Consider the following 57,671-nt stretch of genomic DNA (forward strand, 5'->3'; position numbering starts at 1 on the left):
AAGAAACAAGAAAGTAAAATCAAAACGATGTTTTTTCTTCTTGTTGGACTGTGACTCGTTGTTCTGAGTGCTTGTCCGTGTCAGCGAGGGCGTATATTAAGGATCTACAGATTTAGTGCAACCTTTTTTTCACTTTATTTGAAAAAATAAATAACACATGAAAAACAACCGAGCTAATTGCTCCCTCTTCAGAGGACAACAATCTCTCAACTCATTTTAAGCTAATACTCTCTAGCCCCCAATAATAGCTACGTCATAACCACAAAAAAACCAGCATGTTTCCCACACTGGTTTTTAAGATTATAACACACTTAAGCATTACAACGGATTAACCGCCAACGTAACTTAACATAACACCAGCTGCTACAGCAGAACCAATTACACCCGCTACATTTGGCCCCATTGCATGCATCAACAAGAAATTCTGTTTATTTGTTTCCAAACCAACTTTGTTGGCAACTCGTGCCGCCATAGGGACAGCCGATACACCCGCTGCACCAATGAGAGGGTTCACCTTAACATCGGCAAAACGGTTCATCGTTTTCGCCATAATAATACCAGCAGCAGTACCAATAGAGAAAGCAACTAAACCCAAAGACAAAATACCTAATGTCTCAAAGTTCAAAAACTCTTCTGAGCTCATTTTAGAACCAACGCCTAAACCAAGGAAAATCGTCACGGTGTTAATCAAAGCATTTTGAGCCGTATCACTTAATCGATCAACAACACCACACTCTTTCATTAAGTTACCGAAACAAAACATTCCCAACAATGGCGCGGCAGACGGTAAAAACATAGCGACAAGAAGCAATACAACTAATGGGAACACAATTTTTTCAGCTTTCGACACAGACCTCAGTTGCACCATTTTAATAGAGCGCTCTTCATGAGTCGTTAACGCTCTCATGATAGGCGGCTGAATCAAAGGAACCAAAGCCATATACGAATAAGCAGCAACCGCAATCGCACCCAATAAATCAGGCGCCAATCGACTCGCCACAAAAATTGCCGTCGGGCCATCTGCACCACCAATGATACCAATTGCGGCAGCATCTGCTAAAGTAAAGTCCATGATACCAGTAGCACCAAGGAAAACGGCACCAATAACGGTAGCAAAAATCCCAAACTGAGCAGCAGCACCAAGTAACAAGGTCTTAGGATTGGCCAGCATAGGGCCAAAATCGGTCATCGCCCCTACACCCATAAAGATAAGCAAAGGGAACAAACCGGTTTCAATACCGCCATGATAAATATAATACTGAAGACCACCCGGAGAAACCAAATGACCAACAGCATCGTAGACAGGAGCGGACATAAAGCCAGCTCCCGGAATATTTACCATAATAGTACCAATACCAATAGGTAACAGTAGCAAAGGCTCAAAGCCTTTCTTTATCGCTAAATAAATAAGCACCAAACCCACAACTATCATCATGGTTTGACCAAACTCAAGTTGGTGTATACCTGTATCGTGATATAAATTTAAAAGTTTACTTTCCATCTTTCTTAAACCTTCTACAGGGTAACCAGTGATTGGCCGACTTGCACAGAATCACCTTCTTTAACATGGATAGAGCCAATGACACCAGAAGACGGAGCAGATATTTCTGTTTCCATTTTCATAGCTTCCAAAATAATGATAGTTTCGCCCTCTTCTACTTGCTGACCAGGTGACACTAGAACTTTAAAAATATTCCCAGCCAATGGTGAAGGGATGGACTCACCACTACCGCTGACCGCTGGTACAGCTACAGCAACGGGTGCAGCGGCTAAATTAGCACCACTTGCATTATGAATACTTTCAACATCACCACCATCAGTTACTTGAACAACGTAATTCTGACCAGAAACAGTGACTGTATAAACACTAGGCTCTGAAGAAGATTTAGTCGCTGGAGCCGCAGCTTCTGCCGTTGGCATAGGTTCAAATGCATCTGGGTTGTTTCTATTCTCAATAAATTTCAAGCCTATTTGAGGGAACAATGCATAAGTCAACACATCATCAATTTTAGCGTCAGCCAATACTAAACTCTTGTCTTTAGCCAGTGCTATAAGTTCAGCTTCTAACATATCCATTTCTGGTGAAAGCAAGTCTGCTGGACGACAAGTGATAGGGGACGCGCCATTCAATACTTTCGCTTGAAGCTCTGCATTATATGGCGCAGGAGCAGCACCATACTCCCCTTTTAAAATACCAGCCGTTTCTTTTGAAATTGATTTGTAACGTTCACCAGTCAGAACATTTAACACGGCTTGAGTACCCACTATCTGCGACGTTGGTGTAACCAAAGGAATCAAACCTAGATCTTCGCGTACACGAGGAATTTCTTGAAGTACGTCATCAAATTTATCAGCAGCACCTTGCTCTCTTAACTGACCTTCCATGTTTGTCAACATGCCGCCAGGAACCTGAGCAATCAAAATACGAGAGTCGGTACCACGTAAAGAGCCTTCGAATTTAGAGTACTTTTTACGTACTTCTCTAAAATAGGCAGCAATTTCTTCAAGAAGCGTCAAATCCAGAGCTGTATCACGATCGGTACCTTGTAATGCAGCAACAACCGTTTCTGTTGCCGTATGTCCGTATGTCATAGACATAGAAGAAATAGCAGTATCTACGCGATCAACACCCGCTTCAATTGCTTTCAAAATAGTCATGTCGGACAAACCTGAAGTAGCATGAGCATGCAGTTGTACTTCCAACTGTGTTTGGGCTTTAAGTAAACCAACAAGCTCAAACGCATCGTAAGGCGTTAAAATGCCAGACATGTCTTTAATTGCGATTGAGTCAGCACCCATATCTTCCAATGTTTTTGCATAATCCACCCAGTTCTGAGTAGTATGAACCACACTTTTCGTATAAGAAATTGTACCTTGAGCGTGCTTTCCCATCCCTTTAACGGATTCGATAGCAGTCTTAAGATTTCTAGGGTCATTCATCGCATCAAAAATACGAAATACATCAATGCCGTTCGTTGCTGCACGCTCTACAAACTTACTTACAACATCATCAGCATAATGGCGATAGCCCAATAGGTTTTGACCACGTAACAACATTTGCTGAGGTGTTTTTGGCATCGCTTTTTTCAATTCACGAATGCGATCCCACGGATCTTCACCAATAAAGCGAATGCACGAATCAAATGTTGCCCCACCCCAAGATTCAAGTGACCAAAAACCAACTTGATCCAGTTTTTCAGCGATAGGAAGCATGTCACCAATACGAAGACGAGTCGCAAAAAGTGATTGGTGAGCATCCCTTAAAACCACATCGGTAATGCCTAGAGGTTGCTTGTTTACAGTCATACTATCAGCCCCTGATATATTTTTATTTGGAATAAATATTAATGGTTAACGTCTATTTCTATGCTGATGAATAGCAGCAGTTATAACCGCTTTTAAATGTTCATCTTGAGCCTGTACAGCTGGCTTATCACCTGCAGGTACGTTACTCGTCTTAGCTACTGGAACAGCTTCTGGAAAATATTCGATCAGTAAGGTCGACATAAATCTTGTTGCAAAGATCAAAAGAACTAAGAATAAGAAAACAAACCCCATCCCCAAGACCAATAAACCAAAGCCATCTTGAATCAACTCATTCATTTCTACATAAGCCTCTATCTAAATATTAACTATTAGACTTGTTTGAATTCAGTGTTTGTGATCATATTCATCCAAGCACCGAGCTATCTACCACTTAATGCACACTTTTATATCACAAAGCATAACAGTTTCATATTTTTTATACATAACAGTTAGGTTTATTTTCAACTATCCCAATCTTCCAAGAAATCACAAATGCATTCACACATTAAACTTGCCGTCGCCCCCATGGAAGGCATAATGGATCACACTCTAAGACAACTTTTATCAGAAATAGGAGGCATGGATTACTTTGTTTCGGAATTTGTTCGAGTAACACAATACCCTATTCCGAGCCACACATTCCATAGACTAGTACCTGAAAACACACAAAACGCAGTTACGTCAAACCATCACCCAGTACACACACAAATACTCGGAAGCAACCCTGAATTAATGGCACTAAGCGCTTTAAATGCCGTCAATTCAGGAACAACTCATATTGACGTCAATTTCGGTTGCCCTGCCAAAAGAGTAAACGGTCATGGAGGAGGCTCTGTGCTACTACAAGACCCAACCACTTTAAACAATATAATGAACGCAATAAAAAACACCATCCCTGAAAAAATTCATATGTCAGCTAAAATTCGTCTTGGCTATGAAGATGAGTCACTATTATTTGAAAATGTTGCTGCCATCGAAGCCGCAGGCACTCAATCACTCACTATACACGGCAGAACAAAAAAAGACGGCTACAGGCCGCCAGCTCGATGGAGGAGAATCGGAGAAATAAATCAAAGAAGCACTATGGAGGTTATTGCAAATGGCGACATCATCAACACTGCATCATTACAACACTGCCTAGAAGAAACTCAGTGCCACCATTTCATGATCGGTAGAGGCGCATTAGCCAATCCATTTGTTTTTCAAGATATAAGGAACGAATTGGCGGGAGCTAAAACGCAAGATCACACTCACGAACTTGAAACACTGCTAAAACGATACATTAGCATTTTACAGGTACATTATGATGAGATAGCAACACTTGGCCGCCTAAAACAATGGTGTGGCAATTTAAAGAATCATTTCTCTTTAATTGAAAAAAATCTAAAGCCACTACGTCAAAGCCAATCGGTTAACGACTTCATCACCACACTAGAAAAAATATCAAAGTAAAAGTGCACGTTAAGGAAAGGGATTTTCTCGAATGATGCATCAGGAAGGATTCGAGCCTTCAACCGCTCGGTTCGTAGCCGAGCTATTCTATATAACCGAGCAACGGGTGCGCTCAGATTCTATATAAACTCATAATGAAAAGGGCATTAAACAGTGCAAGAAGTGTATTTGGTGCATCCGGAAGGATTCGAACCTTCGACCGCTCGGTTCGTAGCCGAGTACTCTATCCAGCTGAGCTACGGATGCGCTCAAATTTTACAATGGCATTTTAACGACGCGTTAAAATTACTTGCTTAATGGTGCATCCGGAAGGATTCGAACCTTCGACCGCTCGGTTCGTAGCCGAGTACTCTATCCAGCTGAGCTACGGATGCATTAATGGCGGAGAGTGAGGGATTCGAACCCTCGATGAGTTTCACCCCATACTCCCTTAGCAGGGGAGCGCCTTCGGCCACTCGGCCAACTCTCCAAACAAGTGCGGCGTATTATAGATGCCTCATTTGTTTTGTAAAGGCTTTTTTGAAAAAAATTAAATTTAATCTTCTTCGTGTTCACCTTGCTCTTTTTGAATGCGCAAATAAATCTCTTCACGATGTACAGAAACATCTTTTGGCGCATTAATACCAATACGTACTTGATTACCTTTTACACCCAAAACAGTAACAGACACTTCATCACCAACCATTAGGGTTTCACCAACTCGACGAGTAAGAATTAACATATATATCTCCTTAATTATCCTTTCTAACATTTATAGAAAGAGACATATCTTACAAATAAAGTAAGACATATCTTACAAGCCGAATTGTAGCTGCTGAATCAAATTTAATCCAATCTTTTTCAGCAACTTATAGCAAAACACTTAAGCTTTGCTTATACCGTGATGAGCACCTTCACTCAACTTAAAAGCGGAGTGCAATGATCTAACAGCCAACTCCATGTATTTCTCATCAATAATAACAGACACCTTAATCTCAGAAGTTGAGATTAACTGAATGTTAATTGACTCGTTCGCCAATGCTTTGAACATAGTACTTGCTACACCAGCATGAGAACGCATACCCACACCAACAATAGACACCTTAGCGATTTTAGCATCGCCAATCACATCACGAGCGCCTAAGGTGTCTTTAATCTCTTCCAATAGCTCAAGAGCCTTATTGAATTCATTGCGATGCACTGTGAATGTAAAGTCTGTCGTGCCGTCAGCAGAGACATTCTGCACAATCATATCAACTTCAATGTTGGCATCACTAACAGGCACAAGAATTCTCGATGCAATACCAGGAATATCAGGCACGCCTTTTAATGTTAATTTAGCTTCGTCACGGTTAAACGCAACGCCAGAAACAGCTGGCTGTTCCATACCTTCATTCTCCTCAGTAGTAATTAATGTACCTTCACCATCTTCAAAACTAGAAAGAACGCGCAACGGCACTTGATACTTTCCAGCAAATTCTACAGAACGAATCTGTAGGATTTTTGATCCAAGACTTGCCATCTCAAGCATTTCTTCAAACGTGATTTTTTCCAAGCGGCGGGCGCTGTCTACAACTCTTGGATCCGTTGTGTACACACCATCAACATCGGTATAAATTTGGCATTCATCCGCTTTCAGTGCTGCCGCAAGCGCAACCCCTGTCGTATCCGAGCCACCTCGACCAAGGGTTGTAATATTCCCTTGGGCATCAGCACCTTGAAAGCCAGCCACAACAACAACTCTACCTGCATCAATGTCAGCTCTCATACCTTCAGTATCAATACTTTGAATACGCGCTTTACCGAATGAACTGTCGGTTTCAATACGTACTTGTGAACCAGTATAAGAACGCGCGTCAATACCACGCTTCTTCAGAGCCATACACAGAAGAGCAATAGTGACTTGTTCTCCTGTTGATACAAGCACATCCATCTCTCTAGCGTCTGGCTCATCTTGAATCGCTTTTGCCAATGCAATTAAACGATTCGTTTCACCACTCATAGCCGAAACAGCAACAACAATTTCGTCACCATTGGCTTTATGTCTTTGCACTCGATCGGCAACAGCTTCGATTCGCTCAACAGAGCCTACCGAAGTACCACCATATTTTTGAACTAACAACGCCATAATTTTTAAACTCACTAAATGGCCAATTCAGGCACTTTTACACTCGCTCTGAAACCCAAGCCACAGCAGCATCCAATGCATCCGATAATCCATCAGGATTATTACCACCAGCTTGAGCCATATCTGGTCGACCGCCCCCACGACCATCGACAATTGGAGCAACCGTTTTAATAAGGTCACCCGCTTTCACTTTACTTGTAAGATCTTTGGTAACACCTGCGATTAGATTTACTTTGCCATCATTCACACTACCTAATAGAATAATTGCAGATTCCAACTTACTTTTTAGTTGGTCAAGCATGTCTCGTAAATCTTTTGAATCACCGACTTCTACTTGAGCAACCAACAACTTACCACCGTCAATATCAATTGCTTTAGACGCGATATCAGACCCAGCTTGCGCTGCTATTTTTGATTTCAACTGATCCACTTCTTTTTGTAATGAGCGACTCAGCTCACTAAGAGACGTAACCTTTTCCAATACATTATCCGAGTTACCTTTTACCAAAGAAGCAATATTCTGCAACGTTGACTCGGTTGAACGCACATAATCAAACGCAGCCTTGCCAGTAACTGCTTCAATTCTTCGTACACCCGCCGCTATACCACTCTCAGAAACAATTTTTAATACGCCAATATCACCTGTGCGTTTTGCATGTGTACCACCACACAGTTCTATTGAGAACTCTGGCCCCATTGTTAAAACACGCACATCGCTATCGTATTTCTCACCAAACAGAGCCATGGCCCCTTTTTCTTTTGCAGAATCAACATCCATAATGTCTGTTAATACTTCATGGTTTAAGCGAATTTGTTCATTCACCATGTCTTCCACTTGCTCAAGTTCAACCGACGTCACGCCTTCAAAATGAGAGAAGTCGAAACGTAGACGCTCTGAGTCACACAAAGACCCTTTCTGATGCACATGATCACCTACCACGCGCCGTAGTGCTTCATGCAACAAATGCGTAGCAGAATGATTCAATGCTGTTGCAGAACGCAGAGAGACATCCACAGCTGCCGTTAATGTATCCCCAACAGCAATAGAACCTTCACGCAAGACACCATGGTGTAAATGTGTTTTACCCTGCTTCGTCGTATTAGAAACATTAAAAGCACCATTACCACGCAACCAACCTTTGTCTCCTACCTGCCCGCCTGACTCACCATAAAATGGAGTCTGAGCCAAGACAATCACAGCATTTTGCCCTGCCTGCAGTTGGCCCACCTTCACCCCATCAACAATAATCGACTCAACAACACCATCATCCACTAAATTAGAGTAGCCCGTAAACTCTGTTTCAGACGCTGAAATTACACTCGACATATCCATAGTAAATTGACTCGCCGAACGCGCTCTTGTGCGTTGCGCCTCCATAGCCACTTCAAAACCAGATTCATCAATTTCTAAATCACGCTCACGTGCCACGTCGTTTGTTAAATCAGCCGGAAAACCGTATGTGTCGTACAACTTAAATACAACATCACCAGAAATAATCTTAGAATTCGCAGGCATTTCTGAAATAGCTTCATCAAGAATACGCATCCCTTGCTCTAAGGTTTTCGCAAACTGTTCCTCTTCTTTCAACAAAATAGACGATATGCGGCCATTTAATTTATTCAAAGCGGGATAGGCTTCCCCCATTTCTACACACAGCGCATCCACCAATTTATGGAAGAAGGCGCTCTTTTGACCCAATTTATGTCCATGGCGAATCGCACGACGAATAATTCGCCTTAGTACATACCCGCGCCCCTCATTTGAAGGCACGATGCCATCCACGATCATAAACGAACAAGATCGAATATGATCAGCAATCACTCGTAAAGATTGCGCCGCCAAATCTTGAGTCCCGACAACACTAGCAGCAGCCTTTATTAAGCCTTGAAAAAGATCAATTTCATAATTACTGTGAACACCTTGAAGAATGGCCGCAATACGCTCAAGACCCATTCCTGTATCGACTGAGGGTTTCGGTAGTAACGCCATATTACCGTCCGCTGAACGATTATATTGCATAAAAACCACATTCCAAATTTCGATAAAACGGTCACCGTCTTCTTCAGGCGAACCTGGAGGCCCACCCCAAATATGTGCACCATGATCATAAAATACTTCTGTACAAGGCCCACAAGGCCCTGTATCACCCATTTGCCAGAAATTATCCGAGGCATAACGAGCACCTTTATTGTCTCCGATTCGGATAATACGCTCAGCAGGGATCCCTATCTTAGTGGCCCATAAGTCATAAGCTTCATCATCTTCTTCATAAACCGTTACGAGTAGCTTGTCTTTAGGCAGCTTCAGAACATCGGTCAAAAACTCCCACGCAAAACCAATTGCTTCTTCTTTAAAATAATCCCCGAAACTGAAATTCCCAAGCATCTCAAAAAACGTATGGTGACGAGCGGTATAACCTACATTTTCTAAATCATTATGCTTACCACCGGCTCGAACGCAGCGTTGAGAGGTTGTCGCTCGCGTATAAGAACGGTGATCTTGCCCTAAGAAAACGTCTTTAAATTGCACCATACCTGCATTAGTGAAAAGCAAAGTAGGATCGTTTCCTGGAATTAAAGAACTTGAGTCAACAATTTGATGTTGTTGACCTGAAAAGTATTCTAAAAATGACTTGCGTAGCTCTGAACTCTTCATAATAAAGTAAGACTCTATGTTGTTTCTTATAGCAAAAAAGGGGATTGAGCAATTAACACTTGCGAGAAATATATCCAATGGATAAATAAAAGCCCAAAATAGTACACTCAAACATCCTATACTTTCAAAAAAAAACATCTCTTTTTTGGCTTTTTTTTCTTTTACTATAAAAAAAGCGCCTATATTTGCAATATAAGCGCTTTCTGAACAATCACAGTCCAACTAATTTAGATGTATTTTATTCTGGGCCTACCTGTCATTCGAGTCACCAGTTCATAACCAATGGTAGACGCGTGGGTTGCCACTCTTTCAACAGGTAGCTGATCACCCCATAATTGCACATTAGAACCAATTACAACATTTCTGACATTCGTTACATTTACCGTGATCATGTCCATGGATACACGCCCAGCTAAACCACACTCAATACCGTTCACAACAACAGGAGTACCATTAATCGCATTACGGGGGTAACCATCACCATACCCGACAGCGATAGTGGCTATTTTTTCTTCTTTTTGTGCCTCATAACTTTCGGAGTAGCCTACTTTCCTTCCCGGTTCGATGGTTCTCAACGAAATCACTTTCGACGCAAACGTCATCACAGGTTCTAAACCCAATTCGGTATTACGGATACCATCAAAGGGAGAGATTCCATATAACATGATACCAGGTCGAATCCATCCACCCTTAGGTATACTCCATTTCAAAATGGCAGCAGAATTGGCCACGCTTGCTTGAATGCTTCCACATCGTTCACGAACCTGATTAAAGCACGTTAATTGATTTTCTGTTGTTTCGATTGTTAAATCATCTGCACTCGAAAAGTGCGACATAAGAACAACTTCGTCAATACGTTTGGAAGATCGCAAGGTACCGACTAAGTCAGGGGCATCTTCAGGCCTCAAGCCTAATCGATGCATTCCAGTGTCAACCTTCACAAACACCTTCTCCAACGTTACTCCTGATTCTAAAAAAGACGTTGCCTGAAACTCATTTTCAATTGCCGACCAAAAACCCTGCTTCTCACACACATGCCACTCAGCAGCTTCGAACACGCCTTCCAAAAGCATAATAGGAGATTGAACACCAGACGCCCTTAATTCAATAGCCTCTTCAATAGACGCAACAGCAAAAGCATCCACCGTGTCATCTAAATATTTCGAAACAGCTACCGCACCATGCCCATAAGCATTCGCTTTCACCACCGCAAACGCTTTACTGTCGGGATGCAAGGATTTAGCCAGCAAATAATTATGCTTTATAGACGCAAGGTTAACTATTTTAATAAGTGGACGAGCCATATAAGCCTCAATGATTGAGATAAACGGTAAAGTTGATAGGCATATTTATACACTATTAATCGAAATTATGAACTGGGATTTTAACTAATATACAGTGAAATATTCTTAATTTCTTAAATTTAATAGATTATTAAACTAAACACCCTCTATCACGCTATTTGCATCCTATTAACATCGTATTTTTCCAAAAAAACACGCCTTTCTTATGTCTCAAAATGAAACTGTTTGAACGGTATAAAAATCATCAATGGGTTGAAAATACCCTTACTAAGCTTAAAGAGCTCAATTACCTTAACGATCAATACTTTGAGGAATATAGTGTCGAATCAAATCATCAAGAAGCATAGGGAACATTACAACCCAGCACGCATGCAAAATTAGTAAGACACTTAACGCTTCCTTTTCTTCTTTTGCTCTGACTAACTTTGTCTCCAACATTCCTACATACCCTTGCGATTCCACAACCATCGCTTTAAACTCACCCAACCTTTCGCTTTGCTCACTAGTATCAGCATCAGATTCAATCAGCCCCTTCATATCAGCAATAACGTTCATTGAGTTGTCACCCTCTTTTAACGCTTTGTCTTTTGCATGCAACACTTCTTCTGTCTTCAGCAAATCCACATTCAAATCATAACGCACCCTATGCAATGAATCTAATTTGCGCTCTAAATCTTTAACGGAACGACTTCTATCTGAAAAAATGTTTTCTAGCCTTACAATAAGAACATCATTACTTAATTGAATTCTCTGACTAATAAAACCCAATTTCATCTGTTTGTTTTCTTTTTGAAGGGCATGACTCGTCTTTAGCTGTTCATTTGATATTTTTTTAGATCCGATACTGTTTTAATAACCCCATAACCCATCTCAGCTAAAACATTAGGATTACTCATTGAATTGATAAAAGACTCTAAATGGGCGTTAGCTTCTATCAAGTCAGGATTATAAGTTAACCCTAGATGCAGACGGTCATAGCGCTTACGAGCAAACAGACGCAACATTAGTCGGATGTTAGACGCATGTTCGTCGCAAATTCACAATAAGTTCGATCATGAATTCAATGACGAGTTGTCACCAATACAGTTTTTAAAAACAAGACTTTACGGAGATAAATACTGCCTAGGAACTGGGAGCATAGCAACATTCTCGTAGACACGAAAATAGGAGCGGCTCACCGCTTCAGCACGATAACGGAGAAGTTATTTGCCTGTTGTGGATAGAAGCTATATATTTAGACTCACTTGTCTGCATCCCCCTAACTATTTGAAATAGAGTGATATATGTTATTGTTACATTGAAAGTATTAGGGCTCGTGGTGATATCAACAATCGGTGAAGGATTATAGCTACTAAACTATAACGTTGTAACGAAGTTAACTTTATCAGTGGTAAGTAAACCGAAAAAACCTCAACTTACCGATCACTTTTAAACAATTCAATTTAGAAAGCTAAAGTGAGTGATATGAATTTAATTAAAGAGCTAATGGATAAAATTAGAGCGTTAAATCAGCTTCAATTTTTATTTCTAGATAAAAATATGCCACTTGCAGAGTCAAATGACATTAAGACTTTTACTGCCTATCTCAACTATTGCGTAGATAAAGGCGTATCTATTGCTTTTTTAGCTGAATCATATGACTTGATCGTAAAAGACATGTTCAAAGAACAGGTTTATTTTCAAAGACATAAACGCTATCGTCACTCAAATTATAGCGACGTAGCCAACTCTGTTTATCAAAATAAAGAGTACATGACAAAATACATGTACGGATTGGCCTTGACTGCATTTTTATGGCCAAATCATAGAGCTATACATCATTTTTTCTTAAAAGAAATTGTAAAAAATCGCACTGGACAGTATCTAGAAATAGGCCCGGGGCATGGCTTGTACTTTATGCAAAGCATGATTAACGGCCGCTTTTCTAGCTATAAAGGCGTTGACATTAGCCCAACAAGTGTGGAGATGACTAAAGATATTCTTCAGAGTAAGCATTTTGGTGACTTTCAAGATTACACCATAGAGTGTTCTGACTTTTTAACAAGCTCCGTTAGTGGTAAGTATGACTTTATCGTTATGTCTGAAGTGTTAGAGCATGTTGAAAATCCTGATATTTTTCTAGAAAAAATTAAAATATTATTGAACAAAAACGGAGCGGCATTTATAACAACCTGCATCAACTCTCCAGCCATCGACCATATTTTTTTATACGATACGGTTGAGATGCTAGTTACTCAGGTTGAAAAAGCTGGCCTAAAAGTTGTAACTAAACTGATTGTGCCCTATGCCAATCTAACATTAGAAGAATCTATGAATAAGTTATTACCCGTTAATGTGGCTATGAGTTTAGAGTTGAAATGAACGATTTTGGATTGAGCTTTCATCACTTAGGCTTGGCTGTTCGTCAGAGCGAAGGAGCATTAACTTTTCTAAAAGGCCTTGGTTATACGATAAGCCCTCCTGTCTATGATCATAATCAAAAAGTTAATTTGATTATGTGTACAAGTTCATATCAACCAAATATTGAACTCATTTTTCCATCAGAAGATGCAGGACCTTTAGATAACATATTAAAATCACACGATACCTTAATTTACCATACTTGTTACGAAAGTGTTGACATAGACAATTCCATTCAAAAAATTAAAGACAACGGCCACCGCGTACTGACCGTCTCGGATAAAAAGCAAGCCCCTCTTTTTGAAGGCCGACTTGTTGCTTTTTATTTTATCAAAGGCATGGGGTTAATTGAAATTTTAGAAGGTAATAAATGACTATTCCTCATTTATCTTTTTCAGGTATGCTCAAACAGTTAGGGAAACACGAAGCAGGCCAAATGAAACCTCTTAATATTACTATTTTAAGAAATATAGTATTAGAGCCTATTGAAGTTCCAATAAAGTATTTTTCTCAAAAATCTAATTATGAAGCTCAACTAACTTTTGGTGAATTAGACAACATTTTTCAAGACAGCCTTGATGTAAAAAAAATACAAGAAAATACAGATGTTGTTTTAATTGTATCGCCCCTACATGCCTTAAGTGAAAAAATATTAAATTCTTTTAGTAGTCTCTCCCAAGAGCAGAGAGAAAAAGAACTCAATTATATAAAAGATCTAGTATTAGGTACGCTCAGAAACATAAGGCAATTAAATGTAAATTGTACGATTTTTTGGCTAAGTTTTGAGTTACCAGTAAATCCAGCGTACGGTATAAATGACCATAATATGCCTAATGGACATACTCAATTTATTAAAAAGATCAACCTCCAAATTTCTAATATAATAAGCCAATTTAATGGTTGTATTCTATTAAATAGTGATTCTTTATTGAGGCAGATAGGCGTCGAAAATTTTTATGATTGGAGATATTGGTATATAAATCGATGTCTATACAGCAAAGACACATTAATTAGTGTGGCACGGCTAATGCTGGGATATATCGACAGCCTTCAAGGAGGAACTAAAAAATGTTTAGTACTAGATTGTGATAATACACTTTGGGGAGGTGTTGTCGGTGAAGATGGATTAGCGGGAATAAAGTTATCAACTCACTATCCAGGTTCATGTTATCGAGACTTTCAAAGCGCAATAGTGGACTTGCATCATCAAGGGGTAATTATTGCTCTATGCAGTAAGAATAATGAAACTGATGTTATGGACGTATTGAGCAACCACCCCTATATGCTACTAAAAAAAGAACATATAAGCATTTACCAAATTAATTGGCATGATAAAGCATCTAATCTTACTCGCATTGCAGAACAACTCAACATTAGTGTAGATAGCCTTGTTTTTATTGACGACAGTGAATTTGAGATAGCCTTAGTTAATAAACAGTTACCACAGGTAAGAACTATTTTGCTAGATAAAAAAAAGCCAGCTGAATATAATTCAATGCTAAGGGAACTAACTTGCTTCGATAAAATATCGATAACCTCAGAAGATATTAATCGAGGGAAGCGCTATAAGGAGCAATCTGAAAGAATTAGCTACGCAAAAGAAACCAACAATATTGATGATTACCTTCGAACACTAGAGATGCATTTAAAAGTCTCTTTAGCGACTAAAAATAATATCTCCAGAGTCGCACAGCTAACCCAAAAAACAAATCAGTTTAATCTGACCACTAAACGTTATAGTGAAGATGACATAAAAACACGTATTGACTCAAATAAATATGATGTTGTCCTGCTAGAAGTATCTGATCGTTTTGGTTATATGGGAGAAGTCGGGGTTGTTATTGTTTCGTATCATGAAAATCTTGCAATTATTGATACCTTCCTACTTTCTTGTCGAATACTTGGACGCACTGTCGAAAAAGCTTTTTTAAGTAACGTGTTACAAACACTTAAACTTAAGGGAATTTTGGTTGTGAATGCCAGTTACCTTCCTACATCAAAAAATAGCCAAGTAGCCTACTTTTATAATGAACTTGGCTTTAATGTTAAATCAGAATCTAATACTGAAACCACATATGAGTTAATACTTAATTATATTTGTGAAAACAATAATGATACGTATTTTATTATTGAAAGTTTATGGCAAACTACGATTAAATAAGGTGGAATACATGGAACAAAAACTTTTAGATTTATTGAGTGATGTATTAGGTGTACCGACTGAATCACTTAATATTGAGTCATCTTCCCAAACAGTTGAAAGCTGGGATTCTTTAAAACATATGAATATCATTTTTGCCGTAGAAGACGAATTCGGAATTCTAATACCCGACGAGAAACTATCAGAAACGACGAGCGTAAAATTGCTATTAGATGTAATTCAAGAGGGTTAGTAAGTTGCCTCGTTATCACTACACAAAAAATTGTATTGTAGATTCATTACGTTCACTAGAGATTAGTAAAGGCGATGTGGTTTTTAGCCATATATCATTACTAGAGCTTGGGCTCTGTCAAAGTGATGTCGTTGACACTTTTATTAGTGCAATGAAAGAAGTAATCGGTGAGGAAGGCAGTTTCTTAACACCTTCTTATAGTTATAGTTTTTGTAATGGTAAAGATTTTGACCCTCTAACTACGAAATCTGAAGTAGGGGCTTTTAGCAATGCTTTGATATCAAGGCACAAAATGGCGAGGAGCATTGACCCTCTATTTTCTCTAGTAGGTTTCGGCCCCCATACCGCAGAGCTTTTTAAGGCGCTTCCACCGTCTAGTTTTGGTGAAGACTGTGTATATGAAAGATTGTTAAAGGCAAACGCTAAAGTTTGTAATATTGGGATATCATTTTTCTGCTTTACGCCCATTCATTACCTAGAAAGAACTTTGAATGTTCCATACCGCTTCGACAAAGTATTTTCTGGAACATGCATTTTAGAAAATGAACGTATACCCATTGAATGGGATTATTACGTTAGACATCTAAATGAGTGCTGCGTTGCTGATTGTAGCTTACTACACAACGAAAGTTTAAAAAGAGGCATCACTTCACAAGCCTCGCTTGGGCTAGGGCAAGTTTATGCAGCACCATTAGCCCAACTGTATAAACTTGCCGAGAATTTAATTAAACAAGATCAATGGTGTTTGGTTCAAGGAAATAGTGAAAGCTTTATTGCTCATAATGAAAACCCCAAAAATGGATAACGTTACTAATTTTTCGTTGTTAGCTATTTAGCTCACCATATTAATAATAAAGATTTAAAAGGAAGGATATATGCATAATTTAGGCGCAGAAATGCATCACTTATGCCGAGAGTTGTTTCCAATCTGTAGAAGCATAACAGGCAATGGTTTTCGAGAATCATTGTCTATACTGGGCAAACATCTCCCGAATTTAATGACAAAAGAAGTACCAACAGGTACTAAATGCTTTGACTGGGAAGTACCTAAAGAATGGAATATCACAGATGCTTATATTATTAACCCTAAAGGTGAAAAAATTTGTGATTTTCAGCAGTTAAACCTGCATGTTATGGGATATTCATCCCCTGTAGATCAAGTAATTTCACTTGAAGCATTACAACAACACCTTTATTCACTTCCAGAGCAGCCTGATGCGGTTCCATATATAACTTCATATTACAAGGAACGCTGGGGATTTTGCATTAGCCAAATAGAAAGAGATAAATTAGTCCCTGGAGATTATCGGGTATTTATAGACAGTGAATTGAAGAATGGCTCTCTTACTTACGGAGAATTAATCATCCCAGGGGAGTCACAGAAAGAAATTTTTATATCAAGTTACCTTTGCCATCCCTCAATGGCTAATAATGAACTTTCAGGGCCAATCGTAGCAACATTTATAGCAAAATGGTTAGCTGGATTGAAAAAAAGAAAATACACCTATCGCATCGTTATTATCCCCGAAACTATTGGCTCTATTACCTATTTGAGTCGAAACTATAAAGAAATGAAGAAAAACATCGTTGCAGGATTCAACCTTACCTGTATAGGGGATGAGAGATCTTATTCATACTTACCATCAAGGCTCGGTAACACACTGGCTGACAAGTCCGTTCTCCATGTTTTAAGTAATTTACACCCTGATTTTGTAACGCATAGCTATTTGACAAGAGGTAGCGATGAACGTCAATATTGCAGCCCAGGTATAGACCTTCCTGTTTGCTCGATAATGCGAACTAAATATGGCAGTTATCCTGAGTACCATACGTCCCTAGATGATCTAAATTTGGTTACCGAAAAAGGATTATTTGGGGGCTACGACGTGGTACAAAGAACAATAAAGTGCCTTGAACATAACGAGATCCTACGCTCGACCACCCTTTGTGAACCACAGTTAGGGAAAAGAGGATTGTACCCAACAGTTAGCACCAAAAGTAGTGGAAGTGAGGTAAGAGATATGATGAACTATTTAGCCTACACTGATGGAAAGTTAAGTAATTTAGAAATAGCAGATAAAATAAATACTCCTTTATGGGCACTTCAAGAAACTATTGATAAACTAAAAAGCGAAGGGATTCTTGAATTGAGTGAAGGATAAGAGCTATGCATTTTCACTGGCACAAACCAAAATAGTCAAGCAAAAGTAAACAATGGGATGGACTCACCCCAGATGCACTACTCTAAATAGTCGAGCCTGAATAATGGCGTTTCAAACGTAGAACGCCATGCTTTTTTCATGTTCTTTTGTAAGCGTCCAGCAAACCACACATAACAATCAAATTTCGATTCACATAGTTGATTGAATTTTATATTGAAGTATTTGGGATTGATGCTGCGCTGTTTGCAAAACTTCGTTTGAGTTAATTCAGACAGCTCGAAGTCCTCAAATAATTCAGGCCCATTGTACTTGCAATAGGTCGTCATGGCATGCTCTTTGGATAATAAGAAGCGAGAAGATTACAAATTGAAGTCAGTCATAAATAGATAGGGTTGGATGGGCGCTTACTTTAATGACAAGATATTACCCATAAAAAAGCAGGACACTGTCCTGCTTTTTTATAATACAATCAAAAAAATAGATTTTACAACTCTAAATCGTCTTTCTCATCTGCATCTTCTTTTGGAACTGGCGGAGCAAGCAAATCAGCACGTATTTTTGCTTCAATTTCTTCTGCTATCGCAGGGTTATCCGTTAAATACTGTGCAGCATTTGCCTTACCTTGACCAATTTTACTGCCACCATAAGCATACCAAGCACCCGCTTTATCAACAAACCCTTGCTTGACACCCAAATCAATAATTTCACCCATGCGGTAAATACCAGCACCATACATAATCTGAAATTCAGTCTGCTTAAAAGGTGGTGCTATTTTATTTTTGACAACTTTAACACGAGTTTCATTGCCAACCACTTCATCGCCTTGCTTAACAGAACCTATACGTCGAATGTCCAAACGCACAGAGCTGTAGAATTTTAAAGCGTTACCTCCTGTTGTTGTTTCAGGAGATCCAAACATGACACCGATTTTCATACGGATTTGGTTGATAAAGATAACCAAGCAGTTTGCATTTTTAATCGATCCAGTCAGTTTACGCATTGCCTGAGACAATAAACGCGCTTGAACACCAACAGAGGAGTCCCCCATATCACCTTCAATTTCTGATTTAGGCACTAAGGCTGCAACAGAATCAACGATGATCACATCAACGCTGTTAGAACGCACTAACATGTCAACAATTTCAAGTGCTTGCTCGCCAGTATCAGGTTGAGAAACCAATAAGTCATTGATATTCACACCCAATTTTTCAGCATAATTTGGGTCTAACGCATGCTCAGCATCAATAAATGCACAGGTTTTTCCTTGTTTTTGTGCTTCAGCAATAACACTCAGTGTTAACGTTGTTTTACCAGAAGACTCAGGGCCGTAAATTTCACAAATTCTTCCAAACGGTAGACCACCTGCACCTAAAGCAATGTCTAGACCTAAAGAACCGGTAGAAACAGTTTCAATATTAAGGCGAGCACCCTCACCCATTTTCATGATTGCGCCTTTACCGAATTGACGTTCAATTTGTGTTAACGCGGCGTCTAATGCTTTTTTCTTGTTATCTGCTGTTGATGACATAATATAGCCCTTCAAAAATCAATAAGTGTATAAGGCAAACTTTACCCTGTTTTTAGAACCAGCTCAAGAAAATACTGTATAAAAAACCAGTATTTTTATTTTAGCAATTGAAGCATTCCTTTTAAGGCTTCTTCGGTAGCTTGTTGGCGCACTGTCGATCGATCACCATCAAAATTAAAATGGGCTACAATGGCTGTGTCACCTTTTTTTTGCCACCCAATATACACTGTTCCAACTGGCTTATCGCCTGTCGCTCCGCTAGGTCCAGCGATACCACTGACGGCAATCGCAACATCGGCCCTTTGCTTTAACACGCCAGCGCACATCTCTCTCACCGTTTGAGATGAAACAGCCCCATACCGCATCAAAGTTTCAGATTTCACTCCCAAAAGCGTTTGCTTAGCCTCATTTGAATAAGTAACTAAAGCGCATTGAAACCAACTTGAACTGCCAGCCAAATCGGTACATACGGCACCGATAAGACCACCAGTACAGGATTCTGCCGTGGCTAATTGATAATTTTGTTCAATAAGTTGCTCTGCAACCTGTTTAACCAGTTTTTCTATCTCAGTCGATATAATCACAAAGAACCCTTGCTTAAAAACAATCTAAAATACCTAATCTGAGACTTTTGCACGACTACTGCGCTTGTTAAGACTTTGTTAAAAATAGACTCAAATATGCGCATTTATGACGCATACACTCCGCTTTTTCGTCTGTTTTTGCCTCGCCTTATCGTCGCTCATGACTTCGTGCAAAGGCCTCAATCTAATTGAAGGCTATCAGAAATGCTTTTATAAAAACATATGACATCAAAGAGAAAATGAATCAAGAAGAGAGATCAGCTTGCGTTGCTGATCACGGGATAAAGTTGTCCAAACCTGATGCAGTCTTACCTGTAAATCCGCATCTTGGACGGTGACATAAGGCGCCACTGTATTAGAAACTTTATTTGCAGTATTTATTTCGCACTCTAGAAAAAACCAAGAAATAGGGGTCTCTAAGCACACAGAGATAGCAAACAAATGACTCACATTAATTTTATTCATCCCTCTTTCATAACGGGACAATTGTTGCTGAGATATACCAATTTTTTCAGACAAATACGCAGCCGTTAACTGCAACTCTTTTCGTCTCAATTGAATACGCAGCCCGATGCTAACATCTATCTCTGTAACTGAAAGTTTTGACATATTCCCACTTAGATAAACCATAATTGTCATTAAGTGGAATTTTGGAGATTTTTTACTCTTGAAAGAACATCAATAAAAGAGTAAAAACTACATTAATACGATTAAAAGAGTAATTCTAGACAAGAAGTCTACATTCAAACTATAAGGACATTCATTATGCATTCTTTACCAACATCACCTTCACTTTATCATTGCATAAAACGATTCCAATGTGTTGGCCATCAAATCAATCAGTTAACCCATAACATAGAATCTTTACTTACCAATATGATGGATAAAGAAGAGTGCACACAAAAGCACTTAAGACGGCTTCCTTGGTCCTATTCAGACCGAGAAAACAGTTCCAATTGGTTTTACCAAGACACCTATTTATCATTACCTATTGTTTATCGATCACACTCAAACACCACGTTCTTTTTAAACATTCAAATCAGTCTATATGGAGTGGGCCTAAACAGTCCGTGGATTAACAACACAGACCCTTTGGTACATGTCTTTTTTAGTGATATGACTCTTTCTTGTGAAAACACATTTGATATCGCTCTCATTCATGACCCAAGAGAATCCATCACATCCATTAATCAACGCTTTTTTTACTGGAAAAAATCTCATCCCCCTTATCAGGATTGGTTTTTTAGCGTTCCACTCAATCAATTACAAAACAACAGAAGCACCCTAATAAAACTCATACAGCCTTGCTTAAAACTGCTTAAAACTCCGATCGAAAACAATCAGGTGCCATTAGTTAATCATGAAATTAATCGCTTCTTTAAATACTCTGTCATTACAAAGAGTGACACGTGAAGAACACCATTTTATCAATGTGTTTATTTGAATAAAAAGCGTCAAAGATTGTTCTATCAAGGTAAGATTTGTTACTCTTTGGCTTTGCTGTTGCTGTGATTTACTTTTCGCTCATTGATCAACAACAGCCCTCTCAATCTTGCATAAAACCATTGCTTCGGGCCGAATAATCACCGTGAAAAACAACGACTCATCTCCATCTCATACTCCTATGATGCGCCAGTATTTTGGCCTTAAATCACAACACCCAAACCAATTACTTTTCTACCGAATGGGTGATTTTTATGAAATTTTTTATGATGATGCCAAGAAAGCAGCGAGATTACTTGATATCACCTTAACAAGTAGGGGACATTCCGGCGGCAAGCCCATTCCAATGGCAGGCATTCCTTTTCATGCCGCCGAAAACTACATTGCCCGCTTAGTCAGACTGGGAGAGTCCGTCGTTGTTTGTGAACAAGTTGGCGATCCCTCAACTAGTAAGGGCCCCGTAGACAGACAAGTTGCCCGCATTGTTACACCTGGAACATTGAGTGATGAGGCTTTCCTTGAAGAAAGAAAAGAAAATCTATTACTATCATTGGCGCATCAGTCTCGCAAAGGCGTATCTATCTTTGGTTTTTCTTATTTGGATATGGCCAGTGGGCGTTTTTGTTTATTTGAAGTTGAGGGTGAAGAAGGACTCACAAGTGAATTACAACGCCTGACTCCGACTGAGATTTTGTTATCTGAAGACTTCCCATGCACCTCTCTCATTCAGCTTGAGAAAGGCATCCGTGAACTAGGCCCTTGGCACTTTGATTACGAGTCAAGCTACCGACAATTAATTCAACAGTTTAATACGAAAGATTTATCAGGCTTTGGCTGTGAAGAACTGACCGCCGCCATTGCATCCGCAGGCGCGTTATTGCAGTACGCCAAGGATACACAGCGCTCTGAACTGCCGCACATTCGCACCATTACTGTTGATCAAAGAGACAACTGCGTTCTTATTGATGGCGCCACTCGTCGTAATCTTGAAATTGATATTAATTTAACAGGAAGTACCAGTAATACACTCACTTCTGTTTTAGACCGTTGTGCCACACCTATGGGAAGCCGTTTATTAAAACGCTGGTTACATCAGCCAATCAGAGATATTGTGGAAATCAATCATCGCCAAGACGTCATTGAGCATCTAAAGACGTCTCCCTTAATGGAGACATTAAAACAAGTACTAAAGGACATAGGCGACCTTGAACGAGTGCTATCACGTATTGGCTTACGATCAGCACGACCAAGAGATCTTGTTCGCTTAGGCACCGCACTCAATGCATTACCTTCTCTGAAAAAGCATTTAAGCACATTCGAAACATCACGCCTACAAGAAATCAATGACCGCATTGAAGAACAAAATGACATGGCAGCGGAACTGGAGCTTGCCTTAGTCGATAATCCCCCAGCCGTTATTCGCGATGGTGGCATTTTTGATAAAGGTTACGATAGCGAATTAGATGAACTCATCGCCCTATCTTCGAATGCGACTGATTTTTTGGCAGAGATGGAACGAGCAGAAAAAGAGAAAACGGGCATTAACTCCCTTAAAGTAGGTTTTAATCGGGTTCACGGTTATTACATTGAAATAAGTCGATTGCATTCTGATCAAGCACCAGTGGAGTACATTCGTCGTCAAACGTTAAAAAATGCCGAACGTTTCATCACTCCTGAATTAAAAGCATTTGAAGACAAAGCTCTCAGCGCCAAATCAAAAGCACTCGCCAGAGAAAAACAACTCTATGAAACCTTGCTTGATTCACTAAATACTTTGCTGAAATCATTGCAATCTACCAGCCAAGCGCTTGCTGAACTGGATGTATTAAGTAATCTTGCAGAACGGGCTGATAGGTTAAACTACTCACGCCCCACTTTAAACAATGGGAATATCATCGATATTAAAAAGGGTCGACACCCTGTTGTTGAGTCCGTTATAACAGACCCATTCATTCCCAATGATTTGCATATGAACCCATCCCGCTCTCTTCTGATGATTACAGGCCCTAACATGGGCGGTAAATCCACCTACATGAGACAAGTCGCATTAATCACTTTATTGGCTCACACGGGGTCATTTGTCCCCGCAGATTCCGCTACTCTAACATTGGTTGATCGCATTTTTACTAGAATGGGATCTTCTGATGATCTTGCAGGTGGTCGCTCTACTTTTATGGTGGAAATGACCGAAACGGCCAATATTCTCAACAACGCCAGCGGTCAAAGCTTGGTATTAATGGATGAAGTCGGCAGAGGAACCAGCACATTTGATGGCCTCTCATTGGCATGGTCCTCTGTGGATTATTTAGCGAAGCACATTCGTTGCTATGTGTTATTTGCGACCCACTACTTTGAATTAACACAACTGGCGGATGAATTAAGTAATGCTACCAACGTCCACCTAACGGCAACAGAACATGAAGACTCCATTGTGTTTATGCATCAAGTCCATGAAGGCCCAGCAAGCCAGAGTTATGGCCTACAAGTGGCTCAATTAGCCGGTGTGCCGAAAAAAGTCATTCAAGAAGCGCATTTAAAGCTGTCCGAGCTGGAGCAACACAGTCATCTCGCTCAGGAGTCCTTAACCAATGTGTCTATTCAGCCGTCTATGCAATCTAATGTTCAACCGCAACAAAAAGAGAGTCAGGGCCAATTACAAGAGCCTTTTCAATCCGACATGTTTAATCATAGTCGCAACAATGAGCTAGAAGACTCTCTAAACGATATCGATCCAAATACAACGACACCAATGGAAGCATTGGCTTTCTTATATAAATTAAAAAAGTTAGTGTAAACCTATATAAGCTGAACCAATGAAGTATACATCTATTTTATATGCTTCTAACACTTGCTGCCAAACCGACTAAACAACTAGAATATACAGCAATTCATTTTCTGTTTTATAAAGGAGAAGCCAAATGGCTTTCATCGTTACCGACAACTGCATTCGTTGTAAATATACTGATTGCGTAGAAGTGTGCCCTGTAGATTGTTTTTACGAAGGTCCTAATTTTTTAGCGATCAACCCAGATGAGTGTATCGACTGTGCGTTGTGTGAACCAGAATGTCCTGCTAATGCAATTTTTTCTGAAGACGAACTACCAGAAGATCAAGAAGTATTCGTGGAACTAAACAGTGAATTATCTCTAATCTGGCCAAACATCACAGAAAGAAAAGACGCTCTTCCAGATGCGGCTAAATGGGATGGTACTGAAGATAAGTTAGAATATTTAGAACGCTAACAACAATGTGAATATACTAAAATAACATTCAGTCTATTTACATAGTCGAGCCTGAATAATGGCGTTTCAAACGTGGAACGTCATACTTTTTTCATGTTCTTCTTCTGCTAATGCCCTTTTTAACCGTAATAGACTTAAAAATACACCAAAATATTGGGCACAATAAAACCACTTGAGTCGCTTACATAGGTTTTGACCACAGGCACTTAAGATCACGTTGACCGCATCACCCAACACACCTTTAAGCAAAAGGTAATACTACTCCAATGCGTCCGATAAAAAAACGCTAAGTGCATGTAATATTGAGTGTTTTCCCAATGCTGGTAATCCCGTTTAGATAAGTACTGAATCTCTCTGCCAATTGTGTGTTTGAATCTGCTTATCATTGATCTCAGCTAATTATCAGACAAAAATTCAGCTTGAGAGTGAACCCAATCTCTAAATGCTTTTACTCTAGGGCGATGAGCTGACGCCTCCATAGTTACAGAGTAATAACTTAGCTTTGCAGTTCTTGCTAAATTAAGTGGGCGAACTAACTTACCTGATTTGATTAACTGTGCTATTAGCGCACCACGACCTAAAGCAATGCCACACCCTTCTACTGCAGCATTTATCATTAAGATAGAATTGTCAAAGTGCAGATTGTTGACGTGAGCTTTTTCATAACTAACCTCATCCTTAAACCACCTCTTCCAATTCATACTTGATTCATAATCACTAATGTTCAAATCATGCAATAACGTGTGATTTAGCAAATCTGAAAACTCATTTATAGGGTTATCAATCAATATTGATGGAGAGCATACGGGATCAACAGCTTCCCTAAGGAACCTTTTTGAGTTTAATCCTGTTCACACACATCGATGTGAAGCTGGGGATGCATATGTGTTGAATGCTAAAAATTACCTCCATCGAGTCACCCTTATCTGTAACGGTGACGAACGACTAATCATAAATATGACATGGGCGAATTTGGATGACCTGAAAGCAAATTTAACCCATGAAACAGATGACATTCTATTCGCTAATTAATCAATGGAACTAAAAATGAACAAACACAATAACCCTAGAGATGAACTCTATGGACTTCTCCCTAGAATATTACAGCCATATATTACTTGGCTGAGCGGAATACCTTCTACACATGAGAAAAAATACTTTACTCAAAATTCAATAACAGTGATTGCTATAGGCTTTATATCGATACTCGTTGGTTTTTTATTTATTAACGTTGGAATTGATACTGGCGGTTTGTATGGAGTAATAGGCTATTTTCTTGGGTTTTGCTTCGTTGCTGGTGGTATGAGGCGGCTTGATGTATGGGTTATTCATCAGACACTACACAATAAAGTATTTTCGAGCGTAAAAGGGAATAAATATTTGGGGGAATTCCTAACAACTATTCTATTGCGAACCCCCTATGAAAAAAACAGAAAAGGGCACTTAGGCCATCATCGCTCTCCTTGCGATGAGAATGACGAAGATATTGTTTTTCTTAGCTCTGCTGGTTTATTCCTTGAAGAAAACAAACGGAAGCTCTATACCAATATTCTTCTTACAGTGGTCTCTCCAAGGTTCCACACAAAATTTCTGTACAACAGATTAAGTGCAAACTTAAAGAATGATGTTCCAGTCTTAAGAAGGTTAATGGCCTTAGTATATCTAACCTCGGTGATTGGTCTATTTACAGTGTTTGGTCATGGTCTAACGATATTACTCTATTGGTTCATACCGCTAATATTTGGCTTTCAAATTTCAAACTTTCTATACACCACCACAGAGCATCGATGGTGGCTATTTGAAAACAAGAAAGCCGCCGGAAGAGAAAAACGTGACTTACTATCATTCGCAAGGGTTTGCTGCTCTTTGCCGCCGCAAAACAACAATTGGTTTGTTTGATGGTTAGTGCATGGTGTAAGCCAAGGCATAGTCGCAGCTATCTTGGGATTATGGCTTTATTCATTAGCAGTTCAAAAGCTTGGCGCAGCACGTGGGTCTCTCTTCGGAGCTTTAGTACCTGCAATAGCTATTTGTGGAGGGTTTCTATTTCTATTTGAAGTACCAACTGAATACGAAACTATTGGAGTTATTTTAACAACCATCGGTATTATTATTTCAATGAAAGGGACTAAAGATGAATAGAACTATAAATGTTGCAGTTATAGATAAAAATTGTATAAAATCCATTATATTTCAATGACTTGAAATACATTCAGGGACGACTACATATTTTAGCACCTAAAAAAAAGACGGCTAATGCCGTCTTTTTTTTATCGCTGACATCCGAGTCTGCGACTCATCCGATGAGTATAAAATCCATTTTAAACATCATCATAATATCTAAACTTCCAAGTATCATGACTTAATCCATAAGCCCTTCAAATCCGTTTGCATCATCCGTGATATTGCTTATCCATAATCAGCAAGGTCCTATCCAAAAAAACATCCTGTTTTAAGTTCATCATGTACTTCCTCAATCCGTGAGATTCCGTTCAGACGTGTTTAGAATACCACTATTTTCGGACTAATCAATGAGGTCAAAAAACAAGAAAAAATAAATAAAAATCAATAAAATCAAAATCTTAAATAAAAATCACAAGATTTTATCAAGAAGTCGTACAGAACAAGAAATAATGACTTACAAGGAACGTAAGAACTGTCTTACATTCCTTATTATTATATTACGGATAAGAAGCTATCGACCCATTTCAATGTATCCACATAGGATGATTTAAGATCATCAATAGGGACCGAGCTAATCACTTTATGCCCTTTATTAAATTGTTCCACAATATCCAGAACATTACCGACATTACCATTACGCTCAATAATGGCATTAGTAAACTCTTTAGGTAAAGGGAGCTGCTTTAGAACTTCAGGTAAGCTAATACCAACGCAAGAATCCATCATGCTAAGCATACCTGCTAAGAAATACTTTTCGTTATGGTCATGGCCTAATCTTATCGAGAGTAATTCGGCGTGTTTCGCGCGTAAAAGTATCGATTCTAATAAGACATGACGATCGCCCACCAATTCAGACATTAATAACAAATTGGTTAACGCTTTTAAATGATCGACGCCCACCAAAACAATTGCCAATCTGACAGAGTCAACACTGGCAGCAAGCCCAGATATAGGAGAGTTAAGGAACTTCAGGAGCTTATGAACCAATCCGATGTCTCCACTGACAATGGACTCCAATTCATCGACATTTAGATTGTCCGCTTTCAAAAGTTCAGCCATCAACTGTAATAATGCCATTCTGCTAACTTTCGTCGCTTTTTTACTAATCACTTCTGGTCGTTCGAAAAAATACCCTTGGTAATAATCCGCACCTAATACCTCACAAAAGTTAAATTCTTCCCAAGTTTCTATTTTTTCTGCAATGATTTTGACTTTAAAACCCTTCAGGGCATCCATCTGCTGCATAAAGCAATCTCGACCCAGGCTCTGTAAATCCAGTTTCACATAGGTTGCTAGCTCAACAAAGGGTAACAATTTAGGTTCATACACAAAGTCATCTAAAGCCAACTTATAGCCTGCGCTTACCCATTTTCTTAACGACGCTAGTAATAAAGCATCAAACCCTGAATTTTCCAGTATCTCGATAACAACTTGAGACTTATCCAGAGGAACACCGCTTGGGTTCATCAAATACGCTCTTGGAAAATTGATGAAGGCTTTATTCCCCCTCACCATGTTGTCCATCCCTATTTCTAGCAAACTACCAGAAATAACTTGGGCGGTGGCACTGACGTCATCAAACAACTCTGCATTTAAAGCATTTAAGTCTTTCCTATACAAAAGTTCATATCCCATGATCTCCTGTTTAGTTGTAAAAATAGGTTGACGTGCTATCGTGACATTCATATTAGCGCTCAGTAATTTTCAATTAATTGCGTCGTAAATTGACCTTATCGCTAACATTACCTGTTAGTGAAGCTATAAAACAATAAAAAATGCAATTGGGTGTTAGTAATAAACTTGATAACATAACAAAATTACAAAAGTAAAATCAATGTGGGGTTATCAATGCCAATTTATCGCTCAAAGACAACTACATCAGGTAGAAATATGGCGGGTGCTCGCGCTTTATGGCGCGCAACTGGAATGACTGATGAAGATTTTCATAAACCAATCATCGCTGTCGCAAACTCATTTACTCAGTTTGTCCCTGGCCATGTGCATTTAAAAGACATGGGCCAACTTGTTGCTCGTGAAATCGAAGCAGCAGGCGGCGTTGCAAAAGAATTTAATACTATCGCAGTTGACGACGGTATCGCAATGGGTCACGACGGCATGCTCTACAGCTTACCGTCTCGAGATCTGATTGCTGACTCAGTTGAATATATGGTTAACGCACACTGTGCCGATGCTCTAGTTTGCATATCTAACTGCGATAAAATCACACCAGGGATGCTAATGGCAGCATTACGCTTAAATATTCCTGTCATCTTTGTTTCTGGTGGTCCAATGGAGGCAGGTAAAACAAAACTGTCTGAAAACAAATTAGATTTAGTTGATGCAATGGTCATTGCTGCCGACTCTGAAGCATCAGATGAAAAAGTTGCCGCCTACGAACGCTCTGCGTGCCCAACTTGTGGCTCTTGCTCTGGTATGTTCACGGCTAATTCGATGAACTGCCTAACAGAAGCGCTTGGATTAAGTCTACCGGGAAACGGTACGACCTTAGCGACTCACTCGGATCGAGAGCGTCTATTTAAAGAAGCGGGCCACCGTATCGTTGATATCACTAAACGTTATTACGATAACGATGAGTTTAATTTGGCACCTCGTGCAATCGCGTGTTTTAAAGCATTCGAGAATGCGATGGCGTTAGATATCGCTATGGGCGGTTCAACCAATACGATTCTGCATTTATTGGCAATGGCTCAAGAAGCAGAAATCGACTTTACATTAAAAGACATTGATCGACTGTCTCGTAAAATCCCTCAACTTTGTAAAGTGGCACCAAATTCTCCTAAATATCACGTGGAAGATGTGCACAGAGCCGGTGGCATATTTGGCCTCTTAGGTGAGCTAGATCGCGCAGGCTTATTACACAGTGATATTCCAACCATTCACAGCGCGACAATGTCTGACGCGTTGGATAAATGGGACATTATGCGTAATCCGACCCCGGAAATATTAAAGTTTTTCCGTGCAGGTCCAGCAGGCATCCCAACACAAACGGCGTTTAGCCAATCGACTCGTTGGACTTCTGTTGACGGTGATCGTGAAGACGGCTGCATTCGCTCAATTGAAAACGCCTTCTCCCTTGAAGGTGGCTTAGCCGTACTATACGGAAACATCGCGCTAGATGGTTGTGTCGTGAAAAGTGCAGGGGTAGATGAATCTTGCCTAGTATTTGAAGGCCCTGCTCATATTACTGAGTCTCAAGATGAAGCCGTAAGCAATGTTTTAGAAGACAAAGTAAAAGCAGGTGAAGTCGTTATTGTTCGTTATGAAGGTCCTAAAGGCGGCCCAGGCATGCAAGAAATGCTTTATCCAACGTCTTACATCAAATCAAAAGGTCTAGGTAAAGCCTGTGCACTTTTGACTGATGGCCGTTTCTCTGGCGGCACTTCTGGTCTGTCTATTGGTCACGTGTCTCCAGAAGCGGCATCCGGCGGTGCCATTGGTTTAGTTGAGTCAGGTGATGTTATTAGAATTGATATCCCAAATAGAACCATTAATGTTTTACTTTCCGATGAAGAATTAGCCGCTCGTCGTGCTGCAATGGAAGCCAAAGGTGACCAGGCATGGCAACCCGCTAAAGATCGCCCAAGAAAAGTAACAACATCACTAAAGGTATACGCACACTTCGCAACAAGTGCAGATAAAGGTGCAGTCAGAGACACATCTTTATTAAAGTAAGTCATTTATTATAGTGATGGCTTGCACAGCATCATTACCATAAAAACAAAGCTTACTTCACATCCATACTGCTTACACATCGCAGTGTGGATGTATTTTTGCATTATTCTTGCACGATATCCTATGCAATAATTAAAACATATTGCTGCTTACAACGCTTAACGCTTCTTTTCTCTCGCAGAAAATACCTTTACCTAAAATCAACAATCAGCACACTGTCATTTGTACATATTATTAGATCGTTTTAACGACTATAATAACCACCTATATACAATGAATTATGTCACTTATCTTTTCTTTATTTAAAATTCATCGCTCTAATTGTGCGAGTTTTACTATAATTTAACTTTCTGTTTTTCGTATACCGAATCTTCAAGGATTTCTATGCTGAGTTATCGCCATATTTACCATGCTGGCAACCATGCAGATATTTTAAAGCATATTATTGTTAGCCAAATTTGCCAACACTTCACAAAAAAAGAAGCCCCCTTTTTTTACCTAGATACTCATGCAGGAATTGGTGAATATCCTCTTGCCTCAATACAAGCTCAAAAAAACAAAGAGTTTGAGTCTGGAATTGCAAAACTGATAGCAGCAAAAAAATTACCCGAGCCCATTGAGGAGTTTGTTAATATTGTTCAATCAATGAATGCACAAAATGAACTACTCACTTACCCCGGCAGCCCAAAAGTCGTGGCGCATTACCAAAGACAAAAAGATAAAATGCATTTGTGTGAATTGCATCCAAATGACTTTCCGATATTAGCAGGGCACTTCCCAAACAAACGCAAAGCGAATGTGCAAAAAGGCGATGGCTTTGCGGCCGTAAAAGCGATGTTACCACCTCCCCAAAAACGTGGCTTTGTTCTAATGGACCCGCCTTATGAAGTCAAAAAAGATTATCAAGCTGTTGTCAGTGCATTATTAGATGGATACAAGCGTTTTCCTACTGGAACCTACGCCATATGGTATCCTGTACTATCTCGCCGCCAAGCGGACAGTTTAATTAACTCTATAAAATCTAAAGGAATTCGCAATACATTACTTATAGAGTTATTAATTCGTGACGCCGACGCGGATCAAGGAATGAATGGAAGTGGTATGATTATCACCAATCCGCCATGGACATTAGAAACAAAAGCGAAACAATACTTACCCACGTTAGCATCAATTTTAGGTGAAAACTCTAACGCGGCATTTCAAGTTCGTTGGATAACGCCCGAATAAGCATTTAATACTGATGAAAAGGAGAGGAGAAATGCAAAGTAAACATAACATTTTTAAATCCGCGTTTGATTTTATGCCAACCCCGGCATTTGTGATAGAAAGAGTAAGCGGTAAGATCGTAGGCTCCAACCAAGGATTTAGAGCGTTATTTGCAAATCAAGTTGTTTCTCCACCTGAACATTGGCTAATGCTGAGTGCAACCTCTTCAGAACAAGAAAAATGGGATTGGTTATCAAATGAAATTGATATGGGAAGCATTGACCGCTGCCAAGAAAACATTCAAATTGGTGATCTTGTTATTAGCACTGAATTAGGCTTCCAATCTATTGATGACGATCATTATCTTGCTTGCGTCTACAGCACCGATTACATGGATCTGTCTTCTGCCGAAAATACACTTCTCAAATTTGCCCTTACTGAATCCTCATCAGGTCTCTGGTTATGGGAAACAGAAGGCGATTTAGTGGTTTGTTCCGAATCCATCTCGATGCTTTTAGGTTGCGAGCCAATTGACGCACCTCAATCAACAGAAGAATGGCATAGCTTAGTACATGCAAACGACATTGCTCAATTACAAAACACCTTGTTTGAACATTTAAAAGCGAATGGTGATTACTACGAAGAAGAATATCGGATTCGTAGGTCAGATGGCACTTATCTATGGGTCAAAGAGCGAGGACGCACTTACTCTAAAAATAGTGAAGGAAAAATTGCGAAGATCATTGGTTTTATGGAAGACATAAGCTCTCAAAAAGCACTAGAAGAGCATTTACGTAATCAGGCCACATACGATGAATTAACAGGCTTATTAAACCATGGCGCAGCTATCTCTCACTTCAAAAAGCAATTGGGTCTTGCAAAACGACAATACACGCCTCTGATTATGGTAAAAATCAATATCGGATTTGATGAGTGCTTAACAGGTTTATCTGCTCAAGATAAAAATGCTGCCATTCGAGCTTCTAGCCAATATGTTTACAGCCATATTCGTGAAGCTGACGTATTAGCAAGAGTAGAGCCAGAAAAACTGTTGCTTTTACTACCCAATACCAGCATCAAAGAAGCCCAAAAATTGCTCTCTAACTTGGTTGAGCCAGACCCAATTCTAACAGTTGAACTAACAACAGACGTAACTAGAGAGTTAAAACTCTGCGCAGGTATGGCGGTTTTCCCTGAAGATGGAGAAACAATAGAAGAGTTGGCGGAAAGTGCAAATATTGCCGTTGAGTCTTGCCTTCAATCCAATATAAAAGTTGCGTTAAATTAAATAAAAATGCCGCTGAGTTATGACCCTGAGCGGCATTATTGAACGCTTTTATAAATCTATTAGCTACGAAATACGGTCATACACGACAAAACTATAATTATAAGGGTTAGGTCCTTCTGCTAAAAAGTCTTCTCGTGCGACTTCGTTAAAAAGCGACCAATCTACTTCAGGAAAGTAAGCGTCTCCAGTAATATCTGAATGAACATGCGTAATATAAAGACGATCCGCTATCGGTAACGCCCGTTGATAAATTTGAGCGCCACCAATCACCATGATTTCTTCATGCCCTTCCACAAAAGCGATACTTTCCCCTAAAGAGACAGCACCTTCTACCGTTTGAATGCAATCCACACCATCATAGTGTAAACCCTCTTGGCGGCTAATAATAATATTTCGTCTTCCTGGTAATGGCCGGCCAATGGATTCAAAGGTTTTACGCCCCATTACAATCGGCTTTCCCATTGTAATACGTTTAAAATACTGTAAATCATTAGGCAAATGCCAAGGTAAGGCATTATTAATCCCAATCACTCGATTCTCAGACATAGCAACGATCAAAGACAACATAATAATTCTCAGTAATTTATCAGTAACTTATATCGCAATAGGAGCCGATATATGAGGTTGTGGTTCGTAGCCTACAATTTCGAAATCTTCAAAACGATAATCAAAAATAGAATCTGCTTTACGTGAAATGGACAGTGTTGGCAACGTAGAAGGTTTTCTTTCCAATTGTTGCTTAGCTTGCTCTAAATGGTTTGCATATAAGTGACAATCACCTATAGAAATAACAATTTCACCCGGCTCTAGATCACATTGTTGTGCCAGCATATGCGTTAAAAATGCTAAAGATGCCGTATTGTAAGGGTTGCCTAAGAATAAGTCGTTGCTACGGATATAAAGTGACGCGCTCAGCTTTCCGTTACAAACATAAAATTGGTACAACAGATGACATGGAGGCAATGCCATTAAGCCCGCAGCAGCGTTCTCCCATGGCTTTTTAGTTTCATCTGGAAGATAGGCAACATTCCAACCATTGAGGATATGACGACGGCTTGAAGGGTTATTCTTCAACCCTTCCACTAATGTCTCGACTTGATCGTATACCTTTCCATCGTCTCCTTTCCAGTTACGCCATTGCGCACCATATACAGGGCCGAGTTCACCCTCTTCTGTCGCCCATTCATCCCAAATACTCACACCATTGTCTTTCAAATAACGAATGTTTGTATCACCACTAAGAAACCACAATAATTCGTGCAAGATGCTCCGAACATGCAATTTTTTAGTCGTAAGTAAAGGAAAACCGTCTTGTAGGTCATAGCGAACTTGGCGACCAAAAACACTGTAGGTACCGGTACCAGTGCGATCGCTTTTAAACTGACCATTGTCTAAAACATCTTGCAAGAGTTGCAGATAAGGAGTCATAAAATCACCTAATACGCTCTAAAAAATGCCACAGATTCTAGCATTTTTTAGAGCACGTTTTATAGCTATTATTAGGAGATCAAACCGAGTGTGTTAACGGTTTTACTGACCTGAATCCATAAGCGACTAACACAGCACCTCCTATCAGCATAGGAACAGACAATAATTGACCTTGTGTTAACCAACCAAACGCTAGATAACCAATGTGCGCGTCAGGTTGACGGAAGAACTCAACCACAACTCTAAAGGCACCATAAAAGAACAGAAATGCACCTGAAACACAGTATCTTGGTTTTTCTTTTTGTGAAAAAAACCACAAAATGGAAAATAGAACAACACCTTCTAGTGCAAATTGATACAACTGAGAAGGATGACGAATAAGCTGACTTGTATCCGTAGGAAATACCATCCCCCATGACACATCGGTCACTTTACCCCATAATTCACCACCAATAAAGTTACCGATTCGACCCGCACCAAGACCAATAGGCACCAAAGGCGCTATAAAGTCAGTAACATCAATAAGGTGTTTTTTGTAACGCTTACCAAATAACCACATGGCAACAATCACACCTAATAAACCACCATGAAAAGACATGCCGCCTTCCCATATACGAAACAAGCTCAATGGGTCATTTAATAATCCGTCGAATTGATAAAACAAAACGTATCCAATTCGACCACCTAAAATGACACCCATCGCCCCGTAAAAAATCACATCACTTACTTGATCTACAGTCCACTTTCCATTCGATTGTTTTGCTCTATATGCACCTAATAAGTAGGCACCAGCAAAACCAATAAGGTACATAATGCCATACCAGTGAACAGAAAGGGGACCAAGTGAGATCGCAACAGGGTCAATGTTTGGGTAATCAATCATTCTGTTTAACCTTTATCTAAATATCACTAATGTATAGATTGATTGGTGTTACTTGGTCGAACCAAACGCTCAATATCCGCTTCTCTCATCAGGCGAGTCATCGTTTGGGTAACAGCATCAGCATGCACCAAACTCATCACTTGAGTTAACATATCATTCGCTTGTTCTGCATTAATGTTACGTATCACCGCCTTTACTTTTGGCAAGTTTGTGGAGCTCATTGAAAGCGTATCGTATCCCATCGCCATTAATAAAATCGCTCCCATAGGGTCGCCCGCCATTTCACCACAAACACTCAGGCCAATACCTTCATGCTTTACTTCCGCCACAATATTTCTTAAGGCATGTAATACCGCAGGATGAAAAGGATTGTATAAGTCAGCGACTCTCGGGTTATTACGATCCACCGCGAGAAGATACTGAGTTAAATCATTGCTACCGACAGACATAAAGTCGACGATAGAAGCCAATGCTTTCACTTGATAAACGGCAGCGGGTACTTCAATCATCACACCCACATCTGGCATCACCACATCGTAGCCTTCTTCTTTTACTTCCATGTAAGAACGACGAATTAGCGACTGAGCTTCTTCTACTTCCGCCACATTAGAAATCATAGGTAACATTATTTTTAGGTTATGCAAACCTGAGCTGGCTTTAATCATCGCTCGAACTTGGCCTAGAAAAATTTCGGTATGATCTAGTGTAACTCGAATACCACGCCATCCTAAAAATGGGTTTTCTTCTTCAATAGAAAAATACGGCAGGGCTTTATCACCACCAATATCCAAAGTCCTCATGGTCACTGGTGCAGGCGCAAACCCCTCCAATTGTTGACGATAAATCTGTTCTTGCTCTGTTTCTGTCGGAAAATGTTCTCGTACCATGAAAGGCACTTCAGTTCGATAAAGACCGATGCCCTCCGCACCACGATCTAAAGATAACCCGATGTCTGCAGACAATCCCGTATTCACAAACAACGACATTCTATGACCGTCTTTTGTTTCACAGGGTAGGTCTTTTAATGTTTGAAACTCTTCTTCAAGAATTTTTTGTTCATCAACAACTTGTTGATAACTTTCGATCATTTTCTCAGATGGATTCGTAAAAATCTTGCCTGAGTAACCATCAATAATAATGCTTTTTTTATCCAGTTGAGAATAAGGTAGATCCATCGCACCCATTACGGTTGGAATCCCCATAGCTCTAGCTAAGATTGCAACATGAGAGTTACCAGAACCCATAACAGAAACAAGACCTTTAATTTTATCTAAAGGTATTTCGCCCAACATAGATGCGGTCAACTCTTCCCCTATTACAATAGCAGGCTCAGAAAAATGACTGGCTGTATTAGGAGAGTTTTCTTGCAAGTGAGAAAGAATTCGACAACCTAAATCCCGAATATCCGAAGCTCTTTCCCGAAGATAGGTATCATCCATCATATTAAATTGGGCAATGTGCGCGAGAAATACTTGACGCAAAGCACCTTGAGCCCAGTTGCCTTCTTTGATCTTATCCTCAACCTCAAGAGCAATCGTATTGTCATCTAAAATTTTTAGATAAACATCAAATAGCTCTTTTTCATCAGAAGAAAGGTGCTGACTAAGACGGCTACTTACTTTTCGGATGTCGGTTCGAGCCCCTTCTAAAGCAGATCTAAAGCTATCAATTTCATGCTGGGGATTATCTGATATACGATCTGGGATCGCATTTAAATCAGCGGGTGGATAGACAACCACACCAGTACCGATCGCCACACCTGAGCTACCGGGAATGCCTTTGTAACGTAAATCGGTATGGGTTATGTCTTTTGACTTGTTAAAAACAGTCATTGCACCTGTTGCTTCAGCATGAGCAATAATACTGGCAAGCTGAGCAGACAGGGTAATTAAAAACGCTTCTTCACCTTCATCGAAACGACGCTTATCTTCATGTTGGACAACCAACACACCAAGCACTTCACGATGATGAATAATAGGAACGCCAAGAAAAGATTTATAACGCTCTTCTCCAGTGCCTTTTAGCAAATGGAATTCGGGATGCTTCTGCGCATCTTCTAAATTAACCGGCTCAGCCCTACGACCAACAAGACTCACCAAACCTTCATTAGGTTTTAAACTTGCGCTACCAGCCACATCAAGGTTTAACCCTCGGGTTGCCATCAACAAATATTCTTTAGAACTAGGATCAACTAGATAGACAGAGCACACTTCTGTACGCATCGTCCGTCTCACACGACGAACGATAATATCCAAGGCCGCAGATAATGATTCTGCCGCGGCTACTTCCTGCGTTATACGCCTTAACAAATTTAGCATATTTTTCCTTTTATCTAACCTCAAGCCACAGACCTATTCACCTTATCTAGCCATCTATGTGCGTTTGGAATTAATTCTTTTAGAGCTCGACGATAGACATCCTTTTTAAAAGCAACAACCTGGCCCAGAGGGTACCAATAGCTAACCCAACGCCAACCATCAAATTCCGGGCAATCTGTCCCATCGACACATACATCAGCATCAGGGCATCGAATAGAAAGCAAAAACCATTTTTGTTTTTGACCTATGCAGAGAGGCTTACTATTATGACGTAACATACGTTTAGGTAAGCGATACCGTAACCAGCCACGTGTTTTTCCAACAATTTCTACTTGATGAGGCTCTAAACCAACTTCTTCTTTCAATTCGCGAAATAGAGCGTCTTCTGCGGTCTCATCATTTTTGATACCACCCTGAGGGAACTGCCATGCATTCTGACCAATTCGCCTTGCCCATAAAAGCTGGCCTCGTTCATTCATCAGTATGATGCCTACATTCGGCCTATATCCGTCTGCATCAATCACGAGACACTACCTTAAAACTAAAATGTAATTCATTTCATTGTTCCATATTTCATCACGCTTAACAATTAAGAGTGATGTTATTTCTCTGTAAGGCCATTATACTTTCACATATTCGTACCAATTGAGGACAAAACGTGACGCTCGCAATATTCGATTTGGATGGGACCCTTTTAGAAGGGGACAGTGACTACAGCTGGGGGCAATTTTTAGTTGAACAAAAATTGGTCGATGTCGATGCATACAAAACAGCGAATGATCGCTTTTACCAAGACTATGTAGCAGGTACTTTAGATATCCATGAATATCTTAGATTTAGTTTGGCGCCTTTAAGTCGTTTTACTGAAAACGAACTACATGATCTGCATCAAGCATTTATGGAATCCAAAATTCGCCCAATGATTCATCAAAAAGCATTGAACTTGATTGAAAGCCATAGAAGCAAAGACCACTTTTTATTAATCATTACGGCAACAAATCAATTTGTAACAGGTCCAATCAGCGCAGAGTTAAAAATGGATCATTTAATCGCACCGGTTCCGGAAAAAGTTGATAGCAAGTACACTGGAAACATTGTCGGTGTTCCAAGCTTTCAAGCAGGTAAGGTTACCCGTCTAAATGATTGGCTAAAGGAAACAGGACATACATTAGAAGGCAGTTATTTTTACAGTGATTCTCATAATGATTTACCACTGTTAGAGCTGGTTGATTTCCCCGTTGCAGTAAATGCAGACAAATCTCTTACAAGCATCGCAAAAGAAAGGGGCTGGCCTCACATATCTTTGAGAGACAGTGCTTAAGGAAGGTGCGGATAAACCCTCTTGTCTCAGCATGTGGATAAAAGCCTGCTATTCGAAGCGAGTATCGAATGTGAGTAGCAGGCCTATTTTCGAGATACTATGGAGATTAAAGGCCCATATTATTATGAACACGATAAAACAGCGCTTTTAGATATTCAGTTTCTTCAATTGAAGGGTGTACTGGATGGTCAGTAGCTTGAGTCCCGCGATAAATCAACTGCGAAAAACGCTCTAATGATCGAGTATTACTGCGTACGATGTCATGCAATCTAGATTCTTGTAGATGCATAGAACACGATCCCGTCACAAGAATACCGCCTTTTGCAACCAAACGAAGCGCTAATTGATTGGCCCTATGATACGCCCCTTCTCCTGCTTTAATGTCCTTACGACGAGTAATAAAAGCAGGGGGATCCATAACAACCACATCGAAGCGTTCTTTCTCAGCAATTAAAGATTGCATCGCATCAAATGCATCGCCATGCATTAATGATGAATGACCTTCATATTGATTGAGTTGCAAGTTTGCCTCTACATGACCAAGCGCACTTTCAGAAGCATCAATAAAAGTCACATCCGTTGCACCAGCAAACGCCGCTTGAACACCCCAACCTCCAATGTAAGAAAACACATCCAATACTCTTTTCCCATCACAGAAATTTTGCATTGTTTTGCGATTTTCTCGGTGATCATAAAACCAACCGGTTTTTTGCCCGTCCCAAACAGGAACTTGAAACAACACATCATTTTCTTGGATAAAAACTTCTTGAGGAACGGTGCCATAGACTTCCTCAACATAGCTTTCTATTCCTTCAACCGAACGCATTTTACCGTCGTTCTTCATCAAAATAGCTTCAGGTTTCACCACTTCAATTAAGCTTTCAATAATTTCTTGTTTAACTTTTTCCATACCAGCGGTAGAAATTTGCACGACTAAGACATCACCAAAGCGATCCACAACCAACCCTGACAGCCCATCAGAATCCCCGAAGACCAAACGGTAATATGGCCCTTTGTATGTCATTTCTCTTAACGACAATGCAATTTTCAAACGGTGAACTATCAATGATTTATTTAACACAGCTCCAACTTCACGACTGTACAATCGACCACAAATCAAAGTATTAGGGTTAACCGTTGCCATCCCTATTGCTTTTCCATTCGCCGCTTCGACCACAACCTGATCACCTGCGACGAATTGCTTTAATGGAGTCGTATTTGTATCAATCTCATTGCTGTATATCCATTGATGTCCAGCACGCAAACGTCGATCAGCCTGCCCTTTTAGTCGAATTATGCTCAAAATTTCCACCCAAACCTTTAAAAACGCTATTATAAATACTCAACTGTTTTTTGCTAATGCAACATACACGCTTTATTACTTTTTGTATAACTGAAAGGGTCAGAATGTCTACAGAAATTACTGGATTCCAATGAAATCTCATCTTGCAAGGCATCACTATCCCCTAAACAGCCTCAAGTGATGGTCGATTTAAACATGAAATAGGCGATGCCTGACCCAGACATATACCGAATGTCAGACATCATATCTCAAGATGTCGATTTGTCAGCAGCCATTTTAGAGTTGATCAATTCGTCTTACTACGGCCTTCCTAGAAAAGTCACATCTATTAAACACACGGTGATGATTCTTGATATTGGAAGCCTTACAGGCAATCAACATCATCGTCACTCTTCAGATCCTTTGCTCACAAACGTTACCAGAATTCCTTATGACAACTATCTAGGCGATGGCTTTGATAGTTCCGTTCTTTTAGAAAAATTATTAAATGATCCATCAAGTAGAATCACTGAGCCTGCAGCTATAATTCTTGAAATAGTTCAAGATGAAGGAGGGCTGAATTCAGCTAGTAAAAAATGGCTTCAATCTGTCGAAACACTAGCAAAACGGAATGGGGCTATGCTGATCGTTGATGAAATTCAAACCGGTTGTGGCCGCACGGGAGTTTTTTTGCTTTTTCAGAGGCTGAGTTGAAACCAGATATCATAACAATGATGCTCGTGCCATAGCAGAAGCAAGTCAACATGGCGCTATACGGTCCGTGGCAATCAGAAAAATAGAACAACAGGATGAACGTTCTTTTTTGCAAATGCGCCGCCATCTATCGACTGAACACAGCTAATTAACCATGTGCGAGGGTTATTGACAGGGTATGATACTGTTCTCCTTAAAGGAGGAACGGTACTCAAGAAGGAGCTGGCGGGTATTTATGAAAACTCCAGCAACGAACTTTGTGACTATTTCAGACAGTTGTTAAGGCGTCAGCAAAACAGGCTCATGGAGTTAGATGAAGAACTTGACGGGTATGATCAGCAATTAAAACAAAAAGTTAAACAGGATGTTTAATGTTGACCAAACCAGAGCAAGATTTACCAAAGCCTATAAAGAGCTCAACTTGTCATAATCACTGTGTTAGGTACTAGTATGTAAATTTAGGCTCACTAGGACTCTCTTGGAAACAATACAAGATGGTCCAAATGAACCGAAAGACCAATCTCTTGCCCAATCAAATGGTCATGATGTGACGATGCAAAACAATACACAACCTTGCCAGAAGGCAGCCTCACCCGGTATAAAAAATGGGATCCTCGAAACCACTTGCTCACGATTAGCCCTTGAAAATCACTGTCATCATCATGCAGAATATCATCAGGCCTGACCAACAAGTCAATTTTTTCACCATCAGAATAACCATGCAATGTACTGCCTTTAATTTCTCCAAGGTCTGAATGGACACAATTATCACCACACACAACAGAAGCTAAAAAATCACCGTGACCAATAAAACTTGCAACAAAACGTGTATCTGGTTTGTGGTAAATTTGATACGCAGATCCTGTTTGATGGATACTTCCTCCACTCATAACAGAAACTTGATCAGCCATTGAAAAAGCCTCTAATTGATCGTGGGTCACCAATATCGCACTCATTTTCTCTTGCAAAAGAATCTGTCGTATCTCAGGAACCAGCTCTTCTCTTAATTTGGTATCCAATCCTGAAAAAGGTTCATCCATTAATAATAATCTTGGTTTTGGAGCAATGGCTCTAGCAAGGGCGATTCGTTGCTGTTGCCCACCTGATAATGAATGAGGGTAACGCGTTTCGAATCCAGGAAGACCGACCAAGTCCAATAAGTAAGAAACCCTTGACTCCTTCTCTTGCTTACTCCAATGTCTGATGCCAAAAGCAATGTTTTCCAAGATCGTTAGATGAGGAAAAAGCGCAATGTCTTGAAACACCATCCCAAACCGCCTTTCTTCGGGAGGGACAACAAACTCCGCAGATGCGAGTAACTCACCATCAATATAAATTTCACCTTGTCTCAAAGGTTCAAAGCCAGCGATTGCACGTAACAACGTCGATTTTCCGCATCCACTAGGACCAAGTAAACAGCCAATTTTACCTTCTTTTAAAGAAAAGCTAACACCATTAATAATTTGTACATCACCGTAAGCAATCACGACATTTTCAATGGATAATTCAGATTTTGTTGAAGACAAGACGGACATGTATGTGGATCTCTATATCAATTTAATTACGGGATGAAATGGAACGACTGAGTAATGTAACAGGTATCAGGCCGACTAAAACAATCATTATTGACGCAGGTGCTGCATCGGCTAAGCGCTCATCAGAAGCCAATTCAAATGCTCTAACCGCCAAGGTATTAAAATTAAAAGGTCGTAGAATTAGAGTCGCAGGTAACTCTTTTAAAACATCAACAAAGACAATCAATAATGCCGTGAGCACTGACCCTTTTAGCAAGGGAACATGAATTTGTTTCAACACACCAAGAGGGGTTAATCCCAACGAGCGCCCAGCCATATCTAAGCTTGGTTTGATTTTCCCTAATCCACTTTGAACAGCACCAAGAGACACCGCCATAAAGCGAACAGTATAGGCAAATAACAGCGCAAAAATGGTGCCTGAGAGCCATAACCCTGTTTTTTCTCCAGTGACCGTTTTCACTGCATTAATGATTTGATGGTCAACCCATGCAAACGGAATAATCACACCGATGGCGATGATGGTGCCAGGAAGCGCATACCCTAGCCCAGACATGGAAACCGCCGCATTAATCGATTTTCGGGGAAAAAGGCGACTCGCGTAAGATAAAACTAACGCACAAAAAACAGCCATCAAAGAGGCGATAAATGCTAGGGAAAGGGAGTTCCAAGCCAGTTTAAAAAAGCTATTGTCTAAGCCTATAGAATCAAATACCGCCCAGTAAGCAAGCTGTAATACTGGAAATATAAATCCAAACAAAACGGGTATCATACAAAACAGTAAAGCGCTGATTCCATATGCGCCTTTAAGTTCTATTTTTCGATTGCTGGCTTTGTTTAACCCTGAAGAATGGTAACGAATTTTACGCCTTGAATAGCGTTCAAGTAAAATAAGCAGTGTTACAAAAAACAGCAAAGTAGCAGCCAATTGGGACGCAGCGACCGCGTCACCAAACCCATAAAAGGTACGAAAAATGCCTGTGGTAAACGTATTTACACCGAAAAACTGCACGGTTCCGTAGTCTGCTAATGTTTCCATTAACACCAACGTAACCCCAGCTACAATAGCTGGTCTAGCTAATGGTAGACCTAATTTAAAAAAAGACTGCCTATGGCCATAACCTAACGTACGGCTAACTTCGAGTGTGTTTGAAGATTGCTCTAAGAAAGCAGCCCGAGCCATTAAATAAACATAAGGGTATAAAACCAGGGACAACATTACGATAGCACCTGGTAAAGAACGCACCGTAAAAAACCAATATTCGCCATACCCCAAGCCCGTAATGTCTCGAATCAATGTCTGTATAGGGCCCGCATAATCAAAAAAACCAGTATAGGTATAAGCAATAATATAAGCAGGCACAGCTAAAGGAAGTAATAAAGCAACAGACAGCCATTTATGTCCTGGGAAGACACAAACACTGGTTAACCAAGCGGTAGGCACACCGAATAACAAAACTCCGAAGGTGACACCTCCCATTAAGTACAATGAATTAGAGATATAACCAAATAAGACCGTATCCACTAAATGATTCCAGACCGAGGCATCGCCTAGAACCACATGACTTAAAACAACCAAAATCGGTAAGGATAAAACGACAGAAAGGGCGATAGATACGCCCTTTAGCCAGCCACTTCCAGATTTCCCTGAATGGGCAGTTAACACATTATTCGACATGTTCTCTCAACATTTAGACATTTTTAAAACTACTTCCAACCGGCAATGTCCATCATCTCAACCGCTCTGCGATTGTTTTCACCCAGCTTGGTTAAATTAAGCTGATCAGATTTAAATTCACCATATTGTGCCAATGATGATGGAGGAGAAATGCCATTTACTACTGGGTATTCATTATTTATTTCAGCATACCAAGTTTGAGATTTATCAGACAGAAGAAACTCAATCAATTTTATCGCATTTTCTTTGTTTTCTGACGATGCAGTCACACCAATACCACTTACATTTACATGAGCACCACGATCACCTTTGCCTTGATTAGGCCAGAATACGCCAAGCTTCTCAGCAACCGCTTGGCTTTCCGCTTTTTTACTATTAACCAGTCGTCCAAAATAATACGTATTTGCTACTGTAATGTCACATTCACCCGCAGCAACCGCTTTCAGTTGGTCTGTATCACCACCTACGGGAGGACGAGCAAAGTTTTTCACTAAACCATTGAGCCATTCTTGGGTATGAGCTTCATCAGCAGCTTCAAGCATAGAACCCACTAAGGATTGATTATAAATATTTCCAGATGAGCGAATACACAGTCTTCCTTTCCATTTTGGATCTGCTAAATCTTCATACGTTGATAACTCTTCGGGAGTCACTCGATCTTTCGCGTAGAAAATCACTCGTGCTCTTTGTGACAATGAATACCAATAATTATCTACATTTTTTAAATTACTAGGTACTTTTTCTGTTAACACATCGCTTTCTATAGGTTGCAGAACACCTGCTTCTTTTGCTCGGTGTAGACGCCCAGCATCAACAGTAATAAACAAATCCGCAGGGCTGGCGTCGCCTTCGACTTGTAAGCGCCTCAATAGCTGATCATCAGAGCCTGTGATTAAGTTCACCATGACACCCGTCTCTTTTGTGAAATTCACAAGTAAAGGTAAGATCAAGGCTTCTTGTCGAGCGGAGTACAGATTAACTTCATCTGATGCGATCACAGTATTTGATAAGAGGCTCATTAACGCGAGTACAGGCAAAGCCAACGCTGTTTTTTTCATGGAAATATCACCTTTATAAAGAGTAGATTAATTCAATTAGCAAGACTATAAATGAAAACAATTACCATTACTAATACCTTTTCACTAACTAGACAGAAAAAATAATTTTTTATTCGTTATCTTTATTTCAACTCAACTGCCGCCAAAAGCTTTAGAAACAACGGAGCGCTTAAAGGTAAAACAGCCATTGACAACATTCATTCCCATATTACGAATTTGTACAATGATAGGGTTCTGAGTAGTGTACGTTCTCTTAAAGGATTCCATTCCTGCCGCCATTTGCAGATTATTCAACATCCGTGCTCGCTGATAGCGCCTTAATAAAGCTAACCGCCCTATGTCATCTTGCCTCTTAAAGGCTGAGCTAACAATATCAACCAACACCTCAACATCGGCAAAACCAATGTTTGCCCCTTGCCCAGCAAGAGGGTGGATCGTGTGTGCCGCGTCACCAACCAGAGCAATCCGGTTTTTAACATATTCTGTTGCATGTCGTTGCTTTAAAGGAATGGAAAGTCGTTGCGATAATTCTGCCAATACTACAAAATGACCAGATAATGCATAGCTTAAGCGTTGACAGAAATCGGTTTCATTTAATTGGCAAAGCTGCTCTGCATCTTCTGGAGAGACAGACCAAACAATCGAAACAAAGTGACGGCCTTCAACACGAGGTAAAGGCAAAAAAGCTAAAACGCCCTCCTCACCGAATGCTTGCCAAGCCGTGTTCTCATGAGAGCGGTCAATTTCAATCGTAGAAATGATTGCACAGTGACCGTAGTCCCATTCTCGACATTGAAAATCCGCTTCCTGTCTAACAAACGAATTCGCCCCGTCTGCTGCAATCATTAATGCAGAACGAATTTTTTTCCCTGACGACAGCGTAATAACAACCTCTTTTTCTTGAGAATCAAACTCAACAACTCGCTCACCAAAAAAAGTATCGACATTTTTAAATGATGTATTTTGTGTCATCAAAGCGTCTGTCAAAACCGCATTTTCAACCATACACCCCAAAGACATAACGCCAAAATCCGTTGACTGGAATTCAATCTCACTTGTTCCTAACCCGTCCCAAACTTTCATGCTTTGATAGGGTAAAAGTCTTTCTATAGGAAGCGTTTTCCAAATGCCAGCACGCTCCATTAGCAATTGAGAGGCCGTTGATAGCGCGCTTACCCGAGTATCATAATAAGGAGGAGAAGACAGCTTAACTTTTCCAGAAGAAGGGTCAATGAGGGCAACAGACAGGCTATTTTGAGCTAACAAAGAAGCCGTTACCCCACCCATCATTCCTGCACCAATAACCGCCACATCATAAGTATTTGCCATTTTATTCTCTACTCTCATCCAACCGTAAATTTAGATCATCTTATTCACTAGACATAAGCGCTTCAACATCTGAAATTTCTTTTGGCAACCCATGGGTTAAAACATAAGGGCCATCATTCGTAATAACAATATCATCTTCAATTCGAATGCCAATTCCTCGCCATTTTGAATCAACGTTCATATTATCTTTCGACACATAAATACCAGGCTCTAGCGTCAGTACCATTCCCGCTTCTAACGGCCTTGATAGCCCATCCACTTTATAAGAACCCACATCATGCACATCAAGTCCAATCCAATGCCCTGTATTATGCATATAGAATGCACGGTATGCCTTGTTCTCTATCAAAGAATCCAATTCACCTTTCAATAACCCAAGTTTAATAAGACCTGCAGTGATGGTTTCAACTGCAGCATTATGACAAGATTCATACTTCTCACCGACACGTAGTTTTGCAAAGCCAGCATAATAAGCATCCAGCACAATTTGATACAAAGCCGCTTGGGCTTCACTAAAGCGGCCATTCGCAGGGAAAGTACGAGTAATATCTGAGGCGTAACAGCCCAGTTCACACCCAGCATCAATCAAAATCAGATCACCATCATGAATCTTATCTTGGTTATTAATGTAATGTAAGGTGCAAGCATTTGCTCCCGACGCGACAATGTTAGTGTACGCAAGATGACGAGATCCAGCTTTCATAAATTGATAATTTAATTCGGCTTCTAATTGATACTCCATCATCGTAGGCTTAACAGATTGCATCGCTGCTCTATGGGCAACAACGCTAATTTGTGCCGCCTTTTCCATTAGTGAAATTTCTTCCTCGTGTTTGATCAGGCGCATTTCAGACAAAATTGGTGCAAGATCTTGAAAGGTGGAAGGCGCAACGGCACCCGCACGAGCACGCTTTATCAGTGTCGATCGCCATGCATTTACTTTTTCATTTAAGGGTGTGTCATCAAAAGGGAATACCACATTGTCAGCACCGTCTAACATAGCTAAGGCTGCAGAATCCAAACACGTAAGAGACTGCACTTCATCAACACCGAATACCTGCACCGCATCATCACCATAGCGAAAACCTTCCCATTGTTCTTTCTCCAGATCTTTTGGTAAAGAAAACAAATGAGACTGCCTATCACTGTTAATGATCAAATACGCATCGGACTCAGGGAAACCGCTTAGATAAAAAAAGTTACTATTAGGACGAAACTCATACTCACAATCATTATTTCGCGTACACAGGCCACCCGTACGTAATACCACCACCGACCCATTAGGTAAAGAATCCATTACTTGGTTTCGGCGCGATTGATACAATGCATTTGATAATTTTGTCATAAGTTCATCCAACCTATTTCAGTATGAGTAATGCTATTTTAGTGTACTTGGTTACGATTTTTTTGCTCTGCATCTGGCTGTACATCGTAATGCTCTGAATACAATAACAGCGCAGACAAACGAGCGTACTCTACAAGCTCCGTCAAGTCTGCTTCATTATCGTTATTGTCTTCTAACTCTTGCATATCAGCTTGCATTGCCGATACGTTCGCAAAATCTCTCAGAACCTGGGTGGTTTCTTCTGATAAATTCTTTTTCTGTCCAGATAGGCCATAGCCCGCTAAAAAACCGTGCGACCATTGAGCAAGCGTTACTCCTCGCTCATTTAGTGGCGCATCTTCATCTGCAATCGCAGGTACTAACGCGTATTCGCCATTTTGAAACAAGGTTAAAGTAGAGGAATACAAATCAACAATAGCTTTACGACTTGCTGCTTCTTTCCAAGCTTCAACATCACAAAACTCAACAACCATCGCCAGCCAATCTTCCAATGGCAAGCCAACACCTGACGCAAGGTAGCCACATAGCTGTCCATGCAATTCAGCTGGAGAAGCACTGATTGATTCGGTTACAAAAACATCTGCTAATAAATCAAAATCTAACGCGTCTTTTAATAGTTCCGTAGACATAAACTACCAATCCACTACAAAATAAGAATAGAAAATGAAAAGCCGCATAGTTGCGGCTTTCCGTGAATATACATTTGTACTTTTAAGACATCCCTTTACGATAAAGAAAGCCCAGATTAGCTCAAATGCTTTAAGCCAGACTCAAGAGTTTGCAATATCAATGTATTAATCGTCATTGGCCCAACACCACCAGGAACAGGTGTATAAGCAGATGCTTTATTTGCTAAAGGTGCTAATTCTATATCGCCAACACCACCAGGATGGTAACCAGCGTCTACAACAACAGCACCATCTTTAATCCAATCAGCCTTAATCAGTTCAGGCCTTCCAACTGCACCGACTACAACATCAGCCTGTTTTATCAATTCAGGTAAATTCTTTGTACGTGAATGACAGATGGTTACCGTTGCGTTTGCGTTTAACATCATCAATGCCATTGGCTTACCTAAAATAGGACTGCGACCGACAACAACAACGTGTTTGCCTTCTAACTCAATTTCATAACTTTCAAGCAAACGCATAATACCTGCTGGTGTCGCAGCACCATACGCAGGTTCCTGCATGGCCATACGACCAAAGCCTAAACAAGTAACACCATCCACATCTTTTCGCGCAGCAATAGCATCAAAACAAGCACGTTCATTAATCTGAGGTGGCACTGGATGTTGCAACAAAATACCGTGCACATCTGGGTTATTATTCAACTCTTCTATTTGAGCAAGCAGTTCGTCCGTCGTGGTTTCTTCAGAAAGCTCAATAGCCATGGAATCCATACCAACACGGCGACACGCATTCCCTTTCATTTTAACGTACGTGGCAGAAGCTGGATCACCACCGACAAGGATCGTCGCTAAAATTGGCGTACCACCAGTACGGCTTTTTAATTCAGCAACTTGTGCTTTCAAACGTGTTTCAGTTTCTTCGGCACAAAGTTTGCCATCAAGAACCAGTGCAGTCATGATAAAAGAACTCCTGCAAAAAAATAAGTGAGTGAATAGGGGATCAGCATTATATCTCAATTTCCAACAAGGCCGTAGCCAATGTCACTCAATTATTTCAATATAATCAACTAATAATTGTAAGTTTTTTTGCCCTCGAAATTCATTGATTTCCAGCTTATAAACAATTTTCGCCTTTTGAGCCTGATTCGGCCAACTGTCTAAATCTATAAAGAAAGCAATAGCGTCCAGAAATAAATCAGACAGAGGGTCTTTCACTAACAGTTTGAGGTGTTTTTCACCAACAATCCTTTGCTGAAGAACCTCAAACACGCCTTCAAATACAGGTTCAGGAAAGTGCTGTCCCCATGGGCCACTATGGCGAACTAATTCGGCAAAACTCAAACTGAAGTCTTCAGCAGATAGCGCGCCATCAGTCAATATACGAGCTTGCAATTGATCTTCACTCACCAGCTCAGTGACTACATCATTAAAGACACTGGAAAAGCGCACGTAATCCTTCTCTTGAATACTCATGCCCGCAGCCATGGCATGCCCTCCAAATTTACTAAGTAAGTCAGGATGACGTTTTGCTATGACATCTAGTGCATCGCGGATGTGTAACCCAGGAATTGAGCGGGCAGACCCTTTAATCATCCCTGCTTCCGCTTGAGCAAAAGCAATAACAGGACGATAGCATTTGTCTTTCATTCTAGAGGCTAGAATACCAATCACTCCTTGATGCCAGTCCTCATCATAAAAGCACACGCCGTTTGGTAAATTGGTTTCTTCCAGTAAGTCTTGCAAGACAAATTCAGCCTGAGCCTTCATGTCCGATTCAATACTTTTTCGCTCTCTATTTAATTGGTCCAGTTTTTGAGCAATCGATCTTGCGTGAGTATTGTGCGTGCTTAACAGACACTCAATACCTACCGACATATCATCCAACCGACCCGCAGCATTTAATCGTGGGCCAACAACGAACCCTAAATCTGATGCCTTTATTTTAGTGTGCTCACGGCCACCAATACTAAGTAATTCTAAAATTCCTGGGCGGGCAAATCCAGCTTGAATTCGCTTTATACCTTGATACACAAGTATTCGATTGTTGGGGTCCAACGGCACCACATCCGCTACCGTGCCTAATGCCACCAAATCTAAGTACTCTGCCATTTTTGGCTCAGCTATGTGGTGCTTTACAAACCACTGTCGAGAACTTAGTTCTGCTCGTAAGGCACTCATAACGTAAAAAATCACCCCAACGCCCGCCATAGACTTACTTTCAAAGCCACATCCATGTTGATTTGGGTTCACAATAGCGTCCGCATCAGGTTCATTATCACCGGGTAAGTGATGGTCCGTAACAATCACACTCATGCCAAGTGATTTTGCGGCCGCAACGCCCTCGATACTCGAAATGCCATTGTCTACCGTCATCAACAAATCCGGTTTTCGCAGAGCGGCAACTTCTACAATTTCAGGCGTGAGCCCATAACCAAACTCAAATCGGTTCGGCACTAAATAATCTGGATCAACAGCCCCCATTGCATTGAGAGCTAAAATACCAAGCGCAGTGCTGGTCGCTCCATCCGCATCAAAATCACCCACAATAAGAATACGTTTCTCTGCTTCAATCGCATCAGCTAATAAAACAGCAGCCTCTTTTACCCCTTTCAATAAGTCAGGCCGCAGTAATGACTGCAAACGATAACCTAACTCCTCATCCGATCGAACACCACGCGAATATAAAATCTTCTGCAAGGTCAAAGGGTATTGATGTGAAAAAGGCGTAAAGGCCTCGTCTATTGTTCGTTGCTTAATATGTTTTTTCATTGCATTTTATATTTCCAAACGTGCCGACTGAGAATTCTTTGACTCATTTAATAAAAAATAGCTACACTGTCGCACAGAAAATACTATGAATTGCTAAATCAGAGTAACTACTATGTTCGATCATTTTTACGTTCGATCGTGTTAGCTTGAGATAAAAAGGATTATCTATGTCACTGACTATAAAAGCGAAACTAATTTTACTCTGCACATTTCTCGCATTTGTTCCTGCAGCCCTTATTAGCATCCTACTCAGTAGCCAAGCACTTAACGATGCTTCTGACTCTCTTTCTAAAAGCGCTCAAGACAAACTCACTGCGGTACGAGATTCAACAGCTCGAAATATTGAAAACTACTTTAGTGTTATTGAAAATCAAGTTATTACTCTCTCAAGCAATTTGATGATACTTGACGCGTTAACAGAAATGACCCCTGCTTTTAATCATTATTCTAATAAAATATCTCAAACAGTTTTTTCCCAAAATAAAGAAACACTCAATCGATATTATGGCGCTCAATTCGGAACCAAATATAAAAAACTCAATAATGGCGACTCACCACCACCCTCATTATTGAACCAACTATCCAATAACACAATAAACCTTCAAGCAACATACATAAGCAAAAACACACACCCATTAGGCGAAAAAGACTCTCTAATTTCAAGCGGTGATCATTCAAGATACGACACTCTTCATTCTAAGTATCACCCATTAATAAGAGAGTACCAGCAACGTTTCGACTATTATGATATTTTTTTGGTCGATGCAAAAAGCGGCAATATAATTTATAGCGTTTTTAAAGAATTAGACTATGCAACCTCTTTAGAAACAGGGCCATATTCACAGACAGGTATAGGTGAAGCATTTAAAAAAGCCTTGTCCGCCACATCAAAAAATGACGTTTTCTTAACAGACTTCGCTCCCTATCTCCCCTCTTACAATTCAGCTGCCTCTTTTATGTCCTCACCCATTTACAATAAAGAAGAAATAGTCGGCGTGCTCATTTTTCAAATGCCTATCGATCGAATTAACACCATAATGACACACAATGAAGAGTGGGAATCGAGTGGATTAGGTAAATCAGGAGAAACCTATTTAGTTGGTGACGACTATTTAATGCGCAGTAATGGCCGATTTTTACTGGAAGATAAAACCGCGTATTTGAAATTGATGCAAGACATAGGGGTAGAGACAGCAACGATTAGTAAATTAGATAACCGCTCAAGCAGTATTGGCCTCCAACCCATCAACACAAAAGGGACTAAAAACGCACTGGCTGGAAATACAGCGTTTGATATTTTCGATGATTATAGGCGCATTTCTGTTTTATCCGCTTACAAACCACTCAACATTAATGGATTAAATTGGGTAATTATGAGTGAAATCGATGAAGAAGAAGCCTTCTCTTCCATTGAGAAGCTAAAAAAATCCATTTTACTGAATGCCTCCATCTTTAGTGCGCTTGCACTCTTACTTGGTGCATTTTTAGGATGGGGGGTTAGCTTAATTATCGTTCGCCCTCTCCAGAAAATGATACAAACTGTATATGGTCTTGCAGAAGGGGAAGGTGATTTAACTCAACGGTTAGCCATAAAAGGCAAAAACGAAGTTTCCCAACTTTCAACAGGCATGAATTTATTTATCTCTCACATAGACACGACCTTCTCTTCGGTTCTGAAATCCATCGTTAGATTAATTCCGATTTCACAAGACATTGCCGATGTTAATAACAAACTATTGGAATCCACGAAAGCCCAAGAGCAGTTAGCCAATAAAGTCACCGGATATTTAACCGATACAAGCGAATCAACGGAGCAAGTAAATCAACAACTCTCACTCATCAATGAAGCGACAGAAACAGGCAATAAAACCGTAGACCAAAGTAATGTGGCTGTAGAAAGTGTTTCGACAACCATGAACCACTTATCTGAAAACATTAATAAATCTGTGGAAGCAATTAACCAACTAAAAAGTGACACAGACCAAATTACTAGCATCGTTGATGTAATCAATAGTATTGCCGAGCAAACCAATTTGTTAGCGCTTAATGCAGCAATTGAGGCAGCAAGAGCAGGTGAAGCAGGGCGAGGGTTCGCTGTTGTTGCTGATGAAGTTCGCACGCTTGCATCAAAAACACGCGAATCCACAGACGAAGTAACAGAAATGGTTCGGGCAATTCAATCAGGTACCCAACTTGTTGTTAGCCTAATGGATGACGGAAAAAACAATGCGCTGCACTCTTCAATGAAAGTGACGGAGGCAACTAAGTCTCTATACGATGTAAAAGCAGCAATGCATACAATCTCAAGTCAGATAGCTCAAATAGGCACAGCAATCGACGAACAGAAAAGTAATATTGTCTTAGTAAATTTAAATTACGAAAAAATGAATGAAAGCTTTATTGAGTCTAAAGAGCAAAGCTTACACTCTCAAGAGGTCGGTAAAGACATCATTAAGTTAGGTGACAACATCATGGATATGATCCGCAAATTCAAAGTCACAGAAAACGTTATGTCTACACATAGAAGAACTCGATCTCGCAGAGAAACAAAACCAAACGAAAAAATGGCTAACCATCATTCTACCAAGTAAAAATGTAATTTATTTGACAAACACGTCTTAGGGCTTTAACTTGGAAGACCTACACAGGAGACTGCAATGCGAATTGACGTTCTCTGTGTATATCCCCTAACCCGTGTTTCGAGCTTAGTCTCGATATGCGGGTTTTTTAATGGCCTTTTTAAAAAATAGCGTATGTTTCTTAACATTATTTTTATTGCACTCGGACTCCTTTTAATTGTATTAGGCATTCAAAAGGTCAGTGTTATTGATCTACTTCTCGGTGCTGCCTTTTTTGGTTTCTCTGCTTACGACTTGTATAAAAGCCAATTTAAAGACAAAGACAAAAACTAAAGCCCAGCGGGGTATAAACGCGATAAGAGTACTGGCACCGCTGTCTCTACCTTTAAAATACGCTCACCTAAATGCACTTGTTTAAAGCCGACTTCACGCCACTTCCCAACTTCAAATTCATTCCAGCCACCTTCTGGACCAATGACTAAAATAGAATCTCCTGTCAAAGCAACAGGACACGTTTCTGCGTCATAAGGGTGCGCAAGTAAACAATGTTTCCCCGCCGACATAGTAGGAATAAGATCTTCTACAAAGGGTCTAAATCTCGGTACCAACTGTATTGAAGGTAAAATAGTATCTTTTGCCTGCTCCAAACCTTCTTTTAGAATAGTCTGTAAGTTTTCATATTTCAGTATTGGAGATTGCCAATAGCTCTTTTCAACTTTCGCAGAATTCAGAATAACAATGTCTTTAACGCCCATGCTCGCAATGTTTAATAGTGTTCTTTTCAGCATATTCGGTCTAGGTAAAGCAAGCACTAACGTTAAAGGCAATGCACTAGGAGGCGCTTCATTTAACGACATAATTTGCATTCGCTTTTCTTCATTGCCTAAATACAATCCTTGCCCTATTTTTCCATTCAATTGGCCAATCCTAATGCTGTCACCCGGCTTTGCTTTAACAACAGAACTAAAGTGTTGAGACTGCCTCTGAGTTAACGTAAAAAAGCCATCTTCTGTTTGTTGAGCTTCATCAAATAAAACAATATTCACTCTTCGTTTCTCTTTTATACTTAATACACTCTCCTCTAAGTAAATAACGCACATCAGAGGTCTATAAAACAAACGGCAAGTCACTTTAGAGGTGAGTTGCCGTTTATAGTAGAACAGAAAGTGAGCAGGTAATGTTATAACCTAGCTGTTACGAACTTCTGTATTTCACTTAATTCATTATCCAGCACATCGTAAGCTTCTTTTCTTTCGAATAGATCAGCCATATGCTCAGGAAGCTCAGGAGAAACACAACCCGCCTTCTCCACGGCTTCAGGGAACTTCACCGGGTGTGCTGTTGCCAATGTAATCATAGGAACAGATTTATCTCTCCAACATGCACGCGCCGCATCTAATCCAATCGCAGTATGTGGATCTAATAAATACTGCGTTTTTGCAAACACATTCTTAATAACATCACAGGTACGGGTATCGTTTACTTTATAACTGTCGAAATGGCGCTTCACGAACGCCCACGATTCATCATTAAGAGACACATCACCAGCATTAAATCGAGACATCAAATCATCAATCGCCGCACCATCACGACCATGAGCATCGAACAATAAACGCTCAAAATTACTGGATACCATGATGTCCATACTAGGAGATAAAGTAACATTCAAAGATTGACGGCTCATGTCATTTTCAGAAATAACACGGTGTAAAATATCATTCTGATTCGTTGCAACGACAAGCTGATCAATAGGCAACCCCATTTTCTTAGCTAAATAGCCAGCAAAAATGTCCCCAAAGTTGCCAGTAGGAACAGAGAAAGAAACCTTACGAGCAGGTGCACCCACAGACAATGCAGAAGAGAAGTAATAAACGATTTGAGCCATGATACGAGCCCAGTTAATCGAATTCACAGCACCTAGCTTAGCGCCATTCAAAAAAGATTGATCGGCAAAGCTGTTCTTAACCATTCCCTGACAATCATCAAAATTGCCCTTAACCGCAATATTGAACACGTTATCGTCAATCACTGTCGTCATTTGACGGCGCTGAACTTCTGATACACGCTCATAAGGATGAAGTATAAAGATGCTCAAATGTTCAGAATGACGACAACCCTCAATAGCAGCAGAGCCTGTATCGCCAGACGTCGCACCCAGAATAACCAATTTTTCTTTACGCTTCGTTAATACATAATCCATTAAACGACCCAGCAATTGTAATGCAAAGTCTTTAAACGCAAGTGTTGGTCCCCGAAATAATTCTAAGATCCATTCATTCGTATCCGTTTGTACCATAGGCGCAATAGATGAATGATTAAACCCCACATATGCGTCATCAATCATGCTGCGAAATGCGTCTGCTGGTATTTCATCCTCAACAAAAGGAAACATAATATTAAACGCTAACGCTTGGTAGCTTAAGCCAGACCAAGATGCAATTTCTTCCGCAGAGAATGAAGGCAATGTTTCAGGCACATAAAGACCACCATCACTCGCTAAACCTGCTAATAGTACGTCACCAAAAGAAAGCGCAGGGGCCTTTCCTCGAGTAGAAATATATTTCATCACTGTTTTCCTACGCTAAATGCTCTACACGAATACGCTGCACTTTGCCTGAAACAGCCGATAAAGACTCAATCTCAGAGATCGCAGAATTCATATTGCGCTCTTTTACCATGTGCGTCATAACAACCAAAGGAACCAGATCGCTACCTTCTCTTTCACGCTGAATCAAAGATTCAATACTGATGCCATGCTTAGATAAGATTTGGGTAATGTTCGCTAAAACACCCGCCCTATCTTCAATATTCATATTTAAGAAGTAACCACTGTCAATTTCTTCTACTGGTAATACCGCTAGATCCGACAATGAATTCGCTTGGAACGCCAAGTGAGGTACACGATTATCAGGATCGGCTGTTAACGTTCTCGCCACATCAATCACATCAGCAATAACCGAAGACCCCGTCGGAAGTGCGCCTGCACCAGCACCGTAAGTTAAAGTTGGGCCTACTGCGTCGCCTTGAACCATAACAGCGTTCATCACGCCATTAACGTTTGCTAATAATTGCTTTTTAGAAATTAAGGTAGGATGCACTCGTAATTCAATGCCTTGCTCTGTACGACGAGCAATACCAAGATGCTTGATGTTATAACCAAGATCTTTAGCAAAGCCCACATCTTCGGATGTGATTTTGCTAATGCCTTCTGTATAGGTTTTTTCAAATTGTAGCGGAATACCAAATGCGATGGACGCAAGGATAGTCAATTTATGAGCGGCATCAATGCCTTCAACGTCAAACGTTGGATCCGCTTCTGCATAACCCAACGCCTGAGCTTCTGCAAGTACGTCTGCGAATGGGCGACTTTTTTCGCTCATTTCGGTCATGATAAAGTTACCAGTACCATTGATGATACCCGCTAACCAATCAATACGATTTGCAGACAGGCCTTCTCTGAGTGTTTTAATAATCGGAATACCGCCAGCAACAGCCGCTTCAAAAGCCACCATAACGCCTTTTTCTTGAGCTTTAGCAAAAATTTCATTGCCATGCTCAGCGATGAGCGCTTTATTTGCCGTTACGACATGCTTTCCATTATCAATTGCTTGTAATACAAGATCTTTGGCGATCGTCGTACCACCAATCAATTCCATTACAATGTCAATTTCGGGATTAGAAACTACGTCAAAAATATCGCGTGTTACATTTACACCTGTTAAATCGCACATATCGTTATCACGACGAGCACCCACTTGCTCGATAACTATGCTACGCCCAACACGACGTGTAATTTCTTCCGCGTTATTTCGAAGGATATTAAAGCTTCCAGAACCAACGGTTCCTAACCCACAAA

General features: G+C 40.2%; 52 protein-coding genes, 3 tRNA genes and 2 pseudogenes (1 of these 57 running past the window's edge). 21 read left to right on the plus strand and 36 right to left on the minus strand.

The genetic code is table 11. The features are described 5' to 3' along the window. Positions 1 to 328: 328 nt before the first annotated feature. Genes ACMUMJ_RS10175 through ACMUMJ_RS10185 form a run of 3 tightly spaced genes read right to left on the minus strand, consistent with a single transcriptional unit; the run spans position 329 to position 3,603 of the window. A complete protein-coding gene (locus ACMUMJ_RS10175; protein ID WP_414678724.1) occupies positions 329 to 1,501 on the minus strand; it encodes a sodium ion-translocating decarboxylase subunit beta in 1,173 nt (390 codons plus the stop codon). Positions 1,502 to 1,515: 14 nt separating this feature from the next. Then, positions 1,516 to 3,306 (minus strand): sodium-extruding oxaloacetate decarboxylase subunit alpha, encoded by a 1,791-nt coding sequence (oadA, locus tag ACMUMJ_RS10180; RefSeq protein WP_414678725.1) that lies wholly within the window; start codon positions 3,304 to 3,306, stop codon positions 1,516 to 1,518. A gap of 45 nt (positions 3,307 to 3,351) precedes the next feature. Then, positions 3,352 to 3,603: an OadG family protein gene (locus ACMUMJ_RS10185; RefSeq protein ID WP_414678726.1), complete on the minus strand. Its 252-nt coding sequence runs from the start codon at positions 3,601 to 3,603 to the stop codon at positions 3,352 to 3,354. Between the two features lie 195 nt (positions 3,604 to 3,798). On the opposite strand from ACMUMJ_RS10185, the gene ACMUMJ_RS10190 reads away from it, so the two are divergent. Further along, positions 3,799 to 4,758 (plus strand): tRNA dihydrouridine synthase, encoded by a 960-nt coding sequence (locus ACMUMJ_RS10190; protein WP_414678727.1) that lies wholly within the window; start codon positions 3,799 to 3,801, stop codon positions 4,756 to 4,758. Positions 4,759 to 4,927: 169 nt separating this feature from the next. Here ACMUMJ_RS10190 and ACMUMJ_RS10195 read toward each other — a convergent pair. The 9 genes from ACMUMJ_RS10195 to ACMUMJ_RS10235 all read right to left on the minus strand — a co-directional run bounded on the left by ACMUMJ_RS10195 (position 4,928) and on the right by ACMUMJ_RS10235 (position 11,829). After that, a tRNA-Arg gene (locus tag ACMUMJ_RS10195) sits at positions 4,928 to 5,004 on the minus strand. A 51-nt stretch (positions 5,005 to 5,055) separates the two neighbouring features. Next, a tRNA-Arg gene (locus tag ACMUMJ_RS10200) sits at positions 5,056 to 5,132 on the minus strand. Between the two features lie 5 nt (positions 5,133 to 5,137). Next, positions 5,138 to 5,227, minus strand: a tRNA-Ser gene (locus ACMUMJ_RS10205). 66 nt (positions 5,228 to 5,293) lie between these two features. Beyond that, the gene (gene csrA / locus ACMUMJ_RS10210; protein ID WP_191601287.1) at positions 5,294 to 5,479 is read right to left on the minus strand and encodes a carbon storage regulator CsrA; all 186 of its coding nucleotides are present in this window, start codon (positions 5,477 to 5,479) and stop codon (positions 5,294 to 5,296) included. 141 nt (positions 5,480 to 5,620) lie between these two features. Continuing rightward, on the minus strand, positions 5,621 to 6,865 hold the full coding sequence (locus tag ACMUMJ_RS10215; protein ID WP_414678807.1) for an aspartate kinase: 1,245 nt from the start codon (positions 6,863 to 6,865) through the stop codon (positions 5,621 to 5,623). Positions 6,866 to 6,902: 37 nt separating this feature from the next. Further along, positions 6,903 to 9,521, minus strand: a complete 2,619-nt coding sequence (gene alaS, locus ACMUMJ_RS10220; RefSeq protein WP_414678728.1) for an alanine--tRNA ligase — start codon at positions 9,519 to 9,521, stop codon at positions 6,903 to 6,905. 227 nt (positions 9,522 to 9,748) lie between these two features. Then, positions 9,749 to 10,825: an alanine racemase gene (alr, locus tag ACMUMJ_RS10225; RefSeq protein ID WP_414678729.1), complete on the minus strand. Its 1,077-nt coding sequence runs from the start codon at positions 10,823 to 10,825 to the stop codon at positions 9,749 to 9,751. A 291-nt stretch (positions 10,826 to 11,116) separates the two neighbouring features. After that, on the minus strand, positions 11,117 to 11,599 hold the full coding sequence (locus ACMUMJ_RS10230; protein ID WP_414678730.1) for a hypothetical protein: 483 nt from the start codon (positions 11,597 to 11,599) through the stop codon (positions 11,117 to 11,119). A 35-nt stretch (positions 11,600 to 11,634) separates the two neighbouring features. Next, positions 11,635 to 11,829: a hypothetical protein gene (locus ACMUMJ_RS10235; RefSeq protein WP_414678731.1), complete on the minus strand. Its 195-nt coding sequence runs from the start codon at positions 11,827 to 11,829 to the stop codon at positions 11,635 to 11,637. 460 nt (positions 11,830 to 12,289) lie between these two features. Between ACMUMJ_RS10235 and ACMUMJ_RS10240 the strand changes: the two genes are divergently transcribed. The 6 genes from ACMUMJ_RS10240 (at position 12,290) to ACMUMJ_RS10265 (ending at position 17,780) form a co-directional block, all read left to right on the plus strand. Then, entirely contained in the window at positions 12,290 to 13,186 is an 897-nt protein-coding gene (locus ACMUMJ_RS10240) for a class I SAM-dependent methyltransferase (protein WP_414678733.1), read from the plus strand. Continuing rightward, on the plus strand, positions 13,183 to 13,599 hold the full coding sequence (locus tag ACMUMJ_RS10245; protein WP_414678734.1) for a VOC family protein: 417 nt from the start codon (positions 13,183 to 13,185) through the stop codon (positions 13,597 to 13,599). The genes ACMUMJ_RS10240 and ACMUMJ_RS10245 overlap by 4 nt, the downstream gene beginning before the upstream one ends. Continuing rightward, the gene (locus ACMUMJ_RS10250) at positions 13,596 to 15,386 is read left to right on the plus strand and encodes an HAD-IIIC family phosphatase (RefSeq protein WP_414678735.1); all 1,791 of its coding nucleotides are present in this window, start codon (positions 13,596 to 13,598) and stop codon (positions 15,384 to 15,386) included. The genes ACMUMJ_RS10245 and ACMUMJ_RS10250 overlap by 4 nt, the downstream gene beginning before the upstream one ends. Before the next feature lie 10 nt (positions 15,387 to 15,396). Beyond that, positions 15,397 to 15,618, plus strand: a complete 222-nt coding sequence (locus ACMUMJ_RS10255; RefSeq protein WP_414678736.1) for an acyl carrier protein — start codon at positions 15,397 to 15,399, stop codon at positions 15,616 to 15,618. A 4-nt stretch (positions 15,619 to 15,622) separates the two neighbouring features. Further along, positions 15,623 to 16,423 (plus strand): AAC(3) family N-acetyltransferase, encoded by an 801-nt coding sequence (locus ACMUMJ_RS10260; RefSeq protein WP_414678737.1) that lies wholly within the window; start codon positions 15,623 to 15,625, stop codon positions 16,421 to 16,423. A gap of 70 nt (positions 16,424 to 16,493) precedes the next feature. Beyond that, positions 16,494 to 17,780, plus strand: coding sequence for a DUF4910 domain-containing protein (locus ACMUMJ_RS10265; protein ID WP_414678738.1), 1,287 nt, complete (start codon positions 16,494 to 16,496; stop codon positions 17,778 to 17,780). 77 nt (positions 17,781 to 17,857) lie between these two features. Here the strand turns inward: ACMUMJ_RS10265 and ACMUMJ_RS10270 are convergent, their stop codons facing one another. From ACMUMJ_RS10270 to ACMUMJ_RS10285, 4 genes are all read right to left on the minus strand, one after another. After that, positions 17,858 to 18,106, minus strand: coding sequence for a hypothetical protein (locus ACMUMJ_RS10270; protein WP_414678739.1), 249 nt, complete (start codon positions 18,104 to 18,106; stop codon positions 17,858 to 17,860). 158 nt (positions 18,107 to 18,264) lie between these two features. Further along, complete coding sequence (gene recA / locus ACMUMJ_RS10275) at positions 18,265 to 19,308, minus strand: recombinase RecA (protein ID WP_414678740.1); 1,044 nt, start codon at positions 19,306 to 19,308, stop codon at positions 18,265 to 18,267. 95 nt (positions 19,309 to 19,403) lie between these two features. After that, positions 19,404 to 19,892, minus strand: coding sequence for a CinA family protein (locus ACMUMJ_RS10280; protein WP_414678741.1), 489 nt, complete (start codon positions 19,890 to 19,892; stop codon positions 19,404 to 19,406). 228 nt (positions 19,893 to 20,120) lie between these two features. Then, complete coding sequence (locus ACMUMJ_RS10285; protein WP_414678742.1) at positions 20,121 to 20,501, minus strand: helix-turn-helix domain-containing protein; 381 nt, start codon at positions 20,499 to 20,501, stop codon at positions 20,121 to 20,123. A 156-nt stretch (positions 20,502 to 20,657) separates the two neighbouring features. Here ACMUMJ_RS10285 and ACMUMJ_RS10290 point away from each other — a divergent pair, with 156 nt between their 5' ends. The 3 genes from ACMUMJ_RS10290 (at position 20,658) to fdxA (ending at position 24,577) form a co-directional block, all read left to right on the plus strand. After that, complete coding sequence (locus tag ACMUMJ_RS10290) at positions 20,658 to 21,305, plus strand: hypothetical protein (protein ID WP_414678743.1); 648 nt, start codon at positions 20,658 to 20,660, stop codon at positions 21,303 to 21,305. Between the two features lie 211 nt (positions 21,306 to 21,516). After that, a complete protein-coding gene (gene mutS / locus ACMUMJ_RS10295) occupies positions 21,517 to 24,129 on the plus strand; it encodes a DNA mismatch repair protein MutS (protein WP_414678808.1) in 2,613 nt (870 codons plus the stop codon). 124 nt (positions 24,130 to 24,253) lie between these two features. Then, positions 24,254 to 24,577 carry a ferredoxin FdxA gene (gene fdxA / locus ACMUMJ_RS10300; RefSeq protein WP_414678744.1) on the plus strand — a complete coding sequence of 108 codons (324 nt, stop codon included), beginning with the start codon at positions 24,254 to 24,256 and terminating at the stop codon, positions 24,575 to 24,577. A gap of 66 nt (positions 24,578 to 24,643) precedes the next feature. Here fdxA and ACMUMJ_RS10305 read toward each other — a convergent pair. Both ACMUMJ_RS10305 and ACMUMJ_RS10310 read right to left on the minus strand, forming a co-directional pair. Continuing rightward, a pseudogene (locus tag ACMUMJ_RS10305) lies at positions 24,644 to 24,823 on the minus strand (IS5/IS1182 family transposase); the annotation flags it as partial. Positions 24,824 to 24,972: 149 nt separating this feature from the next. Then, positions 24,973 to 25,413: pseudogene (locus tag ACMUMJ_RS10310) on the minus strand (LysR substrate-binding domain-containing protein); the annotation flags it as partial. On the opposite strand from ACMUMJ_RS10310, the gene ACMUMJ_RS16880 reads away from it, so the two are divergent. Genes ACMUMJ_RS16880 through ACMUMJ_RS10320 form a run of 3 tightly spaced genes read left to right on the plus strand, consistent with a single transcriptional unit; the run spans position 25,367 to position 26,719 of the window. Continuing rightward, positions 25,367 to 25,609, plus strand: coding sequence for a HalD/BesD family halogenase (locus ACMUMJ_RS16880; protein ID WP_527195820.1), 243 nt, complete (start codon positions 25,367 to 25,369; stop codon positions 25,607 to 25,609). The pseudogene ACMUMJ_RS10310 and the gene ACMUMJ_RS16880 overlap by 47 nt on opposite strands. A 15-nt stretch (positions 25,610 to 25,624) precedes the next feature. Further along, positions 25,625 to 26,476 (plus strand): fatty acid desaturase, encoded by an 852-nt coding sequence (locus tag ACMUMJ_RS10315; protein ID WP_414678745.1) that lies wholly within the window; start codon positions 25,625 to 25,627, stop codon positions 26,474 to 26,476. 6 nt (positions 26,477 to 26,482) lie between these two features. Further along, entirely contained in the window at positions 26,483 to 26,719 is a 237-nt protein-coding gene (locus tag ACMUMJ_RS10320) for an EamA family transporter (protein ID WP_414678746.1), read from the plus strand. Positions 26,720 to 27,253: 534 nt separating this feature from the next. On the opposite strand, the gene ACMUMJ_RS10325 is transcribed toward ACMUMJ_RS10320, so the two are convergent. After that, entirely contained in the window at positions 27,254 to 28,396 is a 1,143-nt protein-coding gene (locus ACMUMJ_RS10325; RefSeq protein WP_414678747.1) for an EAL and HDOD domain-containing protein, read from the minus strand. A 213-nt stretch (positions 28,397 to 28,609) separates the two neighbouring features. Here ACMUMJ_RS10325 and ilvD point away from each other — a divergent pair, with 213 nt between their 5' ends. The 3 genes from ilvD to ACMUMJ_RS10340 all read left to right on the plus strand — a co-directional run bounded on the left by ilvD (position 28,610) and on the right by ACMUMJ_RS10340 (position 32,948). Next, on the plus strand, positions 28,610 to 30,454 hold the full coding sequence (gene ilvD / locus ACMUMJ_RS10330; protein WP_414678748.1) for a dihydroxy-acid dehydratase: 1,845 nt from the start codon (positions 28,610 to 28,612) through the stop codon (positions 30,452 to 30,454). A 384-nt stretch (positions 30,455 to 30,838) separates the two neighbouring features. Beyond that, entirely contained in the window at positions 30,839 to 31,681 is an 843-nt protein-coding gene (locus ACMUMJ_RS10335; RefSeq protein ID WP_414678749.1) for a 23S rRNA (adenine(2030)-N(6))-methyltransferase RlmJ, read from the plus strand. Between the two features lie 31 nt (positions 31,682 to 31,712). After that, on the plus strand, positions 31,713 to 32,948 hold the full coding sequence (locus ACMUMJ_RS10340; protein WP_414678750.1) for a PAS domain-containing protein: 1,236 nt from the start codon (positions 31,713 to 31,715) through the stop codon (positions 32,946 to 32,948). A 63-nt stretch (positions 32,949 to 33,011) separates the two neighbouring features. On the opposite strand, the gene folA is transcribed toward ACMUMJ_RS10340, so the two are convergent. The 5 genes from folA to ACMUMJ_RS10365 all read right to left on the minus strand — a co-directional run bounded on the left by folA (position 33,012) and on the right by ACMUMJ_RS10365 (position 38,101). Then, a complete protein-coding gene (gene folA, locus ACMUMJ_RS10345; RefSeq protein ID WP_414678751.1) occupies positions 33,012 to 33,515 on the minus strand; it encodes a type 3 dihydrofolate reductase in 504 nt (167 codons plus the stop codon). Positions 33,516 to 33,542: 27 nt separating this feature from the next. Next, complete coding sequence (locus ACMUMJ_RS10350) at positions 33,543 to 34,376, minus strand: thymidylate synthase (protein ID WP_414678752.1); 834 nt, start codon at positions 34,374 to 34,376, stop codon at positions 33,543 to 33,545. A 79-nt stretch (positions 34,377 to 34,455) separates the two neighbouring features. Beyond that, positions 34,456 to 35,259, minus strand: coding sequence for a prolipoprotein diacylglyceryl transferase (gene lgt, locus ACMUMJ_RS10355; RefSeq protein ID WP_414678753.1), 804 nt, complete (start codon positions 35,257 to 35,259; stop codon positions 34,456 to 34,458). A 26-nt stretch (positions 35,260 to 35,285) separates the two neighbouring features. Further along, entirely contained in the window at positions 35,286 to 37,577 is a 2,292-nt protein-coding gene (gene ptsP / locus ACMUMJ_RS10360; protein ID WP_414678754.1) for a phosphoenolpyruvate--protein phosphotransferase, read from the minus strand. Positions 37,578 to 37,597: 20 nt separating this feature from the next. Next, on the minus strand, positions 37,598 to 38,101 hold the full coding sequence (locus ACMUMJ_RS10365; RefSeq protein WP_414678755.1) for an RNA pyrophosphohydrolase: 504 nt from the start codon (positions 38,099 to 38,101) through the stop codon (positions 37,598 to 37,600). A 134-nt stretch (positions 38,102 to 38,235) separates the two neighbouring features. Here ACMUMJ_RS10365 and ACMUMJ_RS10370 point away from each other — a divergent pair, with 134 nt between their 5' ends. Further along, positions 38,236 to 38,898, plus strand: coding sequence for a histidinol-phosphatase (locus tag ACMUMJ_RS10370; RefSeq protein ID WP_414678756.1), 663 nt, complete (start codon positions 38,236 to 38,238; stop codon positions 38,896 to 38,898). A 106-nt stretch (positions 38,899 to 39,004) separates the two neighbouring features. Here the strand turns inward: ACMUMJ_RS10370 and ACMUMJ_RS10375 are convergent, their stop codons facing one another. Continuing rightward, on the minus strand, positions 39,005 to 40,201 hold the full coding sequence (locus tag ACMUMJ_RS10375; protein WP_414678757.1) for a class I SAM-dependent rRNA methyltransferase: 1,197 nt from the start codon (positions 40,199 to 40,201) through the stop codon (positions 39,005 to 39,007). Positions 40,202 to 40,432: 231 nt separating this feature from the next. Here ACMUMJ_RS10375 and ACMUMJ_RS10380 point away from each other — a divergent pair, with 231 nt between their 5' ends. Both ACMUMJ_RS10380 and ACMUMJ_RS10385 read left to right on the plus strand, forming a co-directional pair. Next, positions 40,433 to 40,894 (plus strand): aminotransferase class III-fold pyridoxal phosphate-dependent enzyme, encoded by a 462-nt coding sequence (locus ACMUMJ_RS10380; RefSeq protein ID WP_414678758.1) that lies wholly within the window; start codon positions 40,433 to 40,435, stop codon positions 40,892 to 40,894. Between the two features lie 168 nt (positions 40,895 to 41,062). Continuing rightward, a complete protein-coding gene (locus ACMUMJ_RS10385; protein WP_414678759.1) occupies positions 41,063 to 41,266 on the plus strand; it encodes a hypothetical protein in 204 nt (67 codons plus the stop codon). Between the two features lie 95 nt (positions 41,267 to 41,361). Here the strand turns inward: ACMUMJ_RS10385 and ACMUMJ_RS10390 are convergent, their stop codons facing one another. From ACMUMJ_RS10390 to recJ, 8 genes are all read right to left on the minus strand, one after another. After that, a complete protein-coding gene (locus ACMUMJ_RS10390) occupies positions 41,362 to 42,429 on the minus strand; it encodes an ABC transporter ATP-binding protein (protein WP_414678760.1) in 1,068 nt (355 codons plus the stop codon). 22 nt (positions 42,430 to 42,451) lie between these two features. Next, positions 42,452 to 44,104, minus strand: coding sequence for an ABC transporter permease (locus tag ACMUMJ_RS10395; protein ID WP_414678761.1), 1,653 nt, complete (start codon positions 44,102 to 44,104; stop codon positions 42,452 to 42,454). Between the two features lie 29 nt (positions 44,105 to 44,133). Then, entirely contained in the window at positions 44,134 to 45,162 is a 1,029-nt protein-coding gene (locus ACMUMJ_RS10400) for a Fe(3+) ABC transporter substrate-binding protein (protein ID WP_414678762.1), read from the minus strand. Positions 45,163 to 45,294: 132 nt separating this feature from the next. Continuing rightward, positions 45,295 to 46,491 (minus strand): UbiH/UbiF/VisC/COQ6 family ubiquinone biosynthesis hydroxylase, encoded by a 1,197-nt coding sequence (locus tag ACMUMJ_RS10405; protein WP_414678763.1) that lies wholly within the window; start codon positions 46,489 to 46,491, stop codon positions 45,295 to 45,297. Between the two features lie 40 nt (positions 46,492 to 46,531). Further along, entirely contained in the window at positions 46,532 to 47,836 is a 1,305-nt protein-coding gene (locus ACMUMJ_RS10410) for an aminopeptidase P N-terminal domain-containing protein (RefSeq protein ID WP_414678764.1), read from the minus strand. Positions 47,837 to 47,874: 38 nt separating this feature from the next. Continuing rightward, positions 47,875 to 48,465, minus strand: a complete 591-nt coding sequence (locus ACMUMJ_RS10415; RefSeq protein WP_414678765.1) for a UPF0149 family protein — start codon at positions 48,463 to 48,465, stop codon at positions 47,875 to 47,877. Positions 48,466 to 48,581: 116 nt separating this feature from the next. After that, positions 48,582 to 49,424: a bifunctional methylenetetrahydrofolate dehydrogenase/methenyltetrahydrofolate cyclohydrolase FolD gene (gene folD, locus ACMUMJ_RS10420; RefSeq protein ID WP_414678766.1), complete on the minus strand. Its 843-nt coding sequence runs from the start codon at positions 49,422 to 49,424 to the stop codon at positions 48,582 to 48,584. Between the two features lie 84 nt (positions 49,425 to 49,508). After that, complete coding sequence (gene recJ / locus ACMUMJ_RS10425) at positions 49,509 to 51,236, minus strand: single-stranded-DNA-specific exonuclease RecJ (protein WP_414678767.1); 1,728 nt, start codon at positions 51,234 to 51,236, stop codon at positions 49,509 to 49,511. Between the two features lie 167 nt (positions 51,237 to 51,403). Between recJ and ACMUMJ_RS10430 the strand changes: the two genes are divergently transcribed. Continuing rightward, on the plus strand, positions 51,404 to 53,827 hold the full coding sequence (locus ACMUMJ_RS10430) for a methyl-accepting chemotaxis protein (RefSeq protein WP_414678768.1): 2,424 nt from the start codon (positions 51,404 to 51,406) through the stop codon (positions 53,825 to 53,827). A 162-nt stretch (positions 53,828 to 53,989) separates the two neighbouring features. After that, positions 53,990 to 54,148 (plus strand): hypothetical protein, encoded by a 159-nt coding sequence (locus ACMUMJ_RS10435; protein WP_414678769.1) that lies wholly within the window; start codon positions 53,990 to 53,992, stop codon positions 54,146 to 54,148. Here ACMUMJ_RS10435 and ACMUMJ_RS10440 read toward each other — a convergent pair. The 3 genes from ACMUMJ_RS10440 to ACMUMJ_RS10450 form a co-directional block, all read right to left on the minus strand. Beyond that, positions 54,145 to 54,861, minus strand: coding sequence for a 16S rRNA (uracil(1498)-N(3))-methyltransferase (locus ACMUMJ_RS10440; protein WP_414678770.1), 717 nt, complete (start codon positions 54,859 to 54,861; stop codon positions 54,145 to 54,147). The genes ACMUMJ_RS10435 and ACMUMJ_RS10440 overlap by 4 nt on opposite strands. 134 nt (positions 54,862 to 54,995) lie before the next feature. Next, entirely contained in the window at positions 54,996 to 56,381 is a 1,386-nt protein-coding gene (thrC, locus tag ACMUMJ_RS10445; RefSeq protein ID WP_414678771.1) for a threonine synthase, read from the minus strand. 10 nt (positions 56,382 to 56,391) lie between these two features. Next, positions 56,392 to 57,671, minus strand: partial view of a homoserine dehydrogenase gene (locus ACMUMJ_RS10450; RefSeq protein WP_414678772.1) — the 3' portion only. Its footprint extends 22 nt past the window's final position; 1,280 of the gene's 1,302 nt are visible here — the last part of the coding sequence; the start codon falls outside the window, past its right edge; the stop codon is at positions 56,392 to 56,394.

This window comes from Marinomonas phycocola (assembly GCF_047525455.1).
Taxonomy (GTDB): domain Bacteria; phylum Pseudomonadota; class Gammaproteobacteria; order Pseudomonadales; family Marinomonadaceae; genus Marinomonas.

Coding starts and splice junctions, on each gene's coding strand:
- ACMUMJ_RS10175 (WP_414678724.1), bottom strand. CDS start 1,501: ATGGAAAGTAAACTTTTAAATTTATATCACGATACAGGTATACACCAA.
- oadA (WP_414678725.1), bottom strand. CDS start 3,306: ATGACTGTAAACAAGCAACCTCTAGGCATTACCGATGTGGTTTTAAGG.
- ACMUMJ_RS10185 (WP_414678726.1), bottom strand. CDS start 3,603: ATGAATGAGTTGATTCAAGATGGCTTTGGTTTATTGGTCTTGGGGATG.
- ACMUMJ_RS10190 (WP_414678727.1), top strand. CDS start 3,799: ATGCATTCACACATTAAACTTGCCGTCGCCCCCATGGAAGGCATAATG.
- csrA (WP_191601287.1), bottom strand. CDS start 5,479: ATGTTAATTCTTACTCGTCGAGTTGGTGAAACCCTAATGGTTGGTGAT.
- ACMUMJ_RS10215 (WP_414678807.1), bottom strand. CDS start 6,865: ATGGCGTTGTTAGTTCAAAAATATGGTGGTACTTCGGTAGGCTCTGTT.
- alaS (WP_414678728.1), bottom strand. CDS start 9,521: ATGAAGAGTTCAGAGCTACGCAAGTCATTTTTAGAATACTTTTCAGGT.
- alr (WP_414678729.1), bottom strand. CDS start 10,825: ATGGCTCGTCCACTTATTAAAATAGTTAACCTTGCGTCTATAAAGCAT.
- ACMUMJ_RS10230 (WP_414678730.1), bottom strand. CDS start 11,599: ATGAAATTGGGTTTTATTAGTCAGAGAATTCAATTAAGTAATGATGTT.
- ACMUMJ_RS10235 (WP_414678731.1), bottom strand. CDS start 11,829: ATGTTGCGTCTGTTTGCTCGTAAGCGCTATGACCGTCTGCATCTAGGG.
- ACMUMJ_RS10240 (WP_414678733.1), top strand. CDS start 12,290: ATGAATTTAATTAAAGAGCTAATGGATAAAATTAGAGCGTTAAATCAG.
- ACMUMJ_RS10245 (WP_414678734.1), top strand. CDS start 13,183: ATGAACGATTTTGGATTGAGCTTTCATCACTTAGGCTTGGCTGTTCGT.
- ACMUMJ_RS10250 (WP_414678735.1), top strand. CDS start 13,596: ATGACTATTCCTCATTTATCTTTTTCAGGTATGCTCAAACAGTTAGGG.
- ACMUMJ_RS10255 (WP_414678736.1), top strand. CDS start 15,397: ATGGAACAAAAACTTTTAGATTTATTGAGTGATGTATTAGGTGTACCG.
- ACMUMJ_RS10265 (WP_414678738.1), top strand. CDS start 16,494: ATGCATAATTTAGGCGCAGAAATGCATCACTTATGCCGAGAGTTGTTT.
- ACMUMJ_RS10270 (WP_414678739.1), bottom strand. CDS start 18,106: ATGACGACCTATTGCAAGTACAATGGGCCTGAATTATTTGAGGACTTC.
- recA (WP_414678740.1), bottom strand. CDS start 19,308: ATGTCATCAACAGCAGATAACAAGAAAAAAGCATTAGACGCCGCGTTA.
- ACMUMJ_RS10285 (WP_414678742.1), bottom strand. CDS start 20,501: ATGTCAAAACTTTCAGTTACAGAGATAGATGTTAGCATCGGGCTGCGT.
- ACMUMJ_RS10290 (WP_414678743.1), top strand. CDS start 20,658: ATGCATTCTTTACCAACATCACCTTCACTTTATCATTGCATAAAACGA.
- mutS (WP_414678808.1), top strand. CDS start 21,517: ATGATGCGCCAGTATTTTGGCCTTAAATCACAACACCCAAACCAATTA.
- fdxA (WP_414678744.1), top strand. CDS start 24,254: ATGGCTTTCATCGTTACCGACAACTGCATTCGTTGTAAATATACTGAT.
- ACMUMJ_RS10315 (WP_414678745.1), top strand. CDS start 25,625: ATGAACAAACACAATAACCCTAGAGATGAACTCTATGGACTTCTCCCT.
- ACMUMJ_RS10325 (WP_414678747.1), bottom strand. CDS start 28,396: ATGGGATATGAACTTTTGTATAGGAAAGACTTAAATGCTTTAAATGCA.
- ilvD (WP_414678748.1), top strand. CDS start 28,610: ATGCCAATTTATCGCTCAAAGACAACTACATCAGGTAGAAATATGGCG.
- ACMUMJ_RS10335 (WP_414678749.1), top strand. CDS start 30,839: ATGCTGAGTTATCGCCATATTTACCATGCTGGCAACCATGCAGATATT.
- ACMUMJ_RS10340 (WP_414678750.1), top strand. CDS start 31,713: ATGCAAAGTAAACATAACATTTTTAAATCCGCGTTTGATTTTATGCCA.
- folA (WP_414678751.1), bottom strand. CDS start 33,515: ATGTTGTCTTTGATCGTTGCTATGTCTGAGAATCGAGTGATTGGGATT.
- ACMUMJ_RS10350 (WP_414678752.1), bottom strand. CDS start 34,376: ATGACTCCTTATCTGCAACTCTTGCAAGATGTTTTAGACAATGGTCAG.
- lgt (WP_414678753.1), bottom strand. CDS start 35,259: ATGATTGATTACCCAAACATTGACCCTGTTGCGATCTCACTTGGTCCC.
- ptsP (WP_414678754.1), bottom strand. CDS start 37,577: ATGCTAAATTTGTTAAGGCGTATAACGCAGGAAGTAGCCGCGGCAGAA.
- ACMUMJ_RS10380 (WP_414678758.1), top strand. CDS start 40,433: ATGTCAGACATCATATCTCAAGATGTCGATTTGTCAGCAGCCATTTTA.
- ACMUMJ_RS10390 (WP_414678760.1), bottom strand. CDS start 42,429: ATGTCCGTCTTGTCTTCAACAAAATCTGAATTATCCATTGAAAATGTC.
- ACMUMJ_RS10395 (WP_414678761.1), bottom strand. CDS start 44,104: ATGTCGAATAATGTGTTAACTGCCCATTCAGGGAAATCTGGAAGTGGC.
- ACMUMJ_RS10400 (WP_414678762.1), bottom strand. CDS start 45,162: ATGAAAAAAACAGCGTTGGCTTTGCCTGTACTCGCGTTAATGAGCCTC.
- ACMUMJ_RS10405 (WP_414678763.1), bottom strand. CDS start 46,491: ATGGCAAATACTTATGATGTGGCGGTTATTGGTGCAGGAATGATGGGT.
- ACMUMJ_RS10410 (WP_414678764.1), bottom strand. CDS start 47,836: ATGACAAAATTATCAAATGCATTGTATCAATCGCGCCGAAACCAAGTA.
- ACMUMJ_RS10415 (WP_414678765.1), bottom strand. CDS start 48,465: ATGTCTACGGAACTATTAAAAGACGCGTTAGATTTTGATTTATTAGCA.
- folD (WP_414678766.1), bottom strand. CDS start 49,424: ATGACTGCACTGGTTCTTGATGGCAAACTTTGTGCCGAAGAAACTGAA.
- recJ (WP_414678767.1), bottom strand. CDS start 51,236: ATGAAAAAACATATTAAGCAACGAACAATAGACGAGGCCTTTACGCCT.
- ACMUMJ_RS10430 (WP_414678768.1), top strand. CDS start 51,404: ATGTCACTGACTATAAAAGCGAAACTAATTTTACTCTGCACATTTCTC.
- ACMUMJ_RS10435 (WP_414678769.1), top strand. CDS start 53,990: ATGTTTCTTAACATTATTTTTATTGCACTCGGACTCCTTTTAATTGTA.
- thrC (WP_414678771.1), bottom strand. CDS start 56,381: ATGAAATATATTTCTACTCGAGGAAAGGCCCCTGCGCTTTCTTTTGGT.